At 71.3% G+C, this 57,057-nt stretch carries 49 protein-coding genes (1 of these 49 only partly in view); 18 read left to right on the top strand and 31 right to left on the bottom strand.

Annotated elements, in window-relative coordinates; translation table 11 throughout:
• The 3 genes from ACQ393_RS01230 to ACQ393_RS01220 form a co-directional block, all read right to left on the bottom strand.
• A protein-coding gene (locus tag ACQ393_RS01230; protein WP_430644991.1) for an ABC transporter substrate-binding protein crosses the window boundary here: on the bottom strand, positions 1-415 show its 5' portion. Its footprint begins 860 nt before the window's first position; only the first 415 of its 1,275 coding nucleotides appear in the window; the start codon lies at positions 413-415; its stop codon lies off the left edge, out of view.
• A gap of 115 nt (positions 416-530) precedes the next feature.
• On the bottom strand, positions 531-2,138 hold the full coding sequence (locus ACQ393_RS01225) for an alcohol dehydrogenase catalytic domain-containing protein (protein ID WP_430644990.1): 1,608 nt from the start codon (positions 2,136-2,138) through the stop codon (positions 531-533).
• Between the two features lie 4 nt (positions 2,139-2,142).
• On the bottom strand, positions 2,143-3,720 hold the full coding sequence (locus tag ACQ393_RS01220) for a long-chain-fatty-acid--CoA ligase (protein ID WP_430644989.1): 1,578 nt from the start codon (positions 3,718-3,720) through the stop codon (positions 2,143-2,145).
• Positions 3,721-3,897: 177 nt separating this feature from the next.
• On the opposite strand from ACQ393_RS01220, the gene ACQ393_RS01215 reads away from it, so the two are divergent.
• Positions 3,898-5,136 carry a TetR/AcrR family transcriptional regulator gene (locus tag ACQ393_RS01215; protein WP_430644988.1) on the top strand — a complete coding sequence of 413 codons (1,239 nt, stop codon included), beginning with the start codon at positions 3,898-3,900 and terminating at the stop codon, positions 5,134-5,136.
• 131 nt (positions 5,137-5,267) lie between these two features.
• On the opposite strand, the gene ACQ393_RS01210 is transcribed toward ACQ393_RS01215, so the two are convergent.
• The 8 genes from ACQ393_RS01210 to ACQ393_RS01175 form a co-directional block, all read right to left on the bottom strand.
• Positions 5,268-6,773 carry an aldehyde dehydrogenase family protein gene (locus ACQ393_RS01210; protein WP_430644987.1) on the bottom strand — a complete coding sequence of 502 codons (1,506 nt, stop codon included), beginning with the start codon at positions 6,771-6,773 and terminating at the stop codon, positions 5,268-5,270.
• A gap of 55 nt (positions 6,774-6,828) precedes the next feature.
• Positions 6,829-8,019 (bottom strand): phosphotransferase family protein, encoded by a 1,191-nt coding sequence (locus tag ACQ393_RS01205; RefSeq protein WP_430644986.1) that lies wholly within the window; start codon positions 8,017-8,019, stop codon positions 6,829-6,831.
• Positions 8,016-9,347, bottom strand: a complete 1,332-nt coding sequence (locus tag ACQ393_RS01200; protein ID WP_430644985.1) for a cytochrome b/b6 domain-containing protein — start codon at positions 9,345-9,347, stop codon at positions 8,016-8,018. Before ACQ393_RS01200 ends, ACQ393_RS01205 begins: the two co-directional genes overlap by 4 nt.
• Positions 9,344-10,354 carry an electron transfer flavoprotein subunit alpha/FixB family protein gene (locus ACQ393_RS01195; protein ID WP_430644984.1) on the bottom strand — a complete coding sequence of 337 codons (1,011 nt, stop codon included), beginning with the start codon at positions 10,352-10,354 and terminating at the stop codon, positions 9,344-9,346. The genes ACQ393_RS01200 and ACQ393_RS01195 overlap by 4 nt, the downstream gene beginning before the upstream one ends.
• A gap of 11 nt (positions 10,355-10,365) precedes the next feature.
• On the bottom strand, positions 10,366-11,163 hold the full coding sequence (locus ACQ393_RS01190; RefSeq protein WP_430644983.1) for an electron transfer flavoprotein subunit beta/FixA family protein: 798 nt from the start codon (positions 11,161-11,163) through the stop codon (positions 10,366-10,368).
• A gap of 365 nt (positions 11,164-11,528) precedes the next feature.
• Entirely contained in the window at positions 11,529-12,149 is a 621-nt protein-coding gene (locus ACQ393_RS01185; protein WP_430644982.1) for a TetR/AcrR family transcriptional regulator, read from the bottom strand.
• Between the two features lie 69 nt (positions 12,150-12,218).
• Entirely contained in the window at positions 12,219-12,548 is a 330-nt protein-coding gene (locus tag ACQ393_RS01180; RefSeq protein ID WP_430644981.1) for a nuclear transport factor 2 family protein, read from the bottom strand.
• Between the two features lie 84 nt (positions 12,549-12,632).
• Entirely contained in the window at positions 12,633-15,071 is a 2,439-nt protein-coding gene (locus ACQ393_RS01175; protein WP_430644980.1) for a M14 family metallopeptidase, read from the bottom strand.
• Positions 15,072-15,368: 297 nt separating this feature from the next.
• Between ACQ393_RS01175 and ACQ393_RS01170 the strand changes: the two genes are divergently transcribed.
• Together ACQ393_RS01170 and ACQ393_RS01165 are read left to right on the top strand one after the other, a co-directional pair.
• Positions 15,369-15,773 (top strand): hypothetical protein, encoded by a 405-nt coding sequence (locus tag ACQ393_RS01170; protein ID WP_430644979.1) that lies wholly within the window; start codon positions 15,369-15,371, stop codon positions 15,771-15,773.
• A 2-nt stretch (positions 15,774-15,775) separates the two neighbouring features.
• Positions 15,776-20,596, top strand: coding sequence for a DUF5724 domain-containing protein (locus ACQ393_RS01165; RefSeq protein ID WP_430644978.1), 4,821 nt, complete (start codon positions 15,776-15,778; stop codon positions 20,594-20,596).
• Positions 20,597-20,668: 72 nt separating this feature from the next.
• On the opposite strand, the gene ACQ393_RS01160 is transcribed toward ACQ393_RS01165, so the two are convergent.
• Positions 20,669-22,390, bottom strand: a complete 1,722-nt coding sequence (locus ACQ393_RS01160; RefSeq protein ID WP_430644977.1) for an MDR family MFS transporter — start codon at positions 22,388-22,390, stop codon at positions 20,669-20,671.
• 102 nt (positions 22,391-22,492) lie between these two features.
• Positions 22,493-23,113, bottom strand: coding sequence for a TetR family transcriptional regulator (locus tag ACQ393_RS01155; protein WP_430644976.1), 621 nt, complete (start codon positions 23,111-23,113; stop codon positions 22,493-22,495).
• An 85-nt stretch (positions 23,114-23,198) separates the two neighbouring features.
• Between ACQ393_RS01155 and ACQ393_RS01150 the strand changes: the two genes are divergently transcribed.
• Genes ACQ393_RS01150 through ACQ393_RS01140 form a run of 3 tightly spaced genes read left to right on the top strand, consistent with a single transcriptional unit; the run spans position 23,199 to position 24,986 of the window.
• Complete coding sequence (locus tag ACQ393_RS01150; RefSeq protein ID WP_430644975.1) at positions 23,199-23,711, top strand: helix-turn-helix domain-containing protein; 513 nt, start codon at positions 23,199-23,201, stop codon at positions 23,709-23,711.
• Positions 23,708-24,247 carry a DUF6036 family nucleotidyltransferase gene (locus tag ACQ393_RS01145; RefSeq protein ID WP_430644974.1) on the top strand — a complete coding sequence of 180 codons (540 nt, stop codon included), beginning with the start codon at positions 23,708-23,710 and terminating at the stop codon, positions 24,245-24,247. Before ACQ393_RS01150 ends, ACQ393_RS01145 begins: the two co-directional genes overlap by 4 nt.
• A gap of 40 nt (positions 24,248-24,287) precedes the next feature.
• Complete coding sequence (locus ACQ393_RS01140) at positions 24,288-24,986, top strand: YdeI/OmpD-associated family protein (protein WP_430644973.1); 699 nt, start codon at positions 24,288-24,290, stop codon at positions 24,984-24,986.
• Between the two features lie 20 nt (positions 24,987-25,006).
• Here the strand turns inward: ACQ393_RS01140 and ACQ393_RS01135 are convergent, their stop codons facing one another.
• The 3 genes from ACQ393_RS01135 to ACQ393_RS01125 form a co-directional block, all read right to left on the bottom strand.
• The gene (locus ACQ393_RS01135; protein ID WP_430644972.1) at positions 25,007-25,789 is read right to left on the bottom strand and encodes a PspA/IM30 family protein; all 783 of its coding nucleotides are present in this window, start codon (positions 25,787-25,789) and stop codon (positions 25,007-25,009) included.
• Positions 25,786-26,448 (bottom strand): hypothetical protein, encoded by a 663-nt coding sequence (locus ACQ393_RS01130; protein ID WP_430644971.1) that lies wholly within the window; start codon positions 26,446-26,448, stop codon positions 25,786-25,788. The genes ACQ393_RS01135 and ACQ393_RS01130 overlap by 4 nt, the downstream gene beginning before the upstream one ends.
• A 243-nt stretch (positions 26,449-26,691) precedes the next feature.
• A complete protein-coding gene (locus ACQ393_RS01125) occupies positions 26,692-28,224 on the bottom strand; it encodes an MFS transporter (RefSeq protein WP_430644970.1) in 1,533 nt (510 codons plus the stop codon).
• A gap of 109 nt (positions 28,225-28,333) precedes the next feature.
• Here ACQ393_RS01125 and ACQ393_RS01120 point away from each other — a divergent pair, with 109 nt between their 5' ends.
• Positions 28,334-28,693: an iron chaperone gene (locus ACQ393_RS01120; protein WP_430644969.1), complete on the top strand. Its 360-nt coding sequence runs from the start codon at positions 28,334-28,336 to the stop codon at positions 28,691-28,693.
• Positions 28,694-28,812: 119 nt separating this feature from the next.
• On the opposite strand, the gene ACQ393_RS01115 is transcribed toward ACQ393_RS01120, so the two are convergent.
• Complete coding sequence (locus ACQ393_RS01115; RefSeq protein WP_430644968.1) at positions 28,813-29,556, bottom strand: formylglycine-generating enzyme family protein; 744 nt, start codon at positions 29,554-29,556, stop codon at positions 28,813-28,815.
• A gap of 29 nt (positions 29,557-29,585) precedes the next feature.
• Positions 29,586-30,497, bottom strand: a complete 912-nt coding sequence (locus ACQ393_RS01110; protein WP_430644967.1) for a lytic transglycosylase domain-containing protein — start codon at positions 30,495-30,497, stop codon at positions 29,586-29,588.
• 254 nt (positions 30,498-30,751) lie between these two features.
• Between ACQ393_RS01110 and ACQ393_RS01105 the strand changes: the two genes are divergently transcribed.
• Genes ACQ393_RS01105 through ACQ393_RS01090 form a run of 4 tightly spaced genes read left to right on the top strand, consistent with a single transcriptional unit; the run spans position 30,752 to position 33,118 of the window.
• Positions 30,752-31,147: a PadR family transcriptional regulator gene (locus ACQ393_RS01105; RefSeq protein ID WP_430644966.1), complete on the top strand. Its 396-nt coding sequence runs from the start codon at positions 30,752-30,754 to the stop codon at positions 31,145-31,147.
• A gap of 2 nt (positions 31,148-31,149) precedes the next feature.
• Positions 31,150-31,524 carry a DUF1048 domain-containing protein gene (locus ACQ393_RS01100; RefSeq protein ID WP_430644965.1) on the top strand — a complete coding sequence of 125 codons (375 nt, stop codon included), beginning with the start codon at positions 31,150-31,152 and terminating at the stop codon, positions 31,522-31,524.
• Entirely contained in the window at positions 31,521-32,354 is an 834-nt protein-coding gene (locus tag ACQ393_RS01095) for an ABC transporter ATP-binding protein (RefSeq protein ID WP_430644964.1), read from the top strand. Before ACQ393_RS01100 ends, ACQ393_RS01095 begins: the two co-directional genes overlap by 4 nt.
• Positions 32,354-33,118: an ABC transporter permease gene (locus ACQ393_RS01090; protein WP_430644963.1), complete on the top strand. Its 765-nt coding sequence runs from the start codon at positions 32,354-32,356 to the stop codon at positions 33,116-33,118. The genes ACQ393_RS01095 and ACQ393_RS01090 overlap by 1 nt, the downstream gene beginning before the upstream one ends.
• Before the next feature lie 86 nt (positions 33,119-33,204).
• On the opposite strand, the gene ACQ393_RS01085 is transcribed toward ACQ393_RS01090, so the two are convergent.
• From ACQ393_RS01085 to ACQ393_RS01075, 3 genes are read right to left on the bottom strand one after another with little or no spacing between them, the layout of a single operon-like run.
• A complete protein-coding gene (locus ACQ393_RS01085) occupies positions 33,205-34,107 on the bottom strand; it encodes a DUF6999 family protein (protein ID WP_430644962.1) in 903 nt (300 codons plus the stop codon).
• Positions 34,108-34,126: 19 nt separating this feature from the next.
• Positions 34,127-34,864: an iron-containing redox enzyme family protein gene (locus ACQ393_RS01080; protein ID WP_430644961.1), complete on the bottom strand. Its 738-nt coding sequence runs from the start codon at positions 34,862-34,864 to the stop codon at positions 34,127-34,129.
• Complete coding sequence (locus tag ACQ393_RS01075) at positions 34,861-36,003, bottom strand: 3-oxoacyl-[acyl-carrier-protein] synthase III C-terminal domain-containing protein (RefSeq protein ID WP_430644960.1); 1,143 nt, start codon at positions 36,001-36,003, stop codon at positions 34,861-34,863. The genes ACQ393_RS01080 and ACQ393_RS01075 overlap by 4 nt, the downstream gene beginning before the upstream one ends.
• Positions 36,004-36,149: 146 nt before the next feature.
• On the opposite strand from ACQ393_RS01075, the gene ACQ393_RS01070 reads away from it, so the two are divergent.
• A complete protein-coding gene (locus tag ACQ393_RS01070; RefSeq protein ID WP_430644959.1) occupies positions 36,150-37,175 on the top strand; it encodes an LLM class flavin-dependent oxidoreductase in 1,026 nt (341 codons plus the stop codon).
• A 63-nt stretch (positions 37,176-37,238) separates the two neighbouring features.
• On the opposite strand, the gene ACQ393_RS01065 is transcribed toward ACQ393_RS01070, so the two are convergent.
• On the bottom strand, positions 37,239-37,721 hold the full coding sequence (locus ACQ393_RS01065) for a DNA alkylation repair protein (protein ID WP_430644958.1): 483 nt from the start codon (positions 37,719-37,721) through the stop codon (positions 37,239-37,241).
• Positions 37,722-37,934: 213 nt separating this feature from the next.
• On the opposite strand from ACQ393_RS01065, the gene ACQ393_RS01060 reads away from it, so the two are divergent.
• Positions 37,935-38,840 carry a right-handed parallel beta-helix repeat-containing protein gene (locus tag ACQ393_RS01060; RefSeq protein WP_430644957.1) on the top strand — a complete coding sequence of 302 codons (906 nt, stop codon included), beginning with the start codon at positions 37,935-37,937 and terminating at the stop codon, positions 38,838-38,840.
• A 79-nt stretch (positions 38,841-38,919) separates the two neighbouring features.
• Positions 38,920-39,354: a TIGR03618 family F420-dependent PPOX class oxidoreductase gene (locus ACQ393_RS01055; protein ID WP_430644956.1), complete on the top strand. Its 435-nt coding sequence runs from the start codon at positions 38,920-38,922 to the stop codon at positions 39,352-39,354.
• A gap of 29 nt (positions 39,355-39,383) precedes the next feature.
• Here ACQ393_RS01055 and ACQ393_RS01050 read toward each other — a convergent pair whose 3' ends face one another.
• The gene (locus ACQ393_RS01050; RefSeq protein WP_430644955.1) at positions 39,384-40,334 is read right to left on the bottom strand and encodes a LysR family transcriptional regulator; all 951 of its coding nucleotides are present in this window, start codon (positions 40,332-40,334) and stop codon (positions 39,384-39,386) included.
• A 77-nt stretch (positions 40,335-40,411) separates the two neighbouring features.
• Here ACQ393_RS01050 and ACQ393_RS01045 point away from each other — a divergent pair, with 77 nt between their 5' ends.
• Positions 40,412-42,163 carry an L-aspartate oxidase gene (locus ACQ393_RS01045; protein ID WP_430644954.1) on the top strand — a complete coding sequence of 584 codons (1,752 nt, stop codon included), beginning with the start codon at positions 40,412-40,414 and terminating at the stop codon, positions 42,161-42,163.
• Positions 42,164-42,211: 48 nt separating this feature from the next.
• Here ACQ393_RS01045 and ACQ393_RS01040 read toward each other — a convergent pair whose 3' ends face one another.
• The 6 genes from ACQ393_RS01040 to ACQ393_RS01015 form a co-directional block, all read right to left on the bottom strand.
• Positions 42,212-42,904: a nucleotidyl transferase AbiEii/AbiGii toxin family protein gene (locus ACQ393_RS01040; RefSeq protein WP_430644953.1), complete on the bottom strand. Its 693-nt coding sequence runs from the start codon at positions 42,902-42,904 to the stop codon at positions 42,212-42,214.
• On the bottom strand, positions 42,897-43,514 hold the full coding sequence (locus ACQ393_RS01035) for a hypothetical protein (RefSeq protein ID WP_430644952.1): 618 nt from the start codon (positions 43,512-43,514) through the stop codon (positions 42,897-42,899). The genes ACQ393_RS01040 and ACQ393_RS01035 overlap by 8 nt, the downstream gene beginning before the upstream one ends.
• Positions 43,515-43,797: 283 nt before the next feature.
• Positions 43,798-45,924 carry a hypothetical protein gene (locus ACQ393_RS01030; protein WP_430644951.1) on the bottom strand — a complete coding sequence of 709 codons (2,127 nt, stop codon included), beginning with the start codon at positions 45,922-45,924 and terminating at the stop codon, positions 43,798-43,800.
• A gap of 3 nt (positions 45,925-45,927) precedes the next feature.
• Positions 45,928-46,758, bottom strand: a complete 831-nt coding sequence (locus ACQ393_RS01025; RefSeq protein ID WP_430644950.1) for a carbohydrate ABC transporter permease — start codon at positions 46,756-46,758, stop codon at positions 45,928-45,930.
• Positions 46,755-47,690: a carbohydrate ABC transporter permease gene (locus tag ACQ393_RS01020; protein ID WP_430644949.1), complete on the bottom strand. Its 936-nt coding sequence runs from the start codon at positions 47,688-47,690 to the stop codon at positions 46,755-46,757. Before ACQ393_RS01020 ends, ACQ393_RS01025 begins: the two co-directional genes overlap by 4 nt.
• A gap of 68 nt (positions 47,691-47,758) precedes the next feature.
• Positions 47,759-49,081, bottom strand: a complete 1,323-nt coding sequence (locus tag ACQ393_RS01015) for an ABC transporter substrate-binding protein (RefSeq protein ID WP_430644948.1) — start codon at positions 49,079-49,081, stop codon at positions 47,759-47,761.
• Between the two features lie 231 nt (positions 49,082-49,312).
• On the opposite strand from ACQ393_RS01015, the gene ACQ393_RS01010 reads away from it, so the two are divergent.
• Complete coding sequence (locus ACQ393_RS01010; protein ID WP_430644947.1) at positions 49,313-50,338, top strand: LacI family DNA-binding transcriptional regulator; 1,026 nt, start codon at positions 49,313-49,315, stop codon at positions 50,336-50,338.
• A 48-nt stretch (positions 50,339-50,386) separates the two neighbouring features.
• Positions 50,387-53,068: a family 78 glycoside hydrolase catalytic domain gene (locus ACQ393_RS01005; protein ID WP_430644946.1), complete on the top strand. Its 2,682-nt coding sequence runs from the start codon at positions 50,387-50,389 to the stop codon at positions 53,066-53,068.
• A gap of 69 nt (positions 53,069-53,137) precedes the next feature.
• Here the strand turns inward: ACQ393_RS01005 and ACQ393_RS01000 are convergent, their stop codons facing one another.
• Both ACQ393_RS01000 and ACQ393_RS00995 read right to left on the bottom strand, forming a co-directional pair.
• On the bottom strand, positions 53,138-55,384 hold the full coding sequence (locus ACQ393_RS01000; protein WP_430644945.1) for a beta-glucosidase: 2,247 nt from the start codon (positions 55,382-55,384) through the stop codon (positions 53,138-53,140).
• A gap of 218 nt (positions 55,385-55,602) precedes the next feature.
• The gene (locus tag ACQ393_RS00995) at positions 55,603-56,469 is read right to left on the bottom strand and encodes an AraC family transcriptional regulator (protein WP_430644944.1); all 867 of its coding nucleotides are present in this window, start codon (positions 56,467-56,469) and stop codon (positions 55,603-55,605) included.
• 165 nt (positions 56,470-56,634) lie between these two features.
• Here ACQ393_RS00995 and ACQ393_RS00990 point away from each other — a divergent pair, with 165 nt between their 5' ends.
• Complete coding sequence (locus ACQ393_RS00990; protein ID WP_430644943.1) at positions 56,635-57,042, top strand: VOC family protein; 408 nt, start codon at positions 56,635-56,637, stop codon at positions 57,040-57,042.
• Positions 57,043-57,057: the final 15 nt, after the last annotated feature.

Here is a 57,057-nt window from a genome sequence, read left to right as displayed (position 1 = left end):
CGCCGGTGCCGAGCACGCCCGCGAGCGCGAACACCTCGTCCTGCTCGACGAGCGTGCGGACGTTGGCTGCGGTCTTCGCGGGGTCGTAGCCGTCGTCGATGACGGTGACCGTGACCTCGCGGGTCGTGCCGTCGGCGAACTCGAGTCCGCCGTCGGCGTTGATGTCGTCGAAGTACGCCTTGAGGGTCTGGCCGATGGCACCGTAGGCGGCGGCCGGGCCGGAGAGCGGGATGCTGTTGCCGATCTTCACCTCGGTGTCGGTGATGCCGGGGCTGCAGGCCTCGGCGACCGGCTCGGCGGTGTCGTCGGCCGACTCGCGCCCGGCGCAGCCCGCGAGGGCGAGCGCGGTGACGGCGATGCCAGCGACGGTGGCGGGCAGGATGCGACGGCGTCTGGTGCTGCGTGCGATGGACATGGTTCCTCCTCGGAATGCGGTGCTGGACCTGTCGGGTGCATGGTGGGGGCCGCGCAGTGCAGGGTGCGCGGTGGTGCGGGCCGGGCGGTCGGTGGGTCCGTCCGGCCTGATCGGCTCAGGCGGGTTCGGCGACCGCGACGTCGCGGTCGTCATCCCGTTCGAGCACGAAGTAGTAGCTGCGGCCCGCGTCGGCGGTGCCGCGACCGGTCATGACGCCGAGCACGGCGTCGGGCGAGAGTCGGACGAACAGGTCGACGATCGGCTGTCCGTCGTAGGCCATCGCCGCGGTGACGAGGCCGTCGTGCGCCATCCGGCGAAGGCTCGCGCCGCCCCTGGCGATGACGGGGTCGGCCACCAGCCCGCCGGCATCCGTCTCGCAGACGATCGGCGCGACGTCGTCATCGGAGCGGAAGAGCTTGCCGTACCACCGGCTGCGGGTGAGCAGCCGGTGCGCGGCGTGGCCGGTGCTGAGTCCCGTGCCGCGCCAGAGCCCGCGGAGCTCGGCGGGATCGACGGCCGGAAGCGAGCGCCAGAGGGCGGGGAGATCCTCTTGCGGCACGCGACCGGAGAGCAGCCGGACGAGCAGGTCGCACGGCGAGCGCGGCGGGGCCGTCCGCGCGTCGTCGGGGGCGTCCGCGTCCGCGTGGGGCGCCGACATCCGGAGCACCGGCTTGATCGAGCGACCCGTGCGGGCCGCGCCGACCGCGGCGTCGACGTCGGCGAACTCGTAGGGCGAGATCAGCTGCTCGACGGGCAGGCGCCCGGCCCGCCACATCGCCTCGAGCATCGGCAGGTCGCGGGCGATGTCGGCGTCGCCCTCGATGACGCCCGTGATCGTGCGCCCCCAGAGCAGCTTCGACTGGGAGATCGAGACCCGGTTCGACCCCGGCTTGAGGGCGACGGTCGCGCAGGTGCCGCGCGCGGCGAGCGCCCCGAGCGCGGCGTCGACCGAGTCCTGCGAGCCGACGGTGTCGAGCACGGCCTCGAACTGGGGCCGCCCCTCGAGCGACCCGGCGAGCGCGGCGGGAGCGTGCGCCTCGGTCGCGCCGAGCTCCAGCGCGAGCTCCCGGCGCGCCGGGATGGGGTCGCTCACGACGATCCGCGCGAGCCCGCGGTGCCGTGCGGCCATGACCGCCGCGAGCCCTGTGGTGCCCGCCCCGAGCACGAGGAGCGAGTCCGCCGGGCCCGGGCGGAGCACGTTGAGGATGGCGCCGGCCCCGGTCAGGACGCCGCAACCGAGCGTCGCGGCGACCGGCCACGGCACGTCCTCGCCGATCGCGACGGCGCTCGAGGCGCGGACGACCACGTGGGTCGACCAGGCCGACTGGCCCATCCAGCCCGCGGTCACGGGCTCGCCCGCCTCGGCGAAGTCGACCGGGGCGCCCTGGTTGAGCGCCGCGAACGACTCGCAGTACGCCGGGTGACCATCGAGGCAGGGCGCGCACTCGCGGCACGAGGCGAAGCCGAGTGCCACGCGGTCGCCGGGCCGCAGCCCGTCGACCCGCGCGCCCACCGCCTCGACGACCCCGGCGCCCTCATGCCCGAACACAGCGGGGAACCGGTCGCCGGCGCCGCCGTCGATGCCGAACATGTCGGTCGGGCACACCCCTGAGGCCATGACCCGGACGATGATCTCGTCATCGCCGGGCGCCCTCAGGGTCACGTCCGAGAGCGTGACGGATCCGCCGCGCTCTCGGACGAGCGCGGCCACTGCCTCGGTCATCGCCCTACGCCGGAGTCGGCTCGCGGTCGGCGGCGCGCAACGCGACCTTGTTGACCTTGCCGCCGGCGTTGCGCGGCAGGACCTCCATGACCACGACGTGCTTGGGCTGCTTGAACCGTGCGAGCTTGTCGGCGAGGAACTCGGCGAGCGCCTCGACGGTGAGCTCGGTCTCGGGCACGAGCACGACGGCCGCGACGGGCACCTCGCCCCAGCGCTCGTCGGCGCGGCCGTAGACGGCGACGTCGGCCACGTGCGGGTGCGACGCGAGCACGTTCTCGACCTCGGCGCTGTAGACGTTCTCGCCGCCCGAGATGATCATGTCCTTCTTGCGGTCGACGACCCAGACGAAGCCCTCCTCGTCCTGTCGGACGAGGTCGCCGGAGTGGAACCATCCGCCCGCGAACGCCTCGGCGGTCTCGTGGGGCTTGCGCCAGTAGCCCTTCATCATGGTCGGCCCGCGGTAGATGATCTCGCCGACCTGGCCGGGGGCGACGTCGTTCATCTCGTCGTCGACGACGCGGGTCTGGATCGTCGGGATGGGCTTGCCGACCGAGCCGAGCTTGCGCAGCGAGTCGGGCCCGCGGAGCACGCACGTGATGGGCGACATCTCGGTCTGGCCGAAGACGGCGGTGTTCAGGGCGTTCGGGAACGTTTCCTCCATCTGGCGGAGCAGCGTGTCGGTCGCAGGTGCAGCACCCCAGCTGATGATGCGGAGGGCGAGGTCTCGCTCCTTGATGCCGGGCAGCGCGCAGATCGCCTGCCACTGCTGCGGCACGTTGAAGACGATGGTCGCCCGCTCCTTCTCCCACGCGTCGACGATCGCGGCCGGGTCGAACGCCCCGAGCGGGTGGATGATCGTCGGGATGCCGATGATGAAGTTCGGCGCGATCGAGCCGAGGCCGGCGATGTGGAACAGCGGCGCGGTCATGAACGCGATGTCGGACTCGTCGACGACGCCGTTGGCGCGGATGCAGGTGATCGCCTGGGCGTACAGGTTGATGTGGTCGAGCATCGCGCCCTTGGGACGACCCGTCGTGCCCGACGTGTACATGATGAGGGCCGTGGCATCCTCGGGGACGTCGGGAGCCTGGAACCCGTCGAGGTCCTCCGCGATGAGGTCCTCCAGCGCCTCCTGGCCCTCGCCGGCCTGGGTGCCGAGCACGATCACGCGCTCGATGCGCGAGGTCAGCTGGCCGACGACGCCCACGAGCGGCGCGAGCGGCGCGTCGACGACGATCACCGACGAGTCGGCGTCGTCGACGATGTACGCGATCTCGGGCGGGGTGAGCCGGATGTTGATCGGCACCGCGATCGCGCCGAGCGTGTTGACCGCGAAGACGGTCTCGACGACCTCGGGGCTGTTCAGCGTCAGCAGCAGGACCCGGTCGCCCTCCTCGACCCCGCGGCGGCGGAGCGCGGCCGCGAGGTGCGTGACGCGGTCGTGGACCTGCGACCAGGTCCAGTCGCGATCCAGGTAGCGGAAGGCGAGGGCGCCGGGCTGGTTCGACGCGTGGATCGCGACCTGGTTCATCCAGTGGTTGCGACGTGCCGACCGCGGGATGACGGGGGCTTCGGTGCTCATTCGGGAATCCCTTTCGTACTTCGCTGTACCGTCGGCGGGTTCGGGCCCGGCGACTCAGGTGATGTCAGTATGCCTCGCCACGGCCCGGTTGTCACGACTTTTGTTAATTTCGATTCACACGACTTGTGAACGATGGTTCACGACGCTCGCAGGGCGTGCCTGCGATAGCCTGTGGTGATGGGCACGATGGGGGCGCCGACCGCGGACACGGAGGTCCGCCGGGTCCGGCCGAAGGACCGGCGCCAGCAGATCGCGATGGCGGCCGCGACCCTGTTCTCCGAGCGCGGCTTCCACCAGGTCAGCCTCGGCGAGGTCGCCTCCGCCGTGGGCATCTCGGCGCCGGCGCTGTACCGGCACTTCCCCAACAAGTACGCCCTGTTCCTCGACGCGGCGAACCGACTCGCGCACGGGCTCATCGAGGCGACCGACGACCTCGTCGCCGAGCACGCCGACGACGCCGACGACCCCGAGACCGCCAGGGCGGAGTACGACGCGCTCGTGTCGGCCATCGTCGAGACGACCATCGACAACCGGCTGACCGGCGGGCTCTACCGCTGGGAGGGCCGCTACCTCGAACCCGACGACCGCCGGCAGCTGCAGGACGAGTTCGCCGAGCTCGCGGGCCGCGTGCGGCGCCCCCTGGAGCGCATGCGCCCGGGCCTGCCCGACGACGACGCGCGACTGCTCGCCGCCGCGGCGCTGAGCGTGGTCGCGAGCATCACCTCGCACCACGTGAGCATGGCCCGCCGCACGCTCGCCGACCTCCTGCTCGAGTGCGCCGACGACGTGGCCGCGAGCCACCTCCCCCGACCCGACCGCGGTGCCGAGACGGATGCCGCGGGCATCCCGAGCGCGTCCAAGCGCGAGCTCATCGTGCGCGAGGCGCTCGCACTGTTCCACCGCAACGGCTACCACGACACCGGGATCGAGGACATCAGCGCCGCCGTCGGGCTCACGCCGTCGGGCTTCTACCGCTACTTCGAGAGCAAGTCCGAGCTGCTCCTCGAGGCGTGCGTCCGCGCGTCGGAACGACTGAACGCGACCACCGCCGATGCGCTCGAGGGCGCGGCATCCCCCGACGAGGCCCTGCACCGCCTGGTCGACGCGTACGTGGCCCACAGCTTCACGCACCGCGAGCTGATGAGCGTCTACTTCTCCGACGTGGGCGCGCTGCCCGACGCCGAGCAGGAGCGCCTCCGCGGCATCCAGCGCCGACACGTCGACGAGTGGGTCTCGCTGCTGCGCACCGCACGACCCGACCTGTCGACGAGCGCGGCCCGCGTGCGCGTGCACGCCGGGCTCAACGTCGTCGTCGACATCGGGCGGATCGTGCACTTCGACAACTCGCCCTCCACGCGCACGCGGGTGGCGGCGATCGTGCGGGCCGCGCTGGGCGTGCGCGAGCCGGCGGCGTAGCCGGGGAGCCGCTCGGCGTCCGCTGCCCGCGGGTGGCGGGTGGCCGCTCGGGCGCCCTCGCAACGCGCACGCCGCTCACACGCGCCGACGCGGCCGCCCGTCAGGCGACCGCGTCGGCGGGGTGCTCCTCGTCAGTGCTTCTTGCCCTTGGCGTGCAGCATGTGCAGCATCCGCTCCGCGAGGTGCATGTCGCGCTCCGACCGGTCCATCGTGAGCAGGTCGATGAACGCCTTGCTCTTCTGCAGCGCGATCGACTTCGCCACGCTGAACTCGCGCAGCCCGTCGGCGCCGTGGATCCGGCCGAAGCCCGACTCGCCGCGACCGCCGAACGGCAGCCCGGGGATGCCGCCGAAGCCGAGCACCGAGTTGATGCTCACTGCGCCGCAGCGCAGGCGCTCCGCGATCTCGAGACCGGCGTGGTGGTCCTTGGTGAAGACCGACGCGGAGAGGCCGTACTCGGTGGCGTTCGCCTTGACGATCGCCTCGTCGATGTCCTTCACGCGGTCGACGACGAGCACCGGGCCGAAGGTCTCCTCCTGCACGACGGCGCAGTCGTCGGGCACGCCGGTGAGGATCACCGGGCCGACGTAGCCGTCCTTCACGGAGTCCGCCCCGCCGAGGACGGCGGTCGCGCCGCGCTCGAGCGCGCCGGCGATCTGCGACGAGATGACCTCGGACTGGCGCGCGAGGGTCATCGGGCCGTAGCTGGCGGATGCCTCGGGGCCGGGCTGCAGCCGCGAAGCCGAGGCCACGAGCTTCTCCATGAACGCGTCGTAGACGGGCGCCTCGACGTACACGCGCTCGACGCCGGCGCAGGTCTGGCCGGCGTTGCCCATGCCGCCGAAGACGGCGAAGCCGACGGCCGCGTCGAGGTCGGCCTGGCGGGTCACGATCATGGCGTCCTTGCCGCCGGCCTCGACCACGATGGGCGTGAGGTTGCGCGCGGCAGCGGCCATGACCTTGCGCGCGGTGCCCGGCGAGCCCGTGAAGGCGACCTTGTCGACGGCGGAGGACGCGAGCGCCTCGCCCGTGGCGCCGTCGCCGACGACGACCTGGAGCACGGGCTTGTCGGGTGCGACGCGGTTCCACGCCTCCTCGATCCACTTGGCGGTGGCGGGGGTGAGCTCGCTGGGCTTGAACACGACGACGTTGCCAGCCGAGAGCGCGTACCCGATCGAGCCCATGGGCGTGTAGAACGGGTAGTTCCACGGACCGATCACGCCCACGACGCCGAACGGCTCGTAGCCGACGCTCGCGGCCTGGTTGTAGCTCGCGAGCCCCGATGCGACCTTGCGGCGGCGGAGCACCTTGCCGGCGTTCTTGGACGCCCAGTCGAGGTGCGTGAGAGTGAGCACGACCTCCAGCAGCGCGTCATCCGGCGTCTTGCCGGTCTCGCGCGAGATGACGGAGGCCAGGTCGCGCGCGTTCGTCGCGATCTCCGACTTCCAGGCCTGGAGCAGCTTCTGCCGGCCCGCATAGCCCTGCGCCCGCCACCAGTGGGCGACGTCGGCCGCGACGGTGACGGCGCGGTCGACATCGGCGGGCCCGGCGACCGGATAGGTCGCGATGGCCGAGCCGTCGCGCGGGTCGGTGGTGGTGAGTTGAGTGGCGGTGGGCCCGTCGGCGATGAGTGTCACGGCCGTCCCTTCGACGTTGAATGAACCGAACCAAGGAAGTGAATCTGGATTCACACTAGACCGAGGTGGCCCTCGGCACAAGGTCGAGATAGCCGGATGCCACCTCGAGCAACTGCGGCACGCCGGTCTCGAGCCTCGGGGCGAAGCTCGTGTCGTCCGGCCGCTCCCCCGCGCGCCAGCGCGTGTAGATCGCCTCGCTGAAGATCGCGGACTTCCAGAGCGCGAGCGCCTGGTACCAGGGCAGCGCGCTCGTGTCGGCGCCGGTCAGGCTCGCGTAGCGCTCGACGAGGCCCGCCCGGTCGGGGAAGCCCTCGAGCCGGGTCACGGGCGAGAGCTCCATCGTGGTCGCGGGCGATCCCGGCTCGCTCCACGTGGCCGCGAGGTAGCCGAGGTCGGCGAGCGGATCGCCGAGCGTCGACATCTCCCAGTCGAGCACGGCGCCGACCGTCGGCGCCGCGTCGGCCGTGAACATCAGGTTGCCGAGGCGGAAGTCGCCGTGCACGAGCGCCGGGCGAGCCGTCGCGGGCAGCGCGGCCGCGAGCCGGTCGGCGACCGCGTCGACGAGCGGCAGCTCGCGCCGCGAGACCGTGCCCCACAGCCCGCGGAACCGGGACACCTGCCGTTCGAGGTACCCCTCGGGCCGGCCGAACCCGCTGAGCGGGCCCGCCGTGACGTCGATCGCGTGCAGTCGCGCGAGCGCGTCGACCGCGGCATCCGCCACCCGTGCCCGCTGCGCGGGAGCGTCGAACCGTTCGGGCAGCTCGTCGGTGATGACGTCGCCGCGCAGGTAGCCCATGACGTAGAACGGCACGCCGAGGAGCGTCGGATCCTCGCACGTCGACAGGATCTCGGCGACCGGGTAGCCCTCGGCGTCCAGCAGCCGCTGGATGCGCGCCTCGCGCAGCATGTCGTGCGCCGACGGCGGCAGCGGCGGACGCGGCCCGCGCCGCAGCACGACCTCGGCGTCGCCTCGGCGGAGCAGGAACGTCACGTTCGACTGCCCCTCCCCGATGCGCGTCCACGCGATCGGGCCCGCGCCGATGCCGTGGTCGTCGAGGTGGCGGGCGACGGTCTCGAGCACGAGCAGCGGTGGCGAGGCGAGGGCGGATGCCTCGGCCGCCGTCGCGACGACGTCGCGGCCGTCGGGCTCCGACGACGGGTGCGGGGCGGCGCCGATCTCAGGCCCGGGTGCGGGTGCGGGTGCCTGCCCGGTCTCGGCCTCGGTCTCGTTCTCCTGCACGCTCATCGGTTGCTCACCCTTCCGAACAGGCCCGCGATGGGAGCGAGCACGAGCGGCCGCGCGGCGACCCACGCTGCCCCAATGACGATCAGCGAGACCGCGAAGACGATGAAGCCGACCCAGTTCACGGCATCCTGGCCGCCGTACATGTGGTTGAGGTTGCGCAGCGCCCCGGTCGCGAGCACCAGCGCGACGTGCACGACGATGAACGCCACGAAGTACAGCATCACCGGGAAGTGGATCGCGCGCGCCACCTCGACCGGGTAGATGCGGCTCAGGGTCTTCGCGCGTGCGGGCCAGAGGCCCGACATCCGCACGCCCGTGATCACCGCGAGCGGCGCCGCGACGAACACCGTCGCGAAGTAGGTCAGCTGCTGCAGGCCGTTGTAGTGCACCCAGCCGTTCTCGGTCGGCCAGTCGAGGGAGGCGTACTGCAGGGCCGCCGAGATCGCGTTCGGGATCACCTCCAAGCTCGTGGGCACGATCCGCATCCACTGCCCCGTCGCGAACAGCAGCACGACGAAGGCGACGCCGTTGACCAGCCAGAGCAGGTCGAGCGACTGGTGGAACCAGAGGTTCAGGCCGATCTTGCGTGCGGGGTTCCAGCGCGGGCTCCAGTAGGCGGCCGGTCGCCGCTCGCGGCGCACCTGCCAGCCCGAGCGCACGATCAGCACCATGAGGAACACGTTGAAGAAGTGCTGCCAGGCGAGCCACGCCGGGAAGCCGACGGGCGCGCCCTCCGGCATCGGCGCCTCGCCCGGGTAGGCGGCGAGGAACGCCTGCACGCCGTCGAGCGTCCGCAGCCAGCGGGCGACCAGCACGACCGCGGCGGCGAGCAGCACGAGGCCGACGGCGGCGAGCGCCCACCGGGCCCAGGGGCGGGCGGGGGCGGATGGCTCGGAGGGCGGGGTCGTTGCGGGGGCGGTGCTCGTGGCGGGGATGGATGCCTCGGGCACCGCAGGTGCGACCGGGACGGATGCCTCGGGTGCCGGTTCCGGGACGGATGCCGCGGGTGCGAAGCCCGCCGCCGGCCACGGCTCGGCGCCCGCGCGGCGCGGGAGGCCGCGGCGGAGCGGCCGCGTGCTCACTGGCGCTGCGGGTGCGGCGGGCTCTGCGGGCGTGACCGCGGCGGGTGCGGCGGGCGTGACCGCGGCGGGTGCGGCGGGCGTGACCGCGGCGGGTGCGGCATCCATCACCGCCTCGGTCGGGGCCGCGACCGCCGTCGGCGTCGCCGTCGCCACCGGGGCGTCGGGTGCGAGACCCGGCGGCGGCCACGCGTCACCGCCCGGGCGACGGGGCAGGCCGCGCCGGACGGGCGGCCGGGTCGTGGTCACGCCGGCACCTTCCTCGTCTCGAGTGCGGTGATGAGTTGCGGCACGACCTGGAACAGGTCGCCGACGATGCCGAAGTCGGCGATCTCGAAGATCGGCGCGTCGGCGTCGGTGTTGATCGCGACGATCGTCTTCGCCGTCTGCATGCCGGCGCGGTGCTGGATGGCGCCCGAGATGCCGAGCGCGACGTACAGCTGCGGCGAGACCGAGACGCCGGTCTGCCCCACCTGGTGGCTCTGCGGCACGAATCCCGCGTCGACGGCCGCACGCGAGGCGCCGACGGCGGCGCCGAGCGCGTCGGCGAGCTGCTCGACGAGCGCGAAGCGCTCCTCGGAGCCGAGGCCTCGGCCGCCGGAGACGACCCTCGCGGCGCCGCGGAGCTCGGGGCGTCCGGTCTCGACGACGCGCGCCTCGACCGATTCGACGGTGGCCGCACGGCGACCGGATGCCGCGACGGCGAGCGGTTCGGAGGTCGGCGCCTGCGCCTCGGCGCGTGCGTCGACCGCGCCGATGCGCACCGTGATGACGGGTGCGCCGAAGGTCACCGCCGAGGCCACGTCGTATGCGCCGCCGTAGACGGAATGGTGGGCGACGACCCCCTCGTCATCGCGCGCGACCGCGACCGCGTCCACGGCGAGTCCCGAGCGGGTGCGCGCCGCGAAGCGCGCGGCGACCTCGCGGCCCTCCACGGAGTGCGACACGAGCACGGCGTCGGGGCGCACGAGCTCCGCGGCCGCGGCCAAGGCGTCGACCGCGGGAACGGTGAGCTGCGACGGGGCGTCGGGCCGTGCGACGAGCACGCGCGTCGCACCGAGACGGGCCGCGGCATCCGCCAGCTCGTCGGCGTCGCCGGACGGCGGGGCGATCACGAGCGCGATCGGGGTGCCGACGCCGGCCGCGGCGCCGAGCAGGCCGGCCGTGGTCGGCGCGAGGCCGCCATCGAGCGTCGTGTCGAGGAGGACGAGGATCGGCGCGTCGGACCGGGCGGGCTGTGCGGACTGTTCGGGCATCGGGGTCTCCATCAGGCGAGCCGGTTCTCGACGAGGCGGTTCTCGATGAGGAACGTGGCGAGCCGCTCGCCGGCGTCGCCCTCGTCGGTGATCTTGGTGCCGCCCGACCGGGGCGGGCGCTCCGAGATCGTGATCATGATCGAGCGCGCGGTCGCGGCATCCGCTGCGTCGATGTCGAGGTCGAGGTCGGCGAGCGAGAGGGTCTCGAGCGGCTTCTTCTTGGCCGCCATGATGCCCTTGAAGTTCGCGAAGCGCGGGTCGGGCAGGCGCTCGGTGATCGAGATCACGGCGGGCAGCTCGGCGGTCACCCGCGCGGTGCCGCCGTCGGTCGCGCGGATGCCGGAGACCGTGCCGTCGGCGAGCTCGACGGACTCGAGCCGGGTCGCCTGCGCCACGTCGAGGAACTCGGCGACCATCGCCGGCACGACCCCTCCGGAGCCGTCGGTCGACTGGTCGCCCGCGATCACGAGGTCGAAACCCGTGCGACGCGCCGCCGCCGCGAGGACCTCGGCCGTGAGCACGAGGTCGGCGCCGAGCAGCGCCTCGTCGACCACGTGCACGGCGCGCGCGGCGCCCATCGCGAGCGCCTTCCGCAGGCTGGATGCCACGGGCTCGGCGCCCATCGACATGGCGACGACCTCGGTCTCCGGGTGCTCGTCGGCGTGGCGCAGGGCGACCTCGAGGGCGCGCTCGCCGATCTCGTCGACGACGCGCTCGCTCGCCTCGCGGTCGGCGAGGCCGGTCTCGAGATCGAGGCGCCGGTCGGCGTAGGTGTCGGGGACGTCCTTGACCAGGACGAGGATCCTCATCGTCGATCGCTCCTTCGCGGATCATGCCGGCCGGGGCCGGGTCGGTACGACGACATTCTGATCAGGGATCGCAGAACAGTCAAGTCTGACTTTTTTAGCGCGCCGGATCGAGTTCGCAGGACCAGCCGCGCCATGGGTGCCATATCCGGGGGGATGACGCGGCTCATCCTGCCTACGCGGACCGGACCTGGCGCCGGAACGGCGCCGACCGCGCTGCGGGCGCCAGCGCCGGATCGAGTTCGCAGGACCAGCCGCGCCATGGGTGCCATATCCGGGGGGATGACGCGGCTCATCCTGTCTACGCGCGCCGGGGCCTGCCGGGCCGGCAGGGCCGGCACGGCGAGCGGTCCGCCGCGGCCGCCGGCTCAGCCGCCGAGCAGCTGCTCGCGCGCGAGCGCACGCCACAGGGCGAGGTTCGGCTCGCTCGCCGGGTCGGCGCCCGTGATCGCGTACGTCATCGCCGTGCCGCGCATGCTCGTGACGAGCAGCTCCATGAGCGGCTCGAACTCCGGACGCGCAGTCAGCTCCGGGCCGAACAGCCGCTGCTGGATCTCGAGCAGGATGCCGCCCATGCGCCGTTCGGTCGGCAGCAGCGCCTCGCGGAGGCCCTCGTCGTGTCGCGCGGCGAGCCAGAGCTCGAGCGAGGCCAGGTAGACGGGCTGCCCGTTCGACGACCACATGGCCGCGATCGCGGCGTCGATGCGCGCCCCGGGCTCCTCGGGCAGCTCGACGTCGACCAGCAGCTCGTCGAGCCGCGCCGCTGCGAGGTGGTGCACCGCGGCGACGAGCAGCTCGGTGCGCGACCGGAAGTGGTGCAGCAGTCGCCCGCGCGAGACTCCGGCTCGTTCCTGCACGCGCACGGTAGTCGCCGCGGCGTAGCCCTCCTCGGCCAGCACCCGCACCGCGGCATCCAGGATCGCGGCCTGCGTGCGCACCGCACGCTCCTGCACGGGACGCCGGGCCGACCCGTTCGCTGACTCCGACATCGCCCTCCCCTGCATCACCCTGCGGGCCGTGCGTCGTCGCACGTGCCGCGCCGCAGCCTAACGGACGGGCTACGCGATGAGGAACCGCGCGATCAGCCCGTCGCGCAGGTCGAACGTGAAGGTGCCGGGGCCGTTGTAGCCCTCGCCCGAGACGGTGACGGTGAGCAGGTACTGCTGCGGCATGCGCCCGGCCCTGATGCCGTGCACATCGAAGTGCGACAGCTTGCCGATGTTGTCGGTCTCGTTCCAGCTCGCGACGCCGTCGCGTCCGTGGAACTCGCGGCCCCAGTCGTTGAGGTAGGCGTCCTCGGTGAACGCGGCGACGAACCCCTCCGAGTCGCCGGCGTTGGTGGCGTCGACGAACGCGCGGATGGCGGCGGGCATGGCGGTGTCGGACATGGCCACACCCTACGCCGACGACCGCGGCCGCGACATCCGCTCGGGACGCCGCGGCCGCAGCCGGTTCGGGTCGACGGGGACGGATCAGCCCGGCGCGACGATCGTCATGGTGTTGAAGTTGGTCCCGTTCCCACCGGGCTTGTAGTTCTTCTCGAGGTTGCCGGCCGCGTCGACGGAGAACCACTTGACCGTCGTGCCCGCGGGCACCGTCACCGTCTCACCGCCTTCGCGGATGCCGGCCGAGGCGTACAGCGTCGACGCGAACGTCGGCTTGGACCCGTCGATCGTGTAGAACACCGACGCGGGTTCCGTCGTCTCGAACACGAGGTCGACCATGCCCGGTTCGGCGCTCGCCGACACGGCCAGCGAACTGGCGGGCCGCTGCGAGTCCCGATCGAAGTCGTACGCGACGCGCATGAGTTCGACGAGGCCGTTCGCGAACTCCTGCGACTCGGCGTGCGCCGACGCTCCCGTCGGGTTCTCGTTCTCGAACGGCGGCTGGAACTGCGTCCCCACCTCGAAGTTCCACGCGTAGATCCCGTACTTGTACCAGAGCAGGTCACCGGAGTTGCCGGCCGCCGAGTAGAGCACGTCGGAGACCGGGCCCGTGCGCGCCGGCGTCACCGACATCCCGCGGTACCGCTTGATCTCGGACAGGATCCGCGAGGAGGCACCCCAGAAGTACGCCTCCTCCTCGACCGTCGGACGCGGCGCCGAGATGCGCCCCGGCGTGATGTACGCCCCCGGCGACCACATGAAGTAGTTGCCCGAGCTGTGCAGGTTCATCGAGAACTCGATGTTCGGGTTCTCGGCCGCGATCCAGTCGATGTTGGCGCTCTCCGGCTCGCTGAGCTCGCTCGGACCGGCGTAGGTGCCGCTCGTGCACGAGGACGAGGCGCCGTTGTACCCGTCGAACAGGCTGTAGGTGTCGTAGTTTCGGTTGTTGTCGACGCCCCAGCTGTTCCGTGCGAGGAAGTCGGCGCTGCCCGTCCGCTCGCAGTGGTTGAACATGTTCTTGCGTTGCGAGTTGAAGTCGTAGAACGAGTAGTGACCGCCGTCCGGGTTCACCGAGGGCACGATCCAGATGTCGAGGTTGTTCACGAGGCGCTTGGTCTCGGCGTCCTGCGCGTAGTTGCGCAGCAGCCGCTCCGCGGTCTCGACGGCGACGAGCGGCGGCACCCATTCGCGCGCGTGCTCCTGCGCGTAGGCGAGCACGCCGGGCTTCGAGCCGTCGCGGACCTTGCCGATCCGGATCGCGTACACGGGGTGCGGATCGCGCGACACGGTCTCCGGGGCCGACAGGCCGTCGGTGAGGTCCGCCGTCGCGGGAGCGACGAGGCCCGACCCGGTGTTGCCGCGGTACGTGTACGCGACGACGAGGGCGGATGCCGCGGGCGAGGCGTTGATCGCCGCGACGACCTCGGCTGCGGTGCTGGTGACGGTCCCGGCGGAGTCGGTCGCGAGCGACACCGTGATCTCGTCGCCGGAGACGGCGACCGAGAGCGGCGAGTCCGTCGCCACCGGGTCGACCATCGCCACGCTGAGGCCGTTCCCGCCCTCGTGGCCCCAGGCGACCGAGTCGATCGCGACGCGGCTGCTGATGGCGGAGCCGAGCACCGCCTGCGCGAGTCGCCGGTAGCCGTTCGTCTCGTTCGGCAGTTCGACGATCTCGGAGATCTGCGGGAACTCCGCGGCGAGCATCTCGATGCGGTCGTACAGCTCGGTCGGCGTCAGGTACGACGTGATGAAGTCGCTCTGATAGTTCGGGCCGAACGCGTCGTCGCCGTCGAGCGGCAGCCAGTCGTTCACCTTCGCGGTGGCGACGTCGCCGGTCGGGCTGACGATGCGGATGGTGTCGGGGCGCGTCTCGACGACCGCGGCGCCTCGGTGGTACAGGTAGACGCCGGCGTCGACGAATCGGTTGATGTTCTGCGTGCCGCCGGAGCCGAGGTCGGTGCCGGGTCCGCTGTCGCGCTCGACGGAGAGCTGGGCCGAACTCGTCTGGCCGTCGGCCCACTTGGCCTCGACGGAGAGGTAGCCGACGCCGTACGACGTGTAGTAGTCGGCGCGGATGATCTTGACGTCGGAGACCTCCGCGGCCTCAGCGGCCTCGGCGAACTCCTCGTTCGCGGCGACCGCCTCGGCGATGGTCGCGTCGCGTTCGGCGAGGACCTCGGCGGTGTCTTCTTCGTCGTGGAGGGACGTTCCGACCGCGAACCCTCGGGCGCGCAATGCCTGTGCCTCGCCGTCGCTGACGACGGCGTGAGCGGTGATCGTGCCGTCGGGGTTGGCGTGCGCGGCGTGGTCGAGGTCGACGCCCGTATCGACCAGGCGGTCGAGTTCGGCGGTGTCGGCGACGATCACCTCGACGACGGCGACCTCCTCACCGGCGTCTCGGACGAGGTCCGGCAGCGGCTCGGTGCCACTGGCCGGACTGATGGGCGTCATGCTGGTGAGGATGAGCCCGGCGAGCGCGGCGAACGCCGCCGACCCTCCGAGCACCCTGCGTCTGATCGTCGACATCGATGTCTTCCCCCTCGTTGCGGTGACCTGCGATGGAGCCTGCACCGGCGCGGAAGGATGCGGTGTCGCCGTCGTCCCCCAACTCCGGCCGCCCGCCCCGGACCCGCTGATGCGGGTCGGGCCGAGCGTGGGCTCTGTCTATCGGGTCGCAACTTTCGCGTCAACAGTGACAAAAGTAGACGGGACGAATTGCGCGTTGAGCGGATGCCTCGGTGGACGATCGGCTACAGCCCTGTCCCGCAGCGACGGCAACGCGATGCTCGCGCGATGTCCGTGCGTCGTGCCAGAGTGAGCCGCGTGATCGTCCAGACCAACGTCGTCGGCAGCCGAGCCGGGGCCGATGAGCACGTCGTCGAGGTGCGTGCGGGCCCGATGACGCTGCGCGACCTGCTCCGCGTGCTCGTCCGCCACGAGCTCGCCGAGTACGAGCGACGCCGCGTCGAGAACCGCACGTTGCGGATACTCACCCCCGCAGACCTTGCCACGGGTGCTGAGACCGGTGCCTACGGGCGCGAACTCCGGGCGACCCCGAAGGCACCGACCCTCGATGCCGCGCACGCCCGCGCGATCGAGGCGTTCGACGACGAGCTCTATTTCGTGTTCCTCGACGATGAACGGGTGGAAGAGCTCGACGCCGAGCTCGAGATCGCCCCCGAGTCGACGCTTCGCCTCGTGCAGCTCGTCGCCCTCGCGGGCGGCTGACCGTGATCTCGGCCGAGCAGGCGCGAGACGAACTCGCGAAGATCCGCGTGCCCTGGGATCACCGCCGGGGCCTCACCATCCGCAACCGCCTCCTCGCGCCCGCGCTCGCGGGCGAGGTCGTGGATGCGGTCAACCGTCGTCGTGCCGTCGACCCCGACCTGGTCTCCCGACTCGACGCCCTGGCAGAGGCGAAGCGCGCTCGGGTGTTCCGCGCCGTCAGCCCGACCATGGGCGATGCGCTGGCCCGGTGGTGGAGCTGGGCCCGGCACGCTCCGTATCAGTCCGGCTGGACCAGGCGCGCCTACCGCTCGCCCGACCCGGCGCACTCCGGGCCCGCCCGCTTCGCCGACCTGTCGCGCCTCCTGGTGCACGCCGCCGAGTACCCGCGGCCCCTGGCCTGGCATGCCGAGTGGATGGTGCACCTCGGCGACCACATCCCCCTGGGCGGGGTGCTCGCCGCGGCGATCGACGACGGCGACACCGCGATCCGGATGACGCTCGTCGACAGCGTGCACGCGCGGCATCCGATCTCCGGGCCGACGACGCAGGCGCACGCCGCCCTGCTCGCGAGCGGCGACCCTGCGAACTGGGAGACGGTCGCCGCGCTCCTGCGCGCCGCGGGTCGTGCCGAGGGACTGCGGCAGAGCATCCTCGAGGCGTCCGACCTCGCCCATCCGTCCGCGTTCGCCCGCATCCTCGACGTGGTGCTCGAGCACGACCTCTCGCGCTTCGCCGGCACGGTCCGTGCCGCGGGGGTCTGGGTCGGCGACGGGTTCGACGTGCGGCGGTCGAAGGACGTGGCGGCGGCGCTCCGAAGCATCCGTGCGCACCTCGACGCACCGCCGACCGCACGCGACCTGCTCGTCGCCGACGCGGCCGACGCCTACCTCGGGTTGTGGACGCTGGCGATGCGCGATGCGCCCGCGACCGTGCCCGTCGCGGCGGAGCTGCTGCGGAGCCCCGCGGAACGGACGCGCCTGGCCGCCGCCCGGATCCTCGCCGACCTCGCGATCCCGGCCGCCGGCGCCGCGCTCGCGCCGGCCCTCGACGACGAGTCGCTCGCCGTGTACGCGGCCGCCGCTGACGCGTGGCCGCCGCAGTTCTGGGCGCCCAAGGAGGCCTCGCCCGACCTCGAACCCGCGGTGCGGACGTCGCTCGAGCACCGCGTGCGCACGCTCGGCAGGTCGAGGGAGGTGCCCATCGGCATCGTCGGCGAGCGCCCGACGAAGGTCGGCTCCGCCCGGGCGGCCGACGTGATCGTGACCCACACCCCGGCCGAGGCGCTCGAGCCGGAGGTCCTGCAGGCGGCGAGCGCCGACGGCCGCTACCACGCCGCACGGAAGTACGGCGCCGATCCGATCGCCCATCGGGCACCGCTGTTCAGCCTGCTCGACGACCGCTCGGGCCAGGTGCGCGGCGTCGCGCAGGAGGCGCTCGGCGGCCTCACCGACCTCACCGACGACGAAGTGGCCCGCCTCGAGGCGGCGCTCTCCCGGAAGTCCGCCGATGTTCGCACCACGGCGATCCGGCTGCTCGGCGCGCAGTCGCCGGATCGGCTCGCCGCGACGGTCGCCCGGCTGTCGGCGGGGACCGCCGATCAGCGCCGTGCGGGCACGGAACTGGGAGGTGCGTCCGCGGCCGAGGTCGACGACACCGCCGGACCGACGGTCGACGCCGTCCCCGCGGCGCTCGACTTCCGGCCGGAGGACCGAACGCCGGCCGTGCGGCCGGTCGCGCCGCCGGCATCCGACTGGCGCCGCTACCACGCCGGATGCCGGCTGGTGCTGACCTCGCTCGCGGCCTGGATCGACGAGCATGCCGACACCGAGGTGCAGACGTACGGCGGCGTGCAGATGCTCGCCAACGTCGGGTGGCTGCCCGTCCCGAGCGACGGCTCTCTCCCGCTCGCCGAGCTCCTCGAACCCTGGTGGGAGCGGACGGCCGGGCAGCTCACCGACGGCGGCGTCGAGCTCGCGCTGCTGCACCTGCGGGGTCTCGGACACGGCGGATGGGTCGACGGCGTGAATCGGACGATCATCGGCATGGCCGAGGGCCCAGGCGGGGTCGACAACGGGATCCGGCTCCGCGCGAACCTCATCGCCGCGCTCGCCCGGCACGCCTGGCGTGAGCGTTGGACGGACACCGTCCTCGACGCGCTCGACACCGCGGCTGCCGCGGTGCCGGTGTCGTCGCTCCTCGGCCCGCCCGAGGTCATGGCACGACGCGGCATCCGGTTCACACGGAACGAGTGGGGCGGACTTCGACAGACCGACGGGCGAGGGGCGTTCTTCGACGCGCTCTTCCAGCAGCTGCACCGCCTCGTGGATCCCACCACGCTCTCCGACGACCAGCTCGGGCGATGGTGGCGCACCGCCCGCTACCTCGACGAGCCCGAGGGCACGTTCGACACGTGGCGCGGAGCGCGGGTCGAGATCGCCGCGAACGACCGGTGGGGCCGGGCGCAGACATCCACGGTGCTCGTCCCGGATCAGCCGTACCGGTCGCGACCCGCACCGATGCTCGTCGCGACCGCGTTCGAGCGCGGCATCGCCACGAGGGCCGACCTCGTCGATGCGCTGCTCGTTCCCGAGGTCCGGTCACGAGCTGCGGGACACGGCGGCTGGGACGACGCGGCGGGCGTGCGCGAACTCACCGGACTGCGACCCGAGGCCTGGGCGGCGGGCGCGCACACGCAGGAGGTGGTCGAGGAGGTCCGCCGAGTGGTCGTCGAGCGCGAGTGCACGCGCGGCGACCTGCCGACGCCGTTCTCGAACACTGCTCGGGGACTGCGGACCGCGTACGGCGCCGAGAGCCTCGTGCAGATCCTGGCGGCACTCGGCACCCGCCCGTTCACCCGCGGCTACTCGTGGAACGAATCGCGCGAGAGCGGGCTGTCGCACCTCGTCCGCATCCACCAGCCGACGTCCGACGACACCGCTGCCGGCCTGGGCGAACTGATCCGGTCCGCTCGGATCGCCGAGCGGCGCATCGTCGAGGTCGGCGTGTATGCGCCGCAGTGGGCCGCCCTGATCGAGGAGCACCTCGGGTGGCCGGGATACGCATCAGCGGTGTGGTGGCTCCACGCCCACACCAAGGACGAGAGCTGGCACGTCGACCGTGAGATCCGCGAGGCCTGGGAGTCCGAGATCAGCCAGCGCACGCCGCTCGAGGCGACCGACCTGATCCGGGGCGCGGCGGATGTCGCGTGGTTCCGCGCGATGTACGGCGAGATCGGCGACGAGCGGTTCCGGCGCGTGCTCGCAGCCGCGAAGTACGCCTCGACCGCGGGCGGCCACAAGCGCGCGGAACGTTTCGCGCAGGCCCTGCTCGGCCGCCTCGAGGAATCCGAGCTGCTCGAGCAGATCGGCCAGAAGCGGAACCAGGACGCGGTCCGCGCCCTCGGCCTCCTCCCGCTGCCGGATGACGGCAGGCGCACGCTGCTCGCCCGATACGAGCTCATGCGCGGCTTCGTGGCATCCGACCGCACCTCGGGTTCGCAGCGACGCGCCTCCGAGACGACGGCCGTCGCCGTCGGCATGGAGAACCTCGCGCGGACGGCCGGATACCGAGATCCGCAACGCCTCACCTGGGCGATGGAGTCCGAGGCGGTCGCCGACCTCGCCGCAGGCCCGGTGTCGGTCGATGACGGCGATCTCACCGTCACGCTGTCCATCGACGACGGCGGCGCCCCGAACCTCGCCGCCGTCCGGGGCGGTCGTGCGCTCGCCGCCGTCCCGGCGAAGAGCCGGGCGAACCCCGAGATCGCGGCCCTGCGTGCTCGTGCGACGGACCTGAAGAAGCAGGCCGGCAGGATGCGCCGATCGCTGGAGGACGCCTGCGTGCTCGGCGATGCGTTCGACGCCGCCGAGCTCGCCACCCTGCTCGCCCATCCGGTGCTCGCCCCGATGATCCGCTCGCTGGTGCTCGTCGACGCCGAGGGCGTCGCCGGCTTCGCCACCGACGACCCCGCCGTGCTCCGCGGACCGGACGGATCACTGCGCGCCGTCGCACGCGGCCTGCGCATCGCGCACCCGCTCGACCTCCTCGCCTCCGGCGAGTGGCCGGAGTTCCAGCACGAGCTCGTCTCGAAGGGGGTCAGGCAGCCGTTCAAGCAGGCGTTCCGCGAGCTCTACACGCCGAGCGCGGGCGAACGGGACGAGGCCGGCACCACGTCGCGACGCTACGGCGGCCACCAGGTGCAGGCGCGTCAGGCGGGCGGCATCTTCACGTCGCGCGGATGGGTCGCCGACTTCCAGACCGGCTTCTCGCGCACCTTCCACGAGGAGAAGATCACCGTCTGGTGCCGGCTCCTCGACGGCTGGGGAACGCCCGCCGAGGTGGAGGACGCGACCGTCACCGACATCACGTTCCATGCCGCGGGCGAGTGGCACCCCATGCGGCTCGAAGAGGTCCCCGGCCGGGTCTTCTCCGAGGCGATGCGCGACCTCGACCTGGTCGTCTCGGTCGCCCACGCCGGCGGCGTCGACCCGGAGGCGTCCGAGTCGTCCGTCGAGATGCGCGGCCGACTCGTCGAGGAGACGGTCGACCTGCTGGGCCTCCGCAACGTCGAGGTCGGCGGTCACCACGCGCGCGTGAAGGGCACGCTGGGCACCTACACGATCCACCTCGGCTCGGGCGTCGTGCACCGCGTGCCCGGCAACGCCGTGTGCATCGTGCCCGTGAGCGCCCAGCACCGCGGCCGGATCTTCCTGCCGTTCGCCGACGACGACCCGCGCACCGCGGAGATCGTCGCCAAGGCGGTCCTGCTCGCGCGTGATGACAAGATCACGGATCCGACGATCGTGCAGAAGCTCGTGCGGTAGCCGAGCCGGGTGCCGGCCGGGCTCGGCCGAGCCCGGCCGGCGCACGCCGACCGAGCCGGCGGCCCGGTGTGCCTACCGACCCGGGCCGGCTGGGGCTTCCGCGGCGTCGCGTGCATCGGCATCGTCCGCGGCATCCGCCTGCCCGGCGGCATCCGCGGACCCCGCGCCATCCGCTGTCGTCACCGCGCCCGCGGCGCGAAGCTCCGCCTCGAGGCGCTCGGCCTCGTCGCCGCCGATCGCCTCGCCGCGGGCGACGAGCCCCGCGACATCCGACAGCGGGATCTGCTTGAGGAACAGCGAGAGCACGAACGCCAGGCCGATGAACGGCAGCAGGTACCAGAACACCGGGGCGAGCGCGTCGGCGTAGGCGTCGACGATGCCGTCGCGGATCGGGTCGGGCAGGGCGTTCATCGTGGCGGGGTCGAGCGTGGCCGTCGCGCCCGCGGCATCCGTCGGCGACGCGCCGGCCGCGGTGAACACCTCGGTGAGGTTCTCGGTCAGGCGAGTCGTGAAGATCGTGCCGAACACCGCGGTGCCGAGCGCGGCGCCGACCTCGCGGAAGTAGTTGTTCGTGCTCGTCGCGGTGCCGATCTGGGCGGCGGGGACCGCGTTCTGAACGACGAGGACGACGACCTGCATGATGAGGCCGAGGCCGGCGCCGAACACGAACAGGTAGACGCAGATCAACCAGATCGCGGTGTCGGCGGTGAGCGTCGTGAGCGCGACCATCGCGATCGCCGTGACGACCGTGCCGATGATCGGGTAGATGCGGTACTTGCCGGTCTTCGTGATCGCCATGCCCGACGCGATCGACGTGCCCATGAGGCCCGCCATCATCGGCAGGAGCAGCAGGCCCGACTCGGCCGCCGACGTGCCCGACGACATCTGCAGGAAGGTCGGCATGAAGCCGATCGCGGCGAACATTCCGATGCCGAGCGTGAGGCCGATCGCCGTCGCGTTCACGAAGATCGGATTGCGGAAGAGGCTCAGCGGGATGATCGGGTCGGCGGCGCGGGCCTCCGTGACGACGAACGCGATCGCCGCGACGAGCAGGCCGATGCCCCACGCCCAGGTCTCCCAGGCGTCCCAGCCGAAGTCGGCGTCGCCGCCGAAGTCGGTGAAGAAGATGAGGCAGGTGGTCGCGATCGAGAGGAACACGACGCCGAGCACGTCGATGGGCTTGGTGGCCTTCTTGCCCGGCAGCTTCAGCGCCACGAGCGCGATCACGAACGCGGCGATGCCGATCGGGATGTTGATGTAGAACGCCCACTGCCAGGTGAGGTGGTCGACGAAGTAACCGCCGAGGAGCGGGCCGCCGACCGCAGCGAGACCGAAGACGGCACCGAGCGGGCCGAGGTACTTGCCACGCTCGCTTGCGGGCACGATGTCGGCGATGATCGCCTGCGACAGGATCATGAGTCCCCCGCCGCCGAGGCCCTGGAGCGCGCGGAACACCACGAACATCCAGAAGTCACCCGCGAACGCGCAGCCGATCGAGGCGAGCGTGAACAGCGCGATCGCGACGAGGAACAGGCTCCGCCGGCCGAGGACGTCGCCGAACTTGCCGTAGACGGGCATCACGATGGTCGTCGCGAGCAGGTACGCGGTCGTGATCCAGACCTGGTGCTCGACGCCGCCGAGGTCGCCGACGATGGTCGGCATCGCGGTCGAGACGATCGTCTGGTCGAGGCTCGAGAGCAGCATGCCCGCGATCAGGGCGCTGAAGATGATCCAGATGCGTCGCTTGGTGAGCAGCATCGGGGCGGCGGATGCCGCGGGGGCGGTGGTGGCCATGGGGTCCTCGGTGGGGTGGTTCGGGTCCTGCGGGGCAGGGATGGATCGGGTGGGTGGTGTTGATGAGGCGGGCGGGCGCATCCCGCGGAACGAGCCGGCGGCTCAGCGCCGGCGCGGCGCGGCGAGCACCTCGCGGAGGGCGGCGACGGCGTCGGTGAGCGCGGTCTCGAAGTCGTCGCCCGGGTGGTCGTCGAGCAGGTGCTCCCCCGCGATGCGCATGGCCGCGGCGACGGTGTGCACCGAGGCGAGCACGAGCGGATGCCGCGACGCGACGCTTTCGCGCCGAGCGACGAGTTCGCCGAGCTGCTGTTCGCGTTCGCGGGTCATGTCGATGAATCGGGCGAGCAGGCGCGGTTCGCGCGAGATCGCGCCGATGAGCTCGGCGTGCTCGTCGCGGCCGATGCCGGCATCGCGCGCGTGCGCGAGGGCGAAGTCGACGAGGTCGTCGACGACGGCCGGCCAGCCGCGCGAGCCGCGCGCGAGGAACTCGTCGGCGAGACGCCGGGCCTCGGCGGTCTCGTCGAGGCCGAGCACCGCCTCATCCTTCGACGGGAAGTAGTTGAAGAACGTGCGACGCGAGACGCCGACCTCGTCGCAGAGCTCCTCGATCGTGAACCCGTTGAGCCCGCGCTCGGCGGTCAGCCGACGCGAGAGCGAGGTGATTCGCGACGCGGTCGCCGCCATCCGCTCGGATCGCCTCGTCTGGGTTGCACTTTCGGACACGAAGTGCAGTATTGCACTCTTGTTGTACAAGTGCAATGCGCATCACGGACCTCGCGCTTCGACATATGTTGCACTACAATGCAACATGGAGGAAATCGTGTCGATGATTGCAGGTGCGCGAAGGTCGATGGGCTGGTCGATGCGCGACCTTGCCGCGCATCTCGGCGTGAACGTCTCGACCGTCTCCCGCATGGAACGATCCGAGCGTGAGGGCACGATCCAGCTGTCGACGCTTCGACGGGCGCTCGACGTCATGGACCGGGACCTCGAACTCCAGCCCGTGAATCGTCGGCGCGAGGAGCGCGTCTCCATGGCTCTGCACCGCGCGATCGCCCGCAAACTCACGCACTCACCCGAAGACGTCCTCGCCGTTATTCCGGAGAACCTCGAGCGGATCCGGCACACGGTGCGCGGTCCGATCGCCGAATCATGGATGACTCGGTGGGAGCACCTGGCGCGCGGCCCGGTCGAGGAGCTGATCGAAGCGATGCTCGACGACACGCCTGAGGGTCGCGAACTTCGGCAGAACTCGCCGTTCGCCGGCGCCCTCAGCCCCGACGAGCGCATCCGGGCGATCGAGGAAGGGGTGAGTCGGTGAATCGCGACGAGCTCATGGAACTCACGCGTCAGGCGATCCGATTGGTGCCGAACCGAGAGGTGCTCATCGTCGGCAGTCAGTCGATCCTGGGCACCGTGGCCGAAGACCGGCTCCCGGAACGAGCAACGCTCTCGCGGGAAGCCGACATCGCACCGACACGCGATGACGACGACGGCACGATTGCCACGCTCATCGACGTGCACCTGGGCGAGATGTCCGACTTCGACCGAGTCAATGGGTTCTACGCTCAGGGCGTTTCATCGACGACGGCGGTCCTGCCGCGCGGTTGGGAGCGTCGTGCGACCATCGTGCACCCCGACGGTCCGGGCGGCGGCACGGCGTGGTTCATCAGCCCATACGACCTCTGCGCGTCGAAGCTCGTCCGCGGAGAACGGAAGGACATCGAGTTCGTGAGCGCGCTGATCGAGTGCGGCATCATCGAACCCCACGCGCTCTCCCGGATCGCTGATCGGCTGCCAGTGGCGCAGAACGTCAAGCAGATCGTTCAGCTCCGCGTCGCTGCGTGCGCGAGTTGACCTGATCCGCACGTCGGTGGGTCCTGCGAGACTCGGGGGCATGAGCAGCACGATCGGCACCCCGGGTGGCACGCCCGAACGGCCGGCGCTGTTCTTCTCGGGGCCCGAGGAGTTCCGCGCCTGGCTCGAGGCGAACCACGAGACCGCGACCGAACTCTGGATGGGCCTCAACCGGAAGGGCACGCCCGACCGCGGGCTCACGTGGGAGGAGGCCGTGCCCGAGGCGCTCTGCTTCGGCTGGATCGACTCGGTATCGCAGCGCATCGACGATGTGGCTCGACGCCAGCGCTGGACCCCGCGGAAGCCGACGAGCATCTGGTCGGCCGTCAACATCGCGCACGTCGAGCGTCTCACGACGGAGGGGCGCATGCGGCCGGCCGGCGTCGCCGCGTACGAACGCCGCAGCGACGACCGCTCGGCGATCTACTCGTTCGAGAACCTCGAGCAGACGCTGCCCCCCGAGTTCACGGCCATGCTCGAGGCGGATGCCGCGGCATCCGCCTTCTGGGAGGCCGCCACGCCGAGCTACCGCAAGCTCGTCGTCCACTGGGTGGTGTCGGCGAAGCAGCAGGTCACGCGCGAACGGCGGATGTCGCAGCTCGTCGAGCACAGCGCGGCCGGGCAACTCGTGCCGTTCCAGCGTTACGGCGACGTGCCGAAGTGGGTCGAGCGGGCCGCGGCGGCGGCGCGCGCCGCAGCGTCAGGGGTGGGCGGCGAGCCCGGCACCGAGGCATCCTGAGGCCGAGCTTCGCCGCTGCGTCAGGTCGCCGGGCCCTGACCGATCCCCAGCCAGCCGTTCGCACCGTCATCGACGCGCCCGCCGGAGCCCTTCGCCCCTCCGGCGCCCGCGCCATCCTTCATCGATTGCAGCTGCCGGTCGATCTCGGCCTGCGCCGTGATCGCGGCGAGCTGCCGCTCGATGTCGGCATCCGGCGCCGCGGTGAGGTCCTTCAGCACACCGCTCGTGAGCAGCTCGTCGGTCGCCGCCGCGCGGGCCTGCATCTGCGCGACCCGGTCGCGCGCGCGGTCGAGGCTCGTGCCGATGTCGTCGATGTTCCGGCTGAGCCCGGCGACCGCCTCGTTCGCCCGGACCTGGGCGGCCGACGCCGTGTAGGTCGCCTTGATGGTCTCCTTCTCGACGCGGAACGCGGCGATCTGGTCGGTGAGGCGGCGCTCGCGCTCCTGCAGCTGCGAGGCCTGCTGGTCGAGCGACGCGTACTGCGCCTGCAGCTTCGCCACCTCGCCCTCGAGGAGCGCGCGACGCTCGAGGGCGGCTCGGGCGAGGTCCTCGTGGCCCTGCGTCAGCGCATCGCGCGCCTGGGTGCCAAGCCGCTGGTACCGCGCACCCATCTCCTGACCCTGCAGCTCGATGCGCTTCTTCGCGGTGGCCACCTCGGCGACCGCACGGCGCACCTCGTGCAGGAGCTTGACCTGCTGGTCGTAGCTGTCGTCGAGCGTGTCGCGCGGATCCTCGATCTTGTCGAGCGCCTTGGTGGTCTTGCTGCGGAAGATGGTGCGCATGCGGGAGGTGTTGTCGCTCATGGTCGGATCCCCTTGTCTCGAGCGGGTGAGCGGTCGGATACGGCCGCGGGGTCGCGCACCGTGGAGGTCGTGGGCCGCCGGATCGGTTCGGCGGCGAGGTCGCGCAGGCTGAGCGCGTGGAGCTCCTCGACGCCCGCGCGGATCGAGGCGACCTCGCGGTCGACGTCGGCGCGAAGCTCGACGAGGCCGTCGTCGCTGGCTCCGGCGAGGGCGGATGCCACGGCCGACCGGATGCGCCGGACGAGCGCCTCGACCTGGCCGACGCGCTGTTCGGCGGCGGGCAACTCGGCGGTGAGGACGGACCGGTCGATCTCGCTCTCCATCAGGCGCAGCTGCGCGTCGAGCGAGGCGCCCTCCTCGCGGATGCGGCGATAGATGCCGCGGAACTCTCCGCGCGGCCCGGGGCCCTGTGCCGCGAGGTCGACCGCCGCCTGCCCGCTCGCGAGCGCGTCGTCGAGCCGCACCCGGAGGTCGAGGATCGTGCGCTGCGGGCCGCGGCTCATCTTCGCCCGGCTGCGCATCAGCGCACCGTCGACCCGACGGCTGTGCCGGATGCGTCGGTAGACGTGCCGCACGATGAGCACGACGGCGACGAAGCTCGCGATCCCGAGGAGCACGATGATGCCGAGCGCGGCGAGCACCACCTCGAGACCGCTCATTTCCGGCTCCCCCGCCGGCTCGCGCTGCGCCTCACACGGTCGATCAAGTCCATGCGCCCGCCCCTCCCCGTCGCCTCGTCGCTGCGGACCGCGCCGACGACGACGCGATATAGCGTGTTTCGACGCGATATATCGCAATCTACGCCACGTCGGGCGGAAACGGCAGGGGCGGGGGCGAATTCGCAGGGTGGGCGCAGGCGGGCGACCCCTCGCGCCCGGCCGACGCGCCCGGCCTCCCGCCGCTCATCCGGCCACCTCGTGCCGGCCCGCGACCGCCTGCGGCGGAACGATCGTGTGCGTGAGCGACGCCGCGGCCGCCGCGGCCTCGAACTCGCCGGGGCCCCGTCGCACCTTCCGCGCGACGAGGAACACGAGCCCGATGCCGAGCACGCACCAGATGCCCATGGAGATCGACGCCCAGGAGAACGCGTCGGCGAGGGCCGCGGCATCCGTCTCACCGGCCTCGACCCGGCGCGAGCTCACGCCGCCGTAGACCGACGCGACGATCGCGGTCATCACCGCGGCGCCGACGTAGCGCGCCATGTTCGAGACGCCCGACGCGGCGCCGACCTCGCGCGGCTCGACGCTCGACGTCGACAGCGAGGAGCACGGGCCGTTCTGCAGGCTCATGCCGGCGGCGACCGCGACGAGCGGCAGCACGAACATGCCGTAGCCCCACGACTCCTGCACGAACGCGAGCGCCAGGAACGCGCCCGACATGATGATGAAGCCGAGTGCGATCGTGGTGCGGACGCCGATCTTCCCGACGATCGGCGTGATCAGCGGCGACAGGATGACGGCCGCAGCCGCGACCGGCAACGTGGCGAGACCCGCCTGGAACGCGTCCATGCCGAGGGTCGACGGGTCCTGGAAGTACAGGCTGACGACGTACATGATCGCGTTGATCGTGCCCGAGCCGAGCAGGATCGAGATGGTCGCGCCGACGAGGACCACGTTGCGCAGCAGCTTCAGGTCGAGCAACGGCGCGGCGACCCGCCGTTCGACCAGGACGAACCCGATCGTGGCGAGGATCGTGATGGCGAAGCATCCGAGGGTCTGCCATGACACCCAGCCCCAGGCGCTGCCGTTCGTGAGCGCGAAGATGAGCGGCGCGAGGGTCAGGGCGATGAGGACGGTGCCGGCGAAGTCGATCGAGCGCGAGCGCGTGGGGTCGTCGGATTCCTGCACGGCGAGGAGCGTCACGGGCAGGCAGACCGCCGCGATGGCGGCGTCGATCCAGAACAGGCCCTGCCAGCCGAGGGTCGAGGCGAGCAGGCCGCCGACCAGCGGCCCGGCTGCGGCGCCGACCGCGGATGCCGCGCCCCACAGCGTCACGGCACGCAGCTGCGCCTTCCCGGTGTTCGCGGCCGAGAGCAGACTCATGCCGCAGGCGAGGATCGTCGCGCCCGCCGCGCCCTGGATGCACCGGCCGGCGATGACTCCGAACCCGTCCTGCGAGAGCGCGATGAGCACGCACGACGCGATGAAGAGGATGAGGCCCCAGAGGAAGATCTTCCGCCGCCCGAAGACGTCGCCGAGCGAGCCCGACGTCACGATGACCGCCGCGCCCACGAGCGAGTAGCCGGTCACCGCCCACTGCAGCGTGTCGGTCGGCGTGCCGGTGTCGGCCGAGATCGCCGGGATCAGGATCGACACCGCCGACGTGTTCGCGTTCACCACCAGCGCCGACACGCAGGTCGCGATGAGCGCGCCGAGCGCGTACCGCTTCGCCGAATCCGTCGTCGCGGGTCCGCCCGCCTCCGTCGTCTCCCCCATGCGCCGTTCTTATCACCCGAGCGGATGTCTCCGACAGGGCCCTTCGCGAGTCGGATCGCGGGACTCGGACCTCTGGCGCGTCGCGGCGGGCGGTGTCAGCATTGCGGTCATGGCCGCGCAGACCGTGGACGAGTACCTCGCCTCCTTCCCCGACGATGTCGCCGATCGTCTCCGGCGGGTGCGCGCCGCGATCGTCGCCGAGGTCCCGCCGCCGGTCGAGGAGAAGATGCGGTACGGCATCGCGGCGGTCATGCTCGGCGGTCGGTACGCGCTGCACTTCGCCGGCTGGCAGCACCACATCGGGCTCTACCCGGTGCCGACCCTGCCCGAACCGCTCGAATCCAAGGTCGCGCCGCTCCGCACCGGCAAGGACTCGGTGAACCTCCCGCACGCGGCCGACCTGCCCGTCGACCTGGTCGGGCGGATCGCGGCGGCGATCGTCGCGCAGCGCGAGGCGGCGGGTAGCTGAGCCGCGAGCCGCTGCGATTCCGCGGCGTCGTCGCGTCGCTCGCCCGACCCTCCTGAATCCGAGGACGAGTCACCGCCGCCACCTCCCGTCCTCGGTTTCAGGAGGGACCGCGGGATGCCTCAGCGCCGCGGCGTCCAGCCCGGCGGCAGCGGCGCGTCGATCGCAGCCCGCTCGCGGTCGGCCTCCGCGGACCAGCCCTGCGCGGCATCCGTCGCCTCGAAACCGCCGCGTGCGACCCGGAACCCGACGTCGTCGTGATGCATGCGCGGCGCTCCCCCACGGCGCACCGAAGCCCGCACGCTCCAGGCATCGTCGGCGAACCCGCCGCCGCGGAACACCCGGTACTCGTCGTAGCGGGCGGGGTCGAGCAGGTCCCAGCACCACTCCCACACGTTGCCGAGCGTGTCGAACAGGCCGTTGAGGTTCGGCAGCTTGCCGCCGATGTCCTGCGGCGAGGTCACGCCGTCGGCAGCCATCCACGCGACCTCGTCGAGCGGGCCGTAGTGCGGCGTCGTCGAGCCGGCGCGGCACGCGAACTCCCACTCGGCCTCGGTCGGCAAGCGGAACCCGTCGGCGTCGACAAGCCACGTGACGTCCTCGCCGTCGAACGTGTACGCCGGATCGAGCCCCTCCCACTCCGACGCGGCATTGCAGAAGCGGATGGCACGCAGCCAGCTCACGCCCGTGGCGGGTCGGCGCGGGTGCGTCGCCGTCTCGCCCAACAGCTCGGCGAGCTGCTCCTGCGTGACCGGGTACACGCCGATCTCGAACGGCTCGAGCTCGACGCTCCACCGCTGCTTCCGACGCGCGTCGTGCATCGCGACGGTGCCGCCGTCGAGGCGCGCGAGCTCGATGTCGGTCATCCGGGCAGTCTCGCACGGTGCACGGCGGTCTAACCGAGCGCGTCGGCGTAGCCGTTCGCGATGCCGGCGACCTTGTCGACGTAGGACTCGAGGTGGTTGTAGGAGAAGACGGCCGCGCGCCATCCCTCTGCGCTCGTCATCGGGCCCGATGCGCACAGGTACCGGGCGGCGGCGTAGGCGGCGTCGTCGATCTGGCTCGGGTCGGCGACGCCGTCGCCGTTGGCGTCGGCGCCCCACTGGTCCCAGGTCGAGGGGATGAACTGCATCGGCCCGACGGCGCGGTCCCACCTGACGTCGCCGTCGAGGGCACCGCCGTCGGTGTCGTGGATGGCGGCGACCCCGTCGCCGTCGAGCGCCGGACCGAGGATCTTCGGGCTCACCATCCCGCTGGCCTCGAGCACCGATTCGCCGTGGCTGCCATGACCCGACTCGACGGCGCCGATGGCCGCGATCGTCGTCCAGTCCACGCCGCACTGCGGCTCCTCCGCGGCGATCGCCACGTGCGCGAGCGCGTACGCTGCGAGGGCGCGAGCAGGAATGCCGGTGGCGTCGGACACGACCGTGAGCCAGTCACCCTCCACCACCGGAGCGGCCTCCGTCTCGGGTTCGGGCTCCACGAGTGGCGCGACCTCCGAGCCGGTCACGGCGTTCGGATCGTCGGCCTCCTCGCCACGGGCGGTCGAGCCGGCGCCGCCGTCGGACGTCGAGGTGGTCATCGGCGGAAGCGGCGCGCCGCGCCCGGATGCGGACGGCGCGGCGAATCCTCCGGGCTTCGCCGCCACTCCCCAGACCGTCACCGCGAAGACGGCTCCGACCACGAGCGCGACGACCGCGGTGACGAGCCCGAAGTAGCCCGCGACCTGGAGGAGGACCTCCCGGCCGGACGCCCGCGAGCTCGGATCGCGTCGGCGGTCGCCGACGGCGTCGTCGTCCCAGGTCATCAGTGTGCAGCTCCGTTCGGGCGGTGGATCGAGGTTCGTGCCCGCCGGGTCGGCCTCGTCGTCGTGTGCCGGAGCATCGCGTCGCGACCCGCCCGTTCAGGCTACCCGTGCGTCGCGCGAGCCCGCCTGAGAAGGTGCCGTACGTCCGGCCCCGAGGCATTCGTCATCATTTCGGTATTCAGTGTTGCTATCTACCGGTACTCATGCTTACTATGTACTGGTACTCAGCAACACTGATTAGTCGAGGAGCAGCGATGGGCAAGCAGGCGACCGAGATGCTGAAGGGCACGCTCGAGGGCATCGTCCTGGCGATCCTGTCCGGCAGGCCGGCGTACGGCTACGAGATCACCTCTTGGCTGCGCGACCAGGGCTTCACCGAGATCGCCGAGGGCACGATCTACGCCCTGCTCCTGCGCATCGAGCAACGCGGGCTCGTCGACGTCGAGAAGGTGCCGTCCGAGAAGGGGCCGCCGCGCAAGGTGTACTCCCTCAACGCTCGAGGTCGCGACTCCCTCGACGAGTTCTGGAGCACCTGGGGCTTCCTCGCAGCGCGCATCGAACAGCTCCACGACATCCCGAACGACCTCCAGCAGCTCGCCGGAACCGGCGAGCGCACCGAAACCGAACAGCTCCACGAAGAGGAGAAGTGACCATGGCTGCGAAGTGGATCGAAGTGCTCACGGGCTCGCTCGAGAGCAAGAAGCAGTACCGGCAGTACAAGGCCCGCATCGAGGCACTGCCGGAGCCGTACCGGACGGCCGCGAAGGCGTTCGAGCGGTACCTCATGGTCAACGGCGGCATCACCGACGGCGACACGACCGTGATGATGACGATGCTCGGCGACTTCGCCGACCTCTGGGAGCGCGCCGCCGCCGACGAGACGCCCGTGCGCGACATCGTCGGCGATGACCCGGTCGCCTTCGCCGAGGCCTTCAGCGAGGCCTACGTCGGCAAGCGCTGGATCGACAAGGAGCGCAACCGCCTCACCAAGACGATCGAGGACCTCGAAGGGAAGGAGGAGCGATGACCACCGCAACGCAGCCCGCACCGGCGGCGCCGGACGCGCCGGCCATCCGCGTGCAGGGCGTCGAGAAGTCGTTCAAGGACGTGCACGTGCTCCGCGGCGTCGACTTCGACGTGGCGAAGGGCAGCATCTTCGCCCTGCTCGGCTCCAACGGCGCGGGCAAGACGACGCTCGTCAACATCCTGTCGACGCTGTTGAAGGCCGATGCCGGCGCCGCGACCGTTCAGGGCTTCGACGTCGCCGACGCCCCCGACGACGTGCGCCGCTCGATCAGCCTCACCGGGCAGTTCGCCGCGGTCGACGAGGTGCTCTCCGGTCGCGAGAACCTCGTGCTCGTCGCGCGGCTCCGCCACCTGAAGGACCCGGGGCACATCGCCGACGACCTGCTCGCCCGCTTCTCGCTCACCGACGCCGGCGACCGCCGCACGGCGACGTACTCCGGCGGCATGCGCCGCCGGCTCGACATCGCGATGAGCCTGATCGGCGACCCGCCCATCGTCTTCCTCGACGAGCCGACGACGGGGCTCGACCCGCAGGCGCGGATCGAGGTCTGGCAGACCGTCAAGGCACTGGCGGATGGCGGCACCACCGTGCTGCTGACCACGCAGTACCTCGACGAGGCCGAGCAGCTCGCCGACCGGATCGCGATCCTCCACGAGGGCGTGATCATCCAGAACGGCACGCTCGCCGAGCTCAAGCGGCTGCTGCCGGCGGCCAAGGTCGAGTACGTCGAGAAGCAGCCGAGCCTCGAGGAGGTCTTCCTCACCCTCGTCGGCGAGCCCGCCCAGGCAGGCGAGCCCGCGCCATCCGCGCCATCCGAGAAGGAGTCATGATGACCACCCACGTCCTCAGCGACACCCGCGTCCTCACGGCGCGCTCGCTCACCCACATCGTCCGCAGCCCCGACACGATCATCACGACCGCGGTCACGCCGATCGCGCTGATGCTGCTCTTCGTGTACGTGTTCGGCGGTGCCATCCAGACCGGCGGCACGGAGTCGTACATCGACTACATGCTCCCCGGCATCCTGCTCATCACGATCGCGTCGGGCGTGGCCTACACCGCGTACCGACTGTTCCTCGACCTGCAGGGCGGCATCTTCCAGCGCTTCCAGTCCATGCCGATCGCGAGGTCGAGCGTGCTGTGGGGCCATGTGCTCACCTCGCTCGTCGCCAACCTCGTGTCGGTCGCGATCGTCATCGGCGTCGCCCTCATCATGGGCTTCCGCACCGGAGCATCCGTCGGCGCATGGCTCGCGGTGATCGGCATCCTGATCCTGTTCACGCTCGCGCTGACCTGGATCGCCGTGATCGCCGGGCTCTCGGCGAAGACCGTCGACGGCGCGAGCGCGTTCAGCTATCCGCTGATCTTCCTGCCGTTCATCAGCTCGGCCTTCGTGCCGACCGACTCGATGCCGGGCCCGGTCGCCTGGTTCGCCGAGAACCAGCCGGTCACCTCGATCGTCGACACGACGCGCGCGCTGTTCGCCGGCCAGCCCGTCGGCACCGACATCTGGGTCGCGCTCGCGTGGCTCGTCGGCATCATGGCGGTCGCGTTCGCCTTCGCGATGCGGGTCTACCGCCGCAGGGCCTCGTAGGCCGAGGCGAGACGGCGAGCGGATGCCTCGGGGCGCGAGCCCCGAGGCATCCGTCGTCTGCTCGGCCGGCCGGCGCGGCGCGACCGTCAGTCGAACGCAGCCGAAGTGTCCCGCGGGTACGCGCCGCCGGCGAGCTTCACGAGCCGCGCGTGGGCGTACTCGCACACGAGCGCATGCCGGTAGACCATGCGGGGCACGTCGACGTTGGAGTCCATCCAGAGGCTCATGCCCGCGAGCTTCCAGTGGCGGAAGGTGTCGTCGTCGGTGACGAGCGCGAGGATCTCGAGGAACGAGTCGTCGAATCGGATCGAGTGCACGGCGCGGCGGTACTCCTCGACCGTGAGCGCCATCGAGAACGGGATGTTCATGAAGCAGAGCGCGGTCTGGATGTCGAGACGGAGGAGGCGGCGCCGACCGCGCTCGGCGTCGAGCGGCGGCACGTCGAGCTGCGAGAAGTCGAGCGTCTCGGGCTTCTCCAGCGGCACGTCGTCGAGCGCGATGAGCACGTCGTAGACGTTGACATCGTGTTCGACGACCGCCTGGTCGCCGAGGCCGGAGAGCGCCTCGGGCCGGAGCGTCACGGGCTCCATGTCGACCGGGGTGTTCCGGATGATGAAGTTCACGAGGTTCGTCTCGACGACGAAGTGCCGGATCAGCAGGTCGACGGCGTCGGGCGAGACGAACCGGCGGAGGAACCACACGCACAGCACGTCCATGGTGTGCAGCGGCATCCACCGGAACGGCAGCACGCGCTTCACGATCGAAATGAGCGCGACGAGCACGCGCGAGAGGACGCGCGCGATCGGGTAGAGCCAGCGCCGCGACAGGCGCCGCTGGTCGTTGATGATCTGCCGCACGAGTGCTCGATCGAGCGGCACCGACGGGTCGGCGTAGACCGCCTGCCACATGCTCGGGTCGGAGCGGACGTACTCGGGGACCCTCGGCACCGGCACCTTCGGCACCTTCGGCAGGCCCGGCACCTTGGGCACGCTCCGCATCTTCGGCACGTCAGCGGTCCAACTCTTCGAGCTGCAGCGCGTAGAGCCGCGCGACGACCTCGGCGCAGCGGACGATCTCGTCGGCGGCCGCGTCGTCGATGATGCCCGAGTCGAGGATCGCCTGGAGGTCGCCCGTGTGCGCGCCGTCGGCCTCCTGGTGGTACTGCATGAAGTGCACCTGGTTGTCGGCGAGCCCGAGCACCTCCTGGAACCGCGCGGCCCAGCCCGCGGCGCGCTTCGCCCCGAGCCCCTCGATGATGAACATCGCGCCGAGGAGCCCGACGGGGTTCGGCCGGTCGGCGTAGGTGAACATGTAGCCCGACAGCGCCTCGGAGCCGAGGTTCTTCCGGCCCGCGCGGAGCTCGTCGAGCGACCCGCCGATCGCGACGTAGTCGCGCTCGAGCATGAGGTAGTCGCGGTGCTCCTCCTCGGCGTGCTTGATCGCCGCGGCCCGCAGCGTGAAGTGGTCGATGTCGAAGTTGGATGCGGCGCGGCTGATCCACGGCGCCCCGTCGACGACCTGCTGCCGCAGGTTGAAGAGCAGCCGCCGGTAGTCGTCGATCGTCACGGTGCCCTCGGCGAGCGCGCGCAGGATCGGCACCCGGTCGAGGCGTTCCTCGAGATCGACCCACACGTCGGCGAGGCGGTCGGAGAGCGCGGCGGGGTCGGCGGGCGAGGCCGCGCTCGAGGCATCCGTCGTCGCGGTCTCGGCAGTTGCGGGTGCGGGCGTCGTCGTGTCGGTCGTCATGTCGAGGCTCCTTGCTGATCCGGTGGGGCGACCACGGTGAGGTGGGCGAAGGCGAACGAGAAGCGGCCGGATTCGGGGACGGCGAGGAGGATCGTCTCGCCGGGCGAGAACCGGCCGGTGCGCCACGCCTCCTCGAGGGCGATGAAGATGCTGGCGGCGCCCGTGTTGCCGCAGGTCTCGAGGTTCGAGAACCAGCGGTCGGTGTCGAGCGTCGGGATCCGCTTGCGCAGCCCGTCGAAGGCGAGGTCGCGGAACGCGTTGGTGCTGTAGTGGCAGACGACGTGGTCGAGGTGGCTCACGTCGACGAGGCCGATGTCGACGAGCTGCTCGAACTCGCGGAGCCCCGCGCCGGCGAGGTCGTCGAGCACGCTCACGTCCTGTCTCAAGACGAACATGCCGGATGCCTCGGCGTCGCCGATGCCGACGTCCTGCCAGGTGCGCCCGACCTCGGGTTCGAGCCCGTCCATCCCCGCACGCATGCACACGTCGTGCTCATGGGCGAGCGAGACGTGCCGCACCCAGTCGACGCGGAGCGACGGCCTGCTCGGGTGCGGCTGGAACTCCACGACCACCGCGCCGGCGCCGTCGGAGAGCATCCAGCGCAGGAAGTGCGAGTCCATGCCCGCGCGGATGCCGTCGAACCGGCGCTGTCGGAGGCTGCGGCTCGCGAGCTCGGACCCGACGACCGCGACGCGCGGGTGGTCGCCGAGCTTGACCTTGCTCACGGCCGCGTCGAGCGCCTGCAGGCTCGACGCGCACACGCCCGACGCCGACAGCAGCTGCATGGGCCCGCCACCGAGGCGGCCGTGCACCATCGAGGCGAAGCCCGGCACGAGCACGTCGCCGATCGTCGTCGCCGTCGCGAGCATGCGCAGGTCGTCGGGGCGGATGCCGCGGTCGTCGAGCGCGGCGCGGAGCGCCTTGACCGCGAGCTCCTCGTTCAGTTCGGTGGGCTCGCCGTCGTCATCGAGCGCGTAGTGCCGCTGCCGGATGCCGTTCTGCTCGAGGATCATGCCGCGGATGCGCGCGGTCACCGGGTCGTCGCCGCCGAGCCGCGTCACGATGCCGTCGTTGTCGACCGGATCACCCGGAAGGTACCGGCCGAAGCCGGTGAGGTACGCAGACGCCGTCGTGCCCATGGGATGACAGTAGGGCACGGGGGTGTCACGGCCGTGGCACCTGTCCACGGGACATCCTGCACGATGCGGGCGCCGACTCGCACGCAGGGTGCGCGATGATGTTCGGGGGCCCGCGATCGTGCCGGTGCCCGACCACGGAGGCCATCGTGAAGCACATCGGATTCCTGTCGTTCGGTCACTGGTCGAACTCGCCCGGCTCGCAGACGCGCTCGGCGTCGGACGTGCTGCTGCAGTCGATCGACCTCGCGGTGGCCGCGGAGGAGGTCGGCGCCGACGGCGCGTACTTCCGCGTGCACCATTACGCCAACCAGCTCGGCAGCCCGTTCCCGCTGCTCGCGGCCGCCGGCGCGAAGACGAGCCGGATCGAGCTCGGCACGGGCGTGATCGACATGCGCTACGAGAATCCCCTGTATATGGCCGAGGATGCCGGCGCGGCCGACCTCATCGCGGGCGGCAGGCTGCAGCTCGGCGTCTCGCGCGGGTCACCCGAGCAGGTCATCGACGGCTACCGCTACTTCGGCTACGCCGCGCCCGAGGGATCGACCATGGCCGACGTCGCGCGGAACAACACGACCGTGTTCCTGCAGGTGATCGACGGGGCACGCTTCGCCGAGCCCAACCCCCGCCCGATGTTCCCGAACCCGCATCCCGGGCCGCTCGGCATCCGGCCGCAGTCTCCCGGGCTGCGCGACCGCGTCTGGTGGGGCGCCGGGTCCGATGCGACCGCCGTGTGGGCGGCCGAGCAGGGCATGAACCTCATGAGCTCGACGCTCAAGGAGGACGAGTCGGGCGAGCCCTTCCACGTGCAGCAGCGGAAGCAGATCGACGCGTTCCGCGCCGCCTGGGTCGAGGCCGGGCATGAGCGCGAACCGCGGGTCTCGGTGAGCCGGTCGATCTTCGCGATCGTCAACGACATGGATCGCGCGTACTTCGGCGGCGGACAACGCGACGAGTCCGACCAGTTCGGCGTGATCGACGACTACCGCGCCGTCTTCGGCCGCAGCTACGCGGCCGAACCCGACGCCCTCATCGAGCAGCTGCGCGAGGATGAGGCGATCGCCGCGGCCGACACCCTGCTGCTCACCGTGCCGAACCAGCTGGGCGTCGACTACAACGCGCACGTGCTCGAGTCGATCCTGACCCACGTCGCACCCGCACTCGGGTGGCGGTGAGCGGCCCGAGCGGCCCGCGTCCCGCGGCTCCATCTTCGACTCGGCGAGGCACCGGCATTCGCTTCAGGCCCGCAGCAACGACGCAGCGCGCCGCAGGCCAGGCTCGGTCCCGGCGGCCCAGCGATCGACGATCCCGTGCGCTCGCGCAGCCTCGGCGCCCTCGAGCCGATCGAGCAGCGGGCGAACGACGTCGCTCGCCAGTGGCTCCACGAGTTCGCTCACGCGTGCGTCGCGCAGGAACTGCTCGAGCCGGGTGAGGTCGTTGCCGCGCAGCATCGACACGTGCCCCTGCAGGAGCACGATCGCGGCGAGCCGACGCTCGAACACCGGCTCCGACCAAAGCTCCGCGGCGAGCGCGGTGACCTCGTCGTGCGTCGGTTCAGGATGCCGCCGACCCGCGTCTCGCACCGTGCCGCGCACGGCTCCGACCGAGGCGCCGTAGAAGCGCAGCCCGCCGCCGATGCGCTCGGCATCCGCGCTCGCGCGCAGCTCGTCGCCCTCCGCGCGAAGGGTCCGATCGATGAAGTCGGCGGCGGGCGTCGTCATCCTTCGATTCTGGGCCGGCGGCACCGGTGCTCGAGCCGGATGGCCGCGCCGGCCAGACCGCACGGCCGCGCACACCCCCAGTCCACGGCACATTCGCTCAGACCGGGCCGGAGCCCCTTGACCGCCCTGATCAGGCCTTCTAGCGTGAGCCTCGCGACCCGACCGGGCCGCGGCGACGCCGTCGACGTCGGCGGCACGGGGGAAGGGTCCACCATGTCGGTTCTCACGAGCAGGGTCGCGGCCGCGGCATCCGCCCTGGCACTCGCCGCGACCGCGGCGATCATCGGAAGCGCTCCGGCGCACGCAGTCGACGGCGTGCAGTGCGGTGACGTGATCTTGGTCGACACGGTGCTCACGACCGACTTGGTGTGCGACGCCACGGGTGACGGCCTCGTCATCGGCGCGAACGGCGTCACCCTCGACCTGGGCGGCCACACGATCTCGGGCCCCGGCGCGTATTCGACGCCCCACGCCGCGGTCCGCGTGGCGCAGCGGACGGGCGTGACGGTGACGCACGGCACGGTCACCGGGTTCCAGGCCGGCGTCGTGCTCGACCAGTCGTCGGGTGCGACGGTGACGAAGCTCACCGTCACGGGCAACGACCAGGGCATCAACCTCGCCGGCGGCGGAAGCCACCTCGTGGCGAAGAACACGGTGTCGTCGAACGGCCGTGACGGGATTCGCCTCGGCCTCAGCTCGAACAACACGGTCACCCAGAACACGGTGACCGACAACACGTGGGGCATCTCGGTCGCGGACTTCTCATCGGGGAACACCGTGTCGAAGAATCAGGTGGCCGGGTCTCGTTCTGGGGGTCTGAACGCGTTCGGTGGGGCGGTCGGCACCACCTTCAGCCAGAACACCGTGACCGGCGGCTGGGGCGACGGCGTCGTGGCTGGCTCCGACACGTCGGCCACGACGGTCAGCCAGAACACGAGTTCCGCCAACGGCGGCGCGGGCGTGCGCGTGGCGAACGCCCTCGTCGTCAAGAACACGGCCACGTACAACGGAGGCCAGGGCATCGTCGCGACGGGCGCGTCGACCGACGGCGGCGGCAACAAGGCGGCCGGCAACCTGGTCGAGCCGCAGTGCGAGGGCGTGGTCTGCACGGCTCCGTGAGCGGCAGACGTTCGCCGCGGACATCCGCGGCGTCGGGTTACGGTCGATGGTGCCGAATCACCCGCCGACCCTCGGAGGAATGCCCGTGATCACCGACGCCGCCCGGAGCTTCCTCGCCGAGCGCCACCTCGCGACGCTGTCGACGCTGGGCCGTGACGGACGCATCCACTCGGTGCCCGTGGGCATCACCTACCTCGACGGCGTCGTGCGGGTCATCGGCAGCCGCGGCTCGCAGAAGTTCGTCAACGCCGAGCGCTCCGGGCGGGCGAGCGTCAACACCGTCGACGGCCCCCGATGGATCAGCTTCGAGGGGTCGGTCCGCGTGCTCGACGACCCCGGCGCCGTCGCCGCCGCGGTCGAGCTCTACGCCGCGCGGTATCGGCCGCCGCGCCCGAACCCGCGGCGCGTCGTGCTCGAGCTCACGGTCGAGCGGGTGCTCGGGTCGAGCGGCATGCGCGACGTGGGCGATGGCCGGGGCGCCGACGCGAGCGCCGACCCGGGCGAGGCCGACTGACCGCTGACCGGTCGCGGTTCGATCCTGCTTCAGGCCGGCTGGGCAGTGGGCGCCGGAGGCGCGAGTCGCATCGTCTTCCCGGCCCGAGCAGCGAACGCGACGGCGGTCGTCGCGATGGTCGACTGCATGACCTCGACGGCGGCGGTCGCCGCGACATCCGCGGGTCTCGCCAGGCTGATCGTGCGCTCGAGCGCCGCGCCCTCGAGCCGCACCGCCCGCAGCCCGGGCCGGTCGATGAGCACCATCGCGGGCACGATCGCGACGCCGAGGCCGCGTTCGACGAACCGCAGCACGGCGTCCATCTCGGCGCCCTCGAGCACGACGTCGGGTTCGAGCGATGCGGCGCGGAAGGCGGCATCCGTCGCGGCCCGCAGGTCGTAGGTCGAGCTGAAGACGATCTGCGGCAGTCGAGCGACCTCGGCGAGCGCGATCGTGTCGCGGTGGGTCACGGCGGGTGCAGCGGCGGATGACACGACCACGAGCTCTTCGACGAGCAGCGGTGTCACGGTGAATCGACCAGGGGCCGTGGCATCCGTCGTCGTGACGAGCGCGAGGTCGAGCTCGCCACCCGCGAGGGCGTCGAGGAGCCCGCGCGAACCCTGTTCCGAGAGGTGCAGTTCGATGGCCGGATGCTCCGCGTGGAACGCGCTGAGCACCTCGGCGACGAGGCTGATGCAGAGCGTCGGGGTCGCGCCGAGGCGCACGCGGCCGCGTTCGAGGCCGGCGAGCTCGGCGAGTTCGCGGCGCACCGAATCCGCGTCGGCGAGCATGCGCTTCGCGAGCGGCAGCAGCGACTCGCCCGCGACCGTGAGCGTCGAGCCGCCGCGAGCGCGGTGGAACAGCTCGGCGCCGAGATCCTGCTCGAGCGCGGCGATCTGGCGGCTGAGCGACGGCTGGGCGAGGTAGAGCTCCTCGGCGGCGCGCGTGAAGTTGCCGAAGCGCGCGACCTCGACGAACGACCGGAGCTGCTCGAGGTTCATATCGATAGCTTAAACGCATCGTCTTTACACTGAAGATGCATTGGACGGATGTAACCGCCTGACCTAGCGTGGAGCGCATGACCACCTCAGGCACCACCGCGTCCGAGCGCCAGCTCTCCACGACCGTCCTCGTCATCGGCACGGGCGGCTCGGGCCTGCGCGCCGCCATCGAGCTCGCCGAGGCCGGCATCGACGTGCTCGCGCTCGGCAAGCGCGCGAAGTCCGACGCGCACACCTCGCTCGCTGCCGGCGGCATCAACGCCGCCCTCGGCACCATGGACGCCGACGACAGCTGGCAGCAGCACGCCGCCGACACCCTGAAGGAGAGCTACCTCCTCGCCGACCCGCGCACGGTCGAGACCGTGACCAAGGGCGCGGCCCGCGGCATCCAGGACCTCGAGCGCTACGGCATGCCGTTCGCCCGCGAGGAGGACGGCCGCATCTCGCAGCGCTTCTTCGGCGCGCACACGTTCCGCCGCACCGCGTTCGCGGGCGACTACACGGGCCTCGAGATCCAGCGCACGCTCATGAACCGCGCCGCGCAGCTCGGCGTGCCGATCCTCGACACGGTCTACGTGACCCGCATCCTCGTGAACGACGACGGCGCGGTCTTCGGCGCCTACGGCTTCGACCTCGAGGACGGCACCCGCTACCTCATCCACGCCGACGCGGTGATCCTCGCCGCGGGCGGCCACAACCGCATCTGGCGCCGCACCTCATCGCGTCGCGACGAGAACACGGGCGACTCGTGGCGCCTCGCCGTCGAGGCCGGCGGCCGCGTGCGCGACCCCGAGCTCGTCCAGTTCCACCCGTCGGGCATCATCGAGCCCGAGAGCGCGGCCGGCACCCTTATCAGCGAGGCCGCCCGTGGCGAGGGCGGCATCCTCACCAACGCCCTCGGTGAGCGCTTCATGGCGAAGTACGACCCCGAGCGCATGGAGCTCTCGACGCGCGACCGCGTCGCCCTGGCCGCGTACACCGAGATCAAGGAGGGGCGCGGAACCGCCAATGGCGGTGTCTGGCTCGATGTCTCGCACCTGCCCCGCGAGACGATCATGCAGCGCCTCCCCCGCGTATACCAGACGATGCTCGAGCTGCAGATGCTCGACATCACCCGGGAGCCGATCGAGATCGCGCCGACCGCTCACTACTCGATGGGCGGCGTCTGGGTTCGTCCCGACGACCACGGCACGGATGTCCCGGGGCTGTACGCGATCGGCGAGGCCTCCACCGGACTGCACGGCGCGAACCGCCTCGGCGGCAACTCGCTCATCGAGCTGCTGGTGTTCGGCCGCATCGTCGGGCAGGCCGCGGCCGCCTACTCGGCCGGGCTCGACGCCCAGCGCCGTTCGGCGTCTGCGGTCGACGCGGCGCGCGCCGAGATCGACGACCTGCTGGCAGCGGATGGCGCGGAGAACGTGCGCGCCCTGCAGCGCGCCATCCGGAACACCATGACCGAGCACGCCGGCGTCGTGCGCGACGAGGCGGGCCTCCTCGCAGGCCTCGCCGAGCTCGACGCGATCGAGGCCCGCATGGCCGACATCGGCGTGCACCCCGACCTCGCCGGCTACCAGGATCTCGCCCACGCGTTCGACCTGAAGTCGGCGGCGCTCGCCGCCCGCGCCACGCTCGAGGCCGCGCTCGAGCGTCGCGAGACCCGCGGCTGCCACAACCGAAGCGACTACCCCGAGACGGATGCCGCCCTGCAGGTCAACCTCGTCTGGTCGCCGTCGACGGGGGTGACCCGCGAGTCCATCCCGCCGATCCCGGAGGAGATCGCGGCGCTCATGGAGCGCGAGGTGTCGACGGCCGGCAAGCTCGTCGAGTAGGTCGTGGCGGTCGTCGAGTACGCCACCGCTACGACCGCGATGAAGTGCTCAATCGAGCGCGGGGCGACCGCGCTCGATCGGGGCGACCGCACCGACGATCGCGTCATCCCATTCGCGTCGAAGCCGATCGACGCGCCGACGCTGATCCTTGTTCAGGCCCGCGCGCGACGGGAGCAGCTCGAAGGCACGCGCGACGTGGGCACGGAGGTTCTGTGTCGGGCCTGCGGTCGCCGCGGCGAGGATGCGGCACGCCTCGTCGGCGTCGACTCCCTGTTCGAGCAGCCTCCAGATTTCGCGAGCGTCCTTGAAACCCTTCTCGGAGTCGGGCCGATCGAGGAGCGCCGCAAGCTTCGATATCGTGTGCGCCTCGATCGCCAGCAGACGCCATGCGCCGTGCCCGAGCTGATCGGTGTGCTCGGCGAGGACCTCGACTCTCAGTCGCAACTTGCCACCGAGTTCGGACTCATGCGGGAGGTACACGTCGACATGAACGCCCTCGACTTCGCCGCGCCACTTCCTGCCCTGCAAGTGGCGCGAATCCGAGACGCCGGTCACGGCGGTGCGCACCCGCTCCCGCACCTCCGGTGAACCGATGATGAGATCGATGTCGTGGCTGATATCGCCGCCCACCCGGAAGAACGTCGCCCATCCGCCGATCAGGATCGATGGCTCGAGTTCGTGACCCAGGTAGTCCAGCACGAGGGTGAGATGCCCGTAGTCGTCGATGGGCGCGTCAGGCATCGCCGGCCTCCGCTCGGGTCCAATCGTCGACGGTGAACCACTCCCTCCACAGTGCTCGGCGGAACTCGCTGGCCTGCCACCCCGGCTGCGCGAACAGGTCGGCATAGGTCTGCGCCTTGCTCGTGAAGCCTTCCGTCCACCCGAGGAGGGATCGATCGTCCGCTGTGAGCACGAGCGCCGAGTCCCCCATGGGAAGGTCATCGAGATCGGTGTGCTCTGAGACGTAGACGATTGCGGGTGCGTGATCGGCGACCGTGTTCCGACCTCCGAGATGCTGGACAGCCGCGCGGGTTCCACCGATCGCGTACTCGCGAGTCTCAGCCAGCAGCGTCTGTGCAGCGTCGAATGTGGTGCGGCGGGCCGCCGAGAGCGAACGACGCGCGGAGAGGAGCATGAGAACGCGTTCCGGGTCGGTCGTGCTGAACCCTCCACCTGGGTGCTTGGTCACCGCACCGATCGACGCGGGCTTACCCAATGCCTTGTATGCGAGCTTCTCCCCCACGCCCGCCTGCCAAGCGAGATCGCCGGCACTCCTCCAATGCCGCCGGTCAGCAAATGCCGAATCGACGAGTTCACGAAGAACACGATCCGTGTCCTGCACTGCGATCACCCCCGATTCTACTGATCAGTAGATCTTTGACTCTACCAAATGGTAGATCGCTTTTCTACCGATCAGTAGACGCTGAAGCTCAGTACCCGGCCAGCGGAGGCCATGAAACCTGTGAAGTCGTCACCTTGGCGATACAGGGGATGCTTCTCGGTGTCACGTACACAGTAATTTCGCAGTTCATCGACGAGTTCGTCCTCGACCCGTCGCCGAACTCATCTGGAGCCGATCGCGGACTGAGACCGGCCCGGCCGGTCCCGCAGGGGCCGCGCCGCCGACGAGTGGCTCAGACCGTCGCGTCCGCGTCGCCGCTCGTGTCCGCGACCGGCGCCAACGCGTCGTCGGGTGCCTGGCCCGCCCAGTCGACGACCGCGGGGCCGACCTCGACCCGGTCGCCGCGGACCAGCGCGGCACCCGCCGGAACGTGCACCGTCACGCCCGAGCGATCGGCGGAGACGAACAGGTCGCCGAGCGGCGTCGGGACGACGGCCGATGCCCACTCGAGTCCGCCGAGGCGCGGCGCGACCTCGAACCGCGTCCAGCCGTCGTCGAGCGGCCGGACGCCGAGCACCGCCTCCGGGATGAGCGCCGCAGGGCCCGCCGACCACGCGTGGCAGAGGCTGCGTCCGAACGGCCGCCCGTACATGGCGAGGTCGTCGCCGCCCGACGGCCCCTCCTCCCAGAAGGTGCCCGGTCCGGCATCGAGCATGGCGCCCCAGATCCGATCGATCTCCGCGAGGACCGCCTCGTGCTCGCCGGCGGCGAGCCTCGCGCGCAGCCGGAACGCCGTCATGAACGGGGTCCCCGCCGTCCCGGTGCGGATCGACGCGGCGACCCCGTCAGGCACGCCGCCGGAGTGCAGCCCCGCCAGCACGGCGAGGAAGTTCGCGTACGGAGCGGGCGAGGAGGTCGCAGCATCCGCGCCGAGGTAGTCCGCCCAGCGATCGGTCTCGGCGAGCCATCCGCTCGCTCGCACGGTGGACTCGACGAGGTCGGCCAGCGCGAACCATCGCGTGGAGCCCTCGTGCCCGACGCGATCGAGCAGCCGCCCGGCGCTGCGGAGCGCCCAGCACCAGAGCATCTGCAAGGCCACCGGGTCGCGGCCGTGCTCGATCGCGAGCCCCCAGTCGAGGAACACCGAGCCCGGCCCGGAGTCGACGAACCCGCCGCGCTGCGCCTCGGGCCGGAAGACGCCGCGGTCGTCGGCGAAGCGCGCGAGGTCCGCGACGAACGCGTCGACGTGCGCCGCCTCGCGCTCGGCGAACGCGCGGTCGCCGAAGTAGCGCACGTACAGGTCGGCGTTGACGACCCACCAGAGCGAGTAGTCCGCGATGCCGTTGACGTACCCGTGGTCGGGGCGCCCGAGCGCGACGAGCCCGTCGGCGACGACGCCTCCCTCTCCGAGCGCGAACGCGTTCGCGAGCGTGCTGAGCGCCTGGTCGCCGGCCCACGGCATGCGATCGCGCTTGATCCCGTCGATCATCAGGCCCTGGTCGCAGACGCGCAGCGTGTACTGCGCCGACGCCCAGATCCGCGTCAGCCGGTCGTCCGAGCACGCGAACGCGCCCGGGCGGGCGACCGGCGCCACCTCGGCGCGCACGCGCACCTCGGCGGGCGCGTCATCCGTCACCACCGAGAGGTACCTGAAGCCGAGCGGATGCCTCGTGGCCCACCCGTCCTCGGTGCGGACCACGTCGTGCCGCGTCTCGCGGCGGGTCTCGTCGGCGAGCGCCTCGGCGACGCTCTCGCCGCTGCCGACGACCGGTTGCGGTCCGCGCGGGAGGATCGGCGTTCCGAGGAGTGGTGCGCCGAGGTCGTGCAGCCCGTCCGCACGCCGCGTCGCCGTGACGTCGACGTGCCCGGGCGCCTCGAGGTGCGGAGCCCGCTCGCCGCCCGGCCGCAACGCGATCGGCTCCCACGCGCCGTCGTCGACACTGGCCGACCACTCGGCGAGCGGCGTGCCGCCCGGGATGCCGAGCGCCGGCACCTCGCCCGTGCGCGCCACGACGTCGAACTCGACGACGGCGCCCGCGACCGGCACCTCGAACCGGAGGTCGTCACCGACGACGACCCCGGTCGAGAGCGAGGCCGGCCCCGCGGCATCCGCTCGCATCGAGACCTCGGCGCGCCCCGCCACCCGGACGACCACCCGCCCGGCCGAGGTTGCGACCGCGCGGAACCGCACGCGGTGGGCCGGCCGGCCGTGATTGCGCGGGTAGTGCACGTGTCGGTTCGCCGCGAAGCCGTCGTCGACCAGGCGCCCGAGTAGCGCCAGCTCGTACTGGTCGCGCCCGTACGCCCATCCGTGGTCGGCCGCACGCGGCAGCACGTCGGCGTCGTCGAAGGGCTGCGGCGAGCGGGCCCGTGCCCACCGCCGCACCACATCGATCGAGCGCGGCGGCTGCTGCGGCATCCGTCAGCCCTTCACGGCGCCGGAGGTCATGCCGGCGACGATCTGCCGCTGGAAGAAGATGTACATGATCAGCGGCGGGATGGTGATGAGCAGCACGTCGGCGAAGAGCAGGTTGAACGAGCTCACCGACTGCGAGATGTAGTTGAACGTCGTCAGCTGCACCGTCGCGTTCTCGTCGCCCGGCAGGAAGTACAGGGCGTACGTGAAGTCGTTGAAGACGAACACGGCCTGCACGACGATGACGGTCACGATGACCGAGCGCAGCAGCGGGAAGATCACGCGGAAGAACAGCTTGACCGGGCCGGCGCCGTCGATGATCGCCGCCTCGTCGAGCTCGCGCGGGATGGTCGCGACGAACGCCCGGAACAGCAGGATGCAGAACGAGAGCCCGAACGCCACGTGCACCGCGATGAGGCCGACGAGCGTCTTGAAGAGGCCGAGGCCCTGCAGCACCCAGATGGTCGGCACGACGGCCGGCGGGATGATGAGGCCCGCGAGCACGAGCGTGTTCACCAGCGGGTTCCAGCGCGACTTCCGGCGCTGCAGGACGTAGCCGACCATCGCGCCGAGGACGACCATGATCGCGACGGCGCCGACAGTGAGGATCGTGCTGTTGAAGAAGGCGCGGACGAGCAGCCAGTCCCGGTTCTGCAGGACCGTGACGAGGTTCTCGAAGAACACCCACTCGGTCGGCCAGCTGAACTCGAGGAACGACGCCTCGGCCTGCGTCTTGCCCGCCGTGAAGACGATGAAGGCGAACGGCACGATGAAGATCACGAACGCGACGAGGATGGCGACCGAGCCGCCGCCCCACTTCCAGGCGACGCTTCTCACTGGTCGGCCTCCTTGCGGTTGAGCCACCACGAGAGCGGGAAGATGATCGCGGCGACGACGACGAAGAGCACGACGTTGCCCGCGGTGGAGAGGCCGAAGAAGCCGGCCTGGTACTGCTTGTAGATGACCGACGCGAGCACGTCGCTCGTGAAGCCCGGCCCGCCGCCCGTCATCGCCCAGATGAGGTCGAACGAGCGGAGACCGCCGATGAGCGAGAGCAGCACGACGGTGACCGTCGCGGGCCGCAGCAGCGGCAGCGTGATGTGCCGGAAGTTGTTCCAGGCGCCCGCCCCGTCGACCTTCGCGGCCTCGAAGTACTCCTGCGGGATCGCGACCATGCCGGCGATGTAGATGAGCGTGGCGAGTCCGACGCCCTTCCAGATGTCGACGAGGGCGACCGAGAGCAGCGCGATCGACGGATCGGTCAGCCATGCCGGGCCCTCGATGCCGATCACCGCGAGCGACTCGTTGATCGGTCCGTCGAACGGGTCCATCAGGACCTTGAAGAGGATGCCCACGCCGATCGTGCTGACGAGCACGGGGAAGAAGATGGTGGCGCGCAGGAACCCGCGGCCGATGATCTGCGAGCTGAGCAGGACCCCGAAGAGAAGGCCGAGCACGACCTTCGCGCCCGACGTGAGGAAGGCGTAGATGAAGGTGTTGATGAAGCCCGTGACGAGCTGCGGCTCCTGGAAGAAGCGGATGAAGTTGTCGAACCCGATGAACTCGACGTCGAAGAGGGTCCACCGCGTCAGCGAGAAGTAGAACGACGCGACCGTCGGGATGAGGAACAGCACGACGTAGAAGACGCCGGCGGGGATGAAGAACCAGGTCGGGTACGGGCTCTTCATGGGCTTCCGCTTGGCGGGCGTCGGCGGCGTCGCCGCCGTCCGGCCCGTCGCGGTGCGGCCGTCGGCCGTCACGGTGGTCATGGGTGAGTCTCCCGGGTATGGCTGCGGGGCCGGGCGGGCGGCCCGGCCCCGCAGTTCGGTGGTACGGCTTACCAGCCCTCGATGCCGAGCTGCTGAGCCTGCTTCTTGACATCCTCGTCGTACTGGGCGGCGCCGTCAGCAGCCGAGGTGATGCCGGAGCCCACGGCGACCGTGATCTGCTCGAGGGCCGGTCCCTTGATGGGCGAGAGGAACTCGAGCGCGAGGTTGGTCTGGCCCGCGTCGAAGTACTGCTGCAGGTCGGAGACCATGGCGGGCACGTCCTCCGGCAGGCTGCAGCCCTCGACGACGAACGGACCCTGGGGCGCGTTGGCCTCGGACTGGATGTCGCACGCCTCGGGGGTCGTGAGGAACTCGAGGAACTGCTTCGCGGCATCGAGCTTCGCGCCCTCGGTCGACTGCGGGACGAAGACCGTGTAGGTCGGCATCCAGACGGTCAGGCCGAAGGTCGAGGCGTCGTCGCCCGGGATCGGGAACGAGCCGACGGTGTCCGCCGCCTCGGGGTTCGTCGTCGCCAGCTGGGACGCCGCGAACGTGAGCATCGGGTAGTGCGCACCCTCGCCGGTCGCGACCATCGAGACGCCGTCGGCGTAGGTCGCCGACGCGAAGTCCTCGTTGAGGAGGCCCGCGTCGAAGACCTGCTGCAGGTGCTCGAACCCGGCGAAGGCCGGCTCGTCGACGTACTTCGCCTCGTTGTTCGTGTACTCCTCGGCCCAGTCGGGGTTCTCGGCGAGCACGTTGTTGAAGTCGCCGAGCACGAACAGCTGCGAGGTCCAGGTGTCGCCGTAGGTCTGCACGATCGGGGCCGCCACGCCGGCCTCCTTGATCGCCTCGCTGTTGGCGATGAACTCGTCCCAGCTCTCGGGGATCTCGAGGCCGAGGTCGGCGTAGATGTCCTTGTTGTAGAGCATCGCGCCGGCCATCGACTGACCCATCGGAACGCCGTAGACGCCGTTGTCGGTCGCAACGCTCTCGACGAAGTTCTCGTCGAGCTTGTCGACGAACGACTCATCGGCGATGTTCACGAGCGTCTGGTCGGGGTTCAGGGCCTGCAGGAGCGAGCCCGAGTTGTACTGGAAGAGGTCAGCCATCTCGCCGGTCGCGAGTCGGGTCTTCACGACGTTGTCGCCGTCGGCGCCCTGGGGTCGGGTCTCGACGGTGATCGTGACGTCGGGGTTCTCCTCGTGGAAGGCCTCGGCCAGCGCCTCGGCGGTGGCGACCGTCGACTCGCCGTTGTCGACGAGGAACGACAGCTCGACGGCTCCGTCTTCGGAGCCGGAGTCGCCGGCGCTGCAGCCGGCGAGTGCGAGCGACAGGGCGAGACCGCCTGCGCCCAGGGCGACGATCGAGCGTCGCGTGGATCGGGGGACCATCTTCTTTACCTCCATGTAAAGCAACTGCGCTGTCGGGTGCGCCGAAGTTCTCGGTGCTGTGGCGACTGCCACGTTAGGAGTGAGCGGATCGTTTGTCAACCGATCTACACAGGTGATCCGTAAATCGGTCTACGCCATGGGCGCGTTGGCGTAGATCGATCTACCGATTTCGACCGAACCGTGTACAGTGACAACGAGTTCGCTCCTGACGACGATGAGAGGAGGGCGGGGATGTCCGACACGAGGGCAGCGACCATCGAGGACGTCGCGCGGCACGCCGGCGTCTCGCGCGCCGCGGTCTCGAAGGTCATCCGCAACGCGTACGGCGTGAGCCCGGCGATGCGCGAGCGCGTGAACGCGGCCATCGAGGAACTCGACTACCGCCCGCGCATCGCGGCGCGCGCGATGCGCGGTTCGAGCTTCACGCTCGGCATCGAGCTTCCGCACATCGGCAACCCGTTCTTCACCAAGATCGTCGCCGGCGCCACGACCGCCCTGCAGGGCACCGGCTACCAGCTCATCATCGCGCCCGCAGACGAGAACGGCGACGAGGGCGTCCGTGCGCTCGGAGCGCTCGCCGACCGGCAGGTCGACGGCATCATCGCGATCTCACCGCTCGTCTCGACCGACTGGCTCGAGCGCCTCGGCACCCGCATGCCGGTCGTGATGATCGGCCGCCACGACCCGTCCGAGCACTACGACACCGTCACCGGCGACGACGCCGAGGGCACGAGCCTCGCGATGGCCCACCTGATCGAGCTCGGCCACCGCCGCATCGCGCACCTGACCCGAAGCGAAGACGTGACCGCGCCCGGTTCGGGCACGCCGCACGCGATCCGGCTCGAGCAGTACGTCGACAGCATGCGCGCCGCGGGACTCGAGCAGGAGATCCGCGTGGCCCGCACCGGCATGACCGAGGATGCGGCGCGGCTCGACACGCTGGCCCTCCTCGACGAGGACGCTCCGACCGCGATCTTCGCGGGCAACGACGAGCTCGCCCTCGGCGCACTCCGCGCGGTCGGCGAAGCCGGCCTCTCCCCCGAGGACGTCTCGGTCGTCGGCTACGACGACGTCGACATGGCCAGCCATCCGGCCATCTCGCTCACGACCATCGACCAGTCGGGCGTCGAGATGGGCGAGCGCGCCATCCGCCTGCTGATGGAGCGCATCCGCGACGGTCGCACCGAGCCCACGCATTTCTCCGTGACTCCGGTCCTGAAGTCGCGTGCGTCGACGCGCGCCGTTCGGGCCGGATAGCCCTCGAACCATCGCCGGCTCCGCCGGCCGCTCCCCGGAAGGACCTCGATGTCCACGACGCTGCCATCCTTCGACCAGACCGACGCATCCGCGCACGTACACGCGCTCCGCACGCAGTATCCCGACGACCTCATCGGCGTGCCCGGTCACGGCCTCCGCCTGTCGTGGCGCGCCGAGGCCGATGCGCCGCAGCTCGGCTTCCAGGTCCGCTGGACGGGCGACGCCGACGGCGAGTCCGAGCCGATCGTGTCCGACGCTGCCATCGGCGTCGCCGCCCCCGGCGGCGACCTGGCGCCCGGCGCGGAGCGACGGTATGCCGTGCGGCTCGCAACGCGCGACGGGTGGTCAGCCTGGAGCGATGAGTTCGTCGTCGAGGCGGCGGTCGGCCCCGCCGAGCTCGACGCTCGCCCCGTCGGCGGTGCAGGCCGGGTCGACGACCCGGTGGCGCTGCTCCGCACGGCGTTCGAGCTCCCGGCGGAGCCCGTCCGCGCCCGGCTCCGCGCCACCTTCTGGGGCGTCGGCGACGTGCGCATCAACGGCGCCGACGTGCTCGGCGAGCACCTCACGCCCGGTTGGACGGCGTACGACGACCGCATCGTGCTCGGCACGTGGGATGTCACGTCCGCGCTCACCTCCGGTGAGAACGCGCTCGGCGTGCTGCTCGGCGACGGCTGGTACCGCGGCCGGCTCGGCTGGGAGGACGAGGTCGAGCACTACGGCGCCGAGATCGCCGCGCTCGTGCAGCTCGACGTGGAGTGCGCCGACGGGTCGCACGTGCGCGTCGCGAGCGGCCCGGACTGGCGCCGTTCCACGGGCGCCATCCGCTTCGCGAGTCTGTACGACGGCGTCGACGTCGACCTCGCCGCCGACCCGACGGGCTGGGACCGGCCCGGCTTCGACGACGCCGCGTGGGAGCCGGTGCGCGAGATCGCGGTCGACGTCGCCCGCGTCGAGCCCCGCATCACGACCGGCGTGCGCACCGTCGGCGAGTGGCCGGTCGAGGTGCAGCATCGCGGCGAGCACACCTTCCTCGACCTCGGCCAGAACATCGCCGGATGGCTCCGCCTCACCGTGCGCGGGCGAGCGGGCGACCGCGTGGTGGTGCGCCACGCCGAAGTGCTCGAGATCGACGGCACGCTGCACACCGCGGCGCTCCGCACCGCCCGGGCCTCCGACGTCTACGTGCTCGCCCACGACGGCGAGAGCGTGCTCGAACCCCGCTTCACCTTCCACGGCTTCCAGTACGCCGACGTCACCGGCGCCGAGGTCGTCTCGGCCATGGCGGTCGCCATCTCGAGCGCCGACCGGCCCCGTTCGAGCTTCGAGTGCGCCGACCCGCGCCTCGGGCTCCTCCACTCGAACGTCGCCTGGTCGCAGCGCGACAACTTCGTGTCGCTGCCGACGGACTGCCCGCAGCGCGATGAGCGCCTCGGCTGGACGGGCGACGCGCAGGCGTTCGCGCCCACGGCCTCGACGCTGTTCGACGTCGAGTCGTTCTGGATGAGCTGGCTGCGCGACGTCGAACTCGACCAGGACGCCGACGGCGCCGTCGCCGCCGTCGTCCCGAACATCCTCACGCGCGACGAGTTCCCGGCCGACGGCGGAGCGCACAGCGTGATGGGCCGGGCCGGGTGGGCGGATGCCGCGACCATCGTGCCATGGGCCGTCTACGAGTCGTACGGCAGCGAGGAGGTGCTCGTCCGCCAACTCGACTCGATGCGCCGCTACGTCGACAGCCTCGAGCGCCGCGCCGGCGAGCGCGGCCTGCTTCCCACCGAGTTCCAGTTCGGAGACTGGCTCGACCCGGATGCCCCGGGTGACCAGCCGTGGAAGGCCAAGGTGTCGTCGGACTACGTCGCCAACGCCTTCTTCTCTCGGAGCGCCCGGCTGCTTGCCGACGCGGAGCGCCTCGTGGGCGACCCGGCGCGGGGGGATGCCGCCGCGCAGCTCGCCGAGCGCGTCGCCCGCGCCACGTGGGCCGAGTGGGGCGAGGCCGCGGTCGACACGCAGACGGGCGCCGCGATCGCCCTCGAGTTCGAGATCGCCCCCGCCGCCGAGCGCGAGCGGATCGGCGAGTCGCTCGCCCGGAACGTCCGTGCAGAGCACGGACGCATCGCGACCGGCTTCCTCGGCACGCCGCTCGTGCTGTTCGCCCTCGTGCACTCGGGCCACGTCGAGGAGGCGTACCTGATGCTCCTCCGCCAGGCGCCGCCGTCGTGGCTGTACCAGGTCGAGATGGGCGCGACCACGGTCTGGGAGCGCTGGGACGCGATCGGTCCCGACGGCAGCATCCACTCGGGTGAGATGGCCACGGGCGACAGCTCGGGCATGATCTCGTTCAACCACTACGCCTACGGCGCCGTCGTCGACTGGATCTACCGGTACGTCGCCGGCATCGCGCCCACGCCCGAGCGCCCCGGCTACCGCCGCATCGTCGTGTCGCCGCGCCCGACCGCGTCGATCCCCTGGGCCCGTGCCTCGGTCGAGTCGCGGCTCGGAACGGTCGCGATCGACTGGAAGCTCACCGACGGCGACCTCGCCATCGACCTCGAGGTGCCGTACGGCGCCGAAGCGGTCCTCGACCTGCCGGTGACGGATGCCTCCGAGGTCACCGTCGACGGCGAGGCCCTCGTCTCCGACCGGCTCGGGCCCGGACGGCACCGCATCGCGGCGACCGCCGTGCGCGTCGCCGAGGTGCCGTCGGTCGAGCCGAGCGCCGCCGCCGGCTGACCCAGCCCCTCCCAGCACAGAAGTGCCGGTGCGGCATCCACCGCACCGGCACTTCTTCCGTGTTCCCGCCTACTTCACGGCGAAGGATGCCGCGGCATCCGCGTCGACCGAGCCGCCGACGGTCACCTCGTAGGTGCCGGCCGCGGTCGCCCAGTCACCGGCAGCGGTGTCCCAGTACTCGAGGAGGTGCATGTCGGCGAGGTCCTCCACCGTCAGGGTCACCTGCACGTTGCGGTGCTCACCGGGCTCGAGGCTCACGCGCTCCCACCCGATGAGGCGCTTCGACGGCTCGCCGGTCGAGCTCGGCAGCTCGAGGTAGACCTGCGCGACCTCGGTGCCCGCGACATCCCCCGTGTTGGTGAGGCGGAACCGCACGCGGATCTCCTTGTCGCCCGAGGTCGACTTCGGTGTGACGCTGACCTTGTCGTAGTCGAACTCGGTGTAGCTGAGCCCGTGTCCGAACTCGAACAGCGGCTCGATGCCCTCGGCCTCGTACCAGCGGTAGCCGACCTTCAGGCCCTCGCTGTAGTCGACCTGGAGGATGCCCTCGGCGTCGGCGATGCCCGGGTACTGGGCCTCGGACTGCGCCGTCGGCGTGTCCTCGACCGAGACCGGGAACGTCATCGGGAGCTTGCCCGACGGGTTCACGTCACCGTAGACGAGCTCGGCGAGCGCCGGCCCGAACTGCTCGCCCGAGTGCCAGGCGTGGAACACCGCGTCGACGTCGTCGATCCACGGCATCTCGACCGCCGAGCCCGCGTTGAGCACGGCGACCGTGTGCGGCGCCGATGCGGCGACCGCCTCGATCAGCGCGTCGCCGTTGCCGTCGAGCCGCAGGTCGGCCAGGTCCTCGGTCTCGCCCATGGTGTAGTGACCGAACACGATCGCGACATCGGCGGAGGAAGCGACATCCGCTGCCTGCGCCGGGTCGGCGCCGTTGTCATAGACGACGGTGCCGCCGGCCGCACCGACGCGCTCGGTGAGCGCGGTCAGCGGGTCCACGATCGCGTTGCAGTTCAGCGCCTGGTTTCCTGGAGGGCCGAACGGGAAGTCCCACGCGCAGCCGGTCTTGGCGCTGACGCCGTCGGTCGGGGTCGTCGATGCCGTCTGGCCGATGACGGCGACGGTGAGGTCGCCCTCGGCGAGCGGCAGCACGCCCTCGTTCTTCAGCAGCACGGTGCTCTGCTCGGCGATCTCCTTCGCGAGCGCCTTGTGCTCGGGCGTCGACACGTTCGCGACCGGCGTGGTGGGCACGGGGTGGTCGAAGAGCCCGCCGGCGATGTACGAGTGCACGACGCGGAAGGCGGCCTCCTCGATGCGCTCCTGCGTGATCTCGCCCGCGGCGAGCGCGGCGTCGAGTCGAGCGGGGCTGAACCAGATGGGGCGGTTCAGTTCCTGGTCGAGGCCGGCGTTGAGCGAGGGGGCGGTCGAGTGCACCGACCCGAAGTCGCTCATGACGTAGCCCTCGAAGGGGTAGTCCTGGCGGAGGCTCGTGGTGAGGATGTCGTTCTCGCACGCGTAGACGCCGTTGACCTGGTTGTACGAGCACATGAGGCTGCCGGGGTCGCTCTCGCGGACGGCGATCTCGTAGGGCAGGTCGTAGATCTGCTTGAACGTGCGCTCGTCCATGTTCGACGAGCTCTCCTCGCGCGCCTCCTCCTGCTCGTTCGCGACGTAGTGCTTGAGGTTCGCGATGATCGGCTTGTCGGGGTTGCCGTCCTCGAGGCCCCGCACGTTCGCCGCGGCCATGAGGCCGGAGAGCACCGGGTCCTCGCCGAAGTACTCCGAGCCGCGGCCCGAGAGCGGGGTGCGACCCGAGGCGATGCCCGGTCCGAGGATGACGGCGCTGCGCTTGTCGAACGACTCGCTGCCGTGCGCGATCGCCTTCTCCTCGCCGAGCTCGAGGTTCCAGGTCGCGGCCACGGCGATCGGGCCCGGCCACGCGGTCGTGCCCGCCGAGAGGTAGACGCCGTCGGGGCCGTTGGCGTAGATGACGACGGGCGTGCACGGCAGCTGCGCCGGGTACACCACGTTCGCCTCGCCCGAGAAGGCGGGGTTCCACGACGTGCGGGTCGGGTCGTTCGCCGGCTGCTCCACGAGCCAGCGGTACATCTGGTGCTGGCTGCTCGCGTCGAGCAGCGCGTCAGCCCGCTCCGCGGCGGTCAGCGACGTGTCCATCCAGGGCACGGTCGAACAGTCGACCTCCTCGGCGGCCGCCGGCGCCGCGACCGTGAACAGCACGGGTACGGCGAGAGCGGATGCCGCGAGGGCCGCGACCACGCCCCTGCGACGTCGAGCGGATGTCGGTGCGGTCACCGCCCCCGCGGATTGATTCGTTTCACGATCGCGTGCGCGTCGTGGGGTGATGGGCAACTTCATGGTGGATATCCCTCTTCCTCGAGGCATCGATCCGTAGATCGATCTACACTTTGTTGACCGTTCTACACTCGCAAGGTCGGGCGTCGGATGTCAAGGGGGTTACGCCGATCGGGACGCGCGAGTCCGTCCCCGCGCGCCCCGCTCAACCTCGTGCCTCAGGCGCGCTCGACCGGCAGCCAGAGCTCGGTCGTCGCGGTGCTGAAGTCGGCGGCGCGCTCGAGCACGGCGACCATCGACGGCCCGGGCCGGAGCCGCCACGGGTTCGACGGGAACCAGTCCGCGGCCGTCGCCGCCCACGTCGCCTGGAGCGCCGCCGGGTACGGACCCGACGTGCGGAACACCGCCCAGGCACCCGCCGGCACCTCGATCACGTCGAGGTCCTCCGGCACCGACGACCCCTCGGCAAGGGCGACGCCGTGCAGGTAGGTGAGCTCGCTGCCCTCGGCGTAGTCGGGATCGACGTCGTCGCTCACCTGCAGCAGCCCCGCCGGTTCGGCTTCGCTCAGCTCCTTCAGGCGGAGGTGCTCCGCCTCCGGCAGGGCGGCGATGTGCGACTGGATGTGCGGGTTGGGCCCGTCGTGGATGAGCGGCACGCGCGCGGCGTGACCGACGAGCACGAAGGCCGGTCGATCGGCGATGCGAGTGTCCATGGTGGTGTTCCCTTCGATCGTCAGGCGGAACCTGAGCTGCGGTTGACTGCGAAGGGGGCCTCCGTCCCGGCGCACGTCGCCAGGCCCGACGCCGTGCACCGAACGGAACGCGCGGCTGAACGCCTCGGTCGAGCCGTACCCGAACCGCACCGCGACATCCAGCAGGTCACGACCTTCGAGCACATCGGATGCCGCGACGGTCATACGCCGCCGTCGGACGTACTCCGACAACGGCATACCGGCCAGCGACGAGAACATCCGCCGGAGGTGGTACTCCGTCGTGCCGGCATCTCGCGCCAGCCCGGCGAGGTCGATCTCCTCGTCGAGGTGCCCCTCGACGAACTCGACGAGCCGGTTCAACGCTCCGATCACGGTGACCTCCTTCGACATCCAGCCTGCTCATCGCCCCGGGCGCGCACCCGACTTTCGCGGTTCGATCCGGTCGGCTCGAACCGGCCTCCTCGAACATGCGCTTGCGTCAAGCTTGGCGGGCGGGCGGGCGGGCATGCGGGTGGCACTCCTCCATAGGATGTCCCGGTGCCCCTCTTCGACCACATCGGCATCACCGTCGACGACCTTCCCCGCTCGATCGCCCAGTTCGACCCGGTGATGCAGGCGCTCGGCTGCACCCGGCAGGACGCCGACAACGGCGTCTCCTGGTACCTCGGCGAGGAGGAGCTCATCCTCTTCCCCGCCCGCGAGCCGGGCACCGGCCCGCACCGACACGGCCGCGTCGGTTGGCAGCACCTCGCCTTCCCCATCGACTCCCGCGCCGAGGTCGACCGCCTCCACCGGATCGCGGTGGAGGCCGGCTGGACTGCGGTGAGCGGCCCGAAGCCGTTCCCGCGCTTCAACGACCGCTACTATGCCTCGTTCGTCGAGGACGACAACGGCATCCGCCTCGAGTTCATGTACAACCCGCCGCGCGACGCCGCCGTCGACTGACGTGGTCGCTGTCGC

It is taken from the genome of Agromyces sp. GXS1127 (assembly GCF_050565425.1).
In the GTDB taxonomy this organism is placed as follows: domain Bacteria; phylum Actinomycetota; class Actinomycetes; order Actinomycetales; family Microbacteriaceae; genus Agromyces.
The sequence above is the reverse complement of the archived record's forward strand: the minus strand, read 5'-3'. Positions and strand labels throughout refer to the sequence as shown.

What these genes read in the sequence shown, in the direction of transcription:
- ACQ393_RS01225 (WP_430644990.1), bottom strand. Translation starts at nt 2,138, where the DNA reads ATGACCGAGGCAGTGGCCGCGCTCGTCCGAGAGCGCGGCGGATCCGTC.
- ACQ393_RS01220 (WP_430644989.1), bottom strand. Translation starts at nt 3,720, where the DNA reads ATGAGCACCGAAGCCCCCGTCATCCCGCGGTCGGCACGTCGCAACCAC.
- ACQ393_RS01215 (WP_430644988.1), top strand. Translation starts at nt 3,898, where the DNA reads ATGGGCACGATGGGGGCGCCGACCGCGGACACGGAGGTCCGCCGGGTC.
- ACQ393_RS01205 (WP_430644986.1), bottom strand. Translation starts at nt 8,019, where the DNA reads ATGAGCGTGCAGGAGAACGAGACCGAGGCCGAGACCGGGCAGGCACCC.
- ACQ393_RS01195 (WP_430644984.1), bottom strand. Translation starts at nt 10,354, where the DNA reads ATGCCCGAACAGTCCGCACAGCCCGCCCGGTCCGACGCGCCGATCCTC.
- ACQ393_RS01190 (WP_430644983.1), bottom strand. Translation starts at nt 11,163, where the DNA reads ATGAGGATCCTCGTCCTGGTCAAGGACGTCCCCGACACCTACGCCGAC.
- ACQ393_RS01185 (WP_430644982.1), bottom strand. Translation starts at nt 12,149, where the DNA reads ATGTCGGAGTCAGCGAACGGGTCGGCCCGGCGTCCCGTGCAGGAGCGT.
- ACQ393_RS01180 (WP_430644981.1), bottom strand. Translation starts at nt 12,548, where the DNA reads ATGTCCGACACCGCCATGCCCGCCGCCATCCGCGCGTTCGTCGACGCC.
- ACQ393_RS01175 (WP_430644980.1), bottom strand. Translation starts at nt 15,071, where the DNA reads ATGTCGACGATCAGACGCAGGGTGCTCGGAGGGTCGGCGGCGTTCGCC.
- ACQ393_RS01160 (WP_430644977.1), bottom strand. Translation starts at nt 22,390, where the DNA reads ATGGCCACCACCGCCCCCGCGGCATCCGCCGCCCCGATGCTGCTCACC.
- ACQ393_RS01150 (WP_430644975.1), top strand. Translation starts at nt 23,199, where the DNA reads ATGGAGGAAATCGTGTCGATGATTGCAGGTGCGCGAAGGTCGATGGGC.
- ACQ393_RS01140 (WP_430644973.1), top strand. Translation starts at nt 24,288, where the DNA reads ATGAGCAGCACGATCGGCACCCCGGGTGGCACGCCCGAACGGCCGGCG.
- ACQ393_RS01135 (WP_430644972.1), bottom strand. Translation starts at nt 25,789, where the DNA reads ATGAGCGACAACACCTCCCGCATGCGCACCATCTTCCGCAGCAAGACC.
- ACQ393_RS01130 (WP_430644971.1), bottom strand. Translation starts at nt 26,448, where the DNA reads ATGAGCGGTCTCGAGGTGGTGCTCGCCGCGCTCGGCATCATCGTGCTC.
- ACQ393_RS01125 (WP_430644970.1), bottom strand. Translation starts at nt 28,224, where the DNA reads ATGGGGGAGACGACGGAGGCGGGCGGACCCGCGACGACGGATTCGGCG.
- ACQ393_RS01120 (WP_430644969.1), top strand. Translation starts at nt 28,334, where the DNA reads ATGGCCGCGCAGACCGTGGACGAGTACCTCGCCTCCTTCCCCGACGAT.
- ACQ393_RS01115 (WP_430644968.1), bottom strand. Translation starts at nt 29,556, where the DNA reads ATGACCGACATCGAGCTCGCGCGCCTCGACGGCGGCACCGTCGCGATG.
- ACQ393_RS01110 (WP_430644967.1), bottom strand. Translation starts at nt 30,497, where the DNA reads ATGACCTGGGACGACGACGCCGTCGGCGACCGCCGACGCGATCCGAGC.
- ACQ393_RS01105 (WP_430644966.1), top strand. Translation starts at nt 30,752, where the DNA reads ATGGGCAAGCAGGCGACCGAGATGCTGAAGGGCACGCTCGAGGGCATC.
- ACQ393_RS01100 (WP_430644965.1), top strand. Translation starts at nt 31,150, where the DNA reads ATGGCTGCGAAGTGGATCGAAGTGCTCACGGGCTCGCTCGAGAGCAAG.
- ACQ393_RS01095 (WP_430644964.1), top strand. Translation starts at nt 31,521, where the DNA reads ATGACCACCGCAACGCAGCCCGCACCGGCGGCGCCGGACGCGCCGGCC.
- ACQ393_RS01090 (WP_430644963.1), top strand. Translation starts at nt 32,354, where the DNA reads ATGACCACCCACGTCCTCAGCGACACCCGCGTCCTCACGGCGCGCTCG.
- ACQ393_RS01080 (WP_430644961.1), bottom strand. Translation starts at nt 34,864, where the DNA reads ATGACGACCGACACGACGACGCCCGCACCCGCAACTGCCGAGACCGCG.
- ACQ393_RS01075 (WP_430644960.1), bottom strand. Translation starts at nt 36,003, where the DNA reads ATGGGCACGACGGCGTCTGCGTACCTCACCGGCTTCGGCCGGTACCTT.
- ACQ393_RS01065 (WP_430644958.1), bottom strand. Translation starts at nt 37,721, where the DNA reads ATGACGACGCCCGCCGCCGACTTCATCGATCGGACCCTTCGCGCGGAG.
- ACQ393_RS01060 (WP_430644957.1), top strand. Translation starts at nt 37,935, where the DNA reads ATGTCGGTTCTCACGAGCAGGGTCGCGGCCGCGGCATCCGCCCTGGCA.
- ACQ393_RS01055 (WP_430644956.1), top strand. Translation starts at nt 38,920, where the DNA reads ATGCCCGTGATCACCGACGCCGCCCGGAGCTTCCTCGCCGAGCGCCAC.
- ACQ393_RS01050 (WP_430644955.1), bottom strand. Translation starts at nt 40,334, where the DNA reads ATGAACCTCGAGCAGCTCCGGTCGTTCGTCGAGGTCGCGCGCTTCGGC.
- ACQ393_RS01045 (WP_430644954.1), top strand. Translation starts at nt 40,412, where the DNA reads ATGACCACCTCAGGCACCACCGCGTCCGAGCGCCAGCTCTCCACGACC.
- ACQ393_RS01040 (WP_430644953.1), bottom strand. Translation starts at nt 42,904, where the DNA reads ATGCCTGACGCGCCCATCGACGACTACGGGCATCTCACCCTCGTGCTG.
- ACQ393_RS01030 (WP_430644951.1), bottom strand. Translation starts at nt 45,924, where the DNA reads ATGCCGCAGCAGCCGCCGCGCTCGATCGATGTGGTGCGGCGGTGGGCA.
- ACQ393_RS01020 (WP_430644949.1), bottom strand. Translation starts at nt 47,690, where the DNA reads ATGACCACCGTGACGGCCGACGGCCGCACCGCGACGGGCCGGACGGCG.
- ACQ393_RS01015 (WP_430644948.1), bottom strand. Translation starts at nt 49,081, where the DNA reads ATGGTCCCCCGATCCACGCGACGCTCGATCGTCGCCCTGGGCGCAGGC.
- ACQ393_RS01010 (WP_430644947.1), top strand. Translation starts at nt 49,313, where the DNA reads ATGTCCGACACGAGGGCAGCGACCATCGAGGACGTCGCGCGGCACGCC.
- ACQ393_RS01005 (WP_430644946.1), top strand. Translation starts at nt 50,387, where the DNA reads ATGTCCACGACGCTGCCATCCTTCGACCAGACCGACGCATCCGCGCAC.